The sequence below is a fragment of the Segatella copri genome (genome assembly GCF_009494395.1).
Lineage (GTDB): Bacteria > Bacteroidota > Bacteroidia > Bacteroidales > Bacteroidaceae > Prevotella.
The window spans coordinates 1-57,671 of sequence record NZ_VZCB01000075.1 but is presented as its reverse complement, the minus strand read 5'-3'; the positions used below and the strand labels follow the sequence as shown (position 1 = coordinate 57,671).

General features: G+C 49.0%; 38 protein-coding genes and 1 pseudogene (1 of these 39 running past the window's edge). 8 read left to right on the top strand and 31 right to left on the bottom strand.

What is annotated here, in order from left to right:
* On the top strand, positions 1–1,029 hold the 3' portion of the coding sequence (locus F7D73_RS08925) for a glycosyltransferase family 9 protein (RefSeq protein ID WP_153124002.1). 18 nt of this gene lie to the left of the window's left edge; 1,029 of the gene's 1,047 nt are visible here — the last part of the coding sequence; its start codon lies beyond the left edge, outside the window; the stop codon is at positions 1,027–1,029.
* 63 nt (positions 1,030–1,092) lie between these two features.
* Here the strand turns inward: F7D73_RS08925 and F7D73_RS08920 are convergent, their stop codons facing one another.
* From F7D73_RS08920 to F7D73_RS08905, 5 genes and pseudogenes are all read right to left on the bottom strand, one after another.
* On the bottom strand, positions 1,093–1,887 hold the full coding sequence (locus F7D73_RS08920) for a glycosyltransferase family 2 protein (RefSeq protein ID WP_153124000.1): 795 nt from the start codon (positions 1,885–1,887) through the stop codon (positions 1,093–1,095).
* A 40-nt stretch (positions 1,888–1,927) separates the two neighbouring features.
* Positions 1,928–2,695 (bottom strand): lipopolysaccharide kinase InaA family protein, encoded by a 768-nt coding sequence (locus F7D73_RS08915; protein ID WP_153123999.1) that lies wholly within the window; start codon positions 2,693–2,695, stop codon positions 1,928–1,930.
* 49 nt (positions 2,696–2,744) lie between these two features.
* On the bottom strand, positions 2,745–3,899 hold the full coding sequence (locus F7D73_RS08910) for an AAA family ATPase (protein WP_153123997.1): 1,155 nt from the start codon (positions 3,897–3,899) through the stop codon (positions 2,745–2,747).
* 380 nt (positions 3,900–4,279) lie between these two features.
* The gene (locus F7D73_RS16210; protein ID WP_228117693.1) at positions 4,280–4,588 is read right to left on the bottom strand and encodes a hypothetical protein; all 309 of its coding nucleotides are present in this window, start codon (positions 4,586–4,588) and stop codon (positions 4,280–4,282) included.
* A gap of 20 nt (positions 4,589–4,608) precedes the next feature.
* Positions 4,609–5,541: pseudogene (locus tag F7D73_RS08905) on the bottom strand (LTA synthase family protein); the annotation flags it as partial.
* A gap of 279 nt (positions 5,542–5,820) precedes the next feature.
* Here F7D73_RS08905 and F7D73_RS08900 point away from each other — a divergent pair.
* Positions 5,821–7,527, top strand: coding sequence for an ArnT family glycosyltransferase (locus F7D73_RS08900; RefSeq protein WP_153123995.1), 1,707 nt, complete (start codon positions 5,821–5,823; stop codon positions 7,525–7,527).
* Between the two features lie 102 nt (positions 7,528–7,629).
* On the opposite strand, the gene F7D73_RS08895 is transcribed toward F7D73_RS08900, so the two are convergent.
* Positions 7,630–8,559: a glycosyltransferase family 2 protein gene (locus tag F7D73_RS08895; protein ID WP_153123993.1), complete on the bottom strand. Its 930-nt coding sequence runs from the start codon at positions 8,557–8,559 to the stop codon at positions 7,630–7,632.
* 238 nt (positions 8,560–8,797) lie between these two features.
* On the bottom strand, positions 8,798–8,974 hold the full coding sequence (locus tag F7D73_RS16425; RefSeq protein ID WP_256624667.1) for a hypothetical protein: 177 nt from the start codon (positions 8,972–8,974) through the stop codon (positions 8,798–8,800).
* Between the two features lie 457 nt (positions 8,975–9,431).
* On the opposite strand from F7D73_RS16425, the gene F7D73_RS08885 reads away from it, so the two are divergent.
* Entirely contained in the window at positions 9,432–9,629 is a 198-nt protein-coding gene (locus F7D73_RS08885; protein ID WP_228117691.1) for a hypothetical protein, read from the top strand.
* Positions 9,630–9,723: 94 nt separating this feature from the next.
* Here F7D73_RS08885 and F7D73_RS08880 read toward each other — a convergent pair whose 3' ends face one another.
* The 11 genes from F7D73_RS08880 to F7D73_RS08830 form a co-directional block, all read right to left on the bottom strand.
* The gene (locus F7D73_RS08880) at positions 9,724–12,228 is read right to left on the bottom strand and encodes a glycoside hydrolase family 3 N-terminal domain-containing protein (protein ID WP_153123991.1); all 2,505 of its coding nucleotides are present in this window, start codon (positions 12,226–12,228) and stop codon (positions 9,724–9,726) included.
* Positions 12,228–13,661, bottom strand: a complete 1,434-nt coding sequence (locus tag F7D73_RS08875) for a glycoside hydrolase family 5 protein (RefSeq protein WP_153123989.1) — start codon at positions 13,659–13,661, stop codon at positions 12,228–12,230. The genes F7D73_RS08880 and F7D73_RS08875 overlap by 1 nt, the downstream gene beginning before the upstream one ends.
* 21 nt (positions 13,662–13,682) lie before the next feature.
* Positions 13,683–16,007: a beta-glucosidase BglX gene (bglX, locus tag F7D73_RS08870; RefSeq protein WP_153123987.1), complete on the bottom strand. Its 2,325-nt coding sequence runs from the start codon at positions 16,005–16,007 to the stop codon at positions 13,683–13,685.
* Between the two features lie 18 nt (positions 16,008–16,025).
* Positions 16,026–18,422 (bottom strand): glycoside hydrolase family 3 N-terminal domain-containing protein, encoded by a 2,397-nt coding sequence (locus F7D73_RS08865; protein ID WP_153123985.1) that lies wholly within the window; start codon positions 18,420–18,422, stop codon positions 16,026–16,028.
* Positions 18,423–18,602: 180 nt separating this feature from the next.
* Positions 18,603–19,508, bottom strand: a complete 906-nt coding sequence (locus F7D73_RS08860; RefSeq protein ID WP_228117695.1) for a nucleoside hydrolase — start codon at positions 19,506–19,508, stop codon at positions 18,603–18,605.
* A gap of 214 nt (positions 19,509–19,722) precedes the next feature.
* Positions 19,723–20,295, bottom strand: a complete 573-nt coding sequence (locus tag F7D73_RS08855) for a hypothetical protein (protein ID WP_153123983.1) — start codon at positions 20,293–20,295, stop codon at positions 19,723–19,725.
* Positions 20,296–20,865: 570 nt separating this feature from the next.
* Positions 20,866–22,614: a RagB/SusD family nutrient uptake outer membrane protein gene (locus tag F7D73_RS08850; protein WP_153123981.1), complete on the bottom strand. Its 1,749-nt coding sequence runs from the start codon at positions 22,612–22,614 to the stop codon at positions 20,866–20,868.
* A 9-nt stretch (positions 22,615–22,623) separates the two neighbouring features.
* Positions 22,624–25,848 (bottom strand): SusC/RagA family TonB-linked outer membrane protein, encoded by a 3,225-nt coding sequence (locus F7D73_RS08845; protein ID WP_153123979.1) that lies wholly within the window; start codon positions 25,846–25,848, stop codon positions 22,624–22,626.
* A gap of 227 nt (positions 25,849–26,075) precedes the next feature.
* A complete protein-coding gene (locus F7D73_RS08840) occupies positions 26,076–26,276 on the bottom strand; it encodes a hypothetical protein (protein WP_153123978.1) in 201 nt (66 codons plus the stop codon).
* A gap of 303 nt (positions 26,277–26,579) precedes the next feature.
* Entirely contained in the window at positions 26,580–28,946 is a 2,367-nt protein-coding gene (locus F7D73_RS08835) for a glycoside hydrolase family 3 N-terminal domain-containing protein (RefSeq protein WP_153123976.1), read from the bottom strand.
* A gap of 50 nt (positions 28,947–28,996) precedes the next feature.
* On the bottom strand, positions 28,997–31,567 hold the full coding sequence (locus F7D73_RS08830; RefSeq protein WP_228117690.1) for a family 78 glycoside hydrolase catalytic domain: 2,571 nt from the start codon (positions 31,565–31,567) through the stop codon (positions 28,997–28,999).
* Between the two features lie 242 nt (positions 31,568–31,809).
* Here F7D73_RS08830 and F7D73_RS08825 point away from each other — a divergent pair, with 242 nt between their 5' ends.
* A complete protein-coding gene (locus F7D73_RS08825) occupies positions 31,810–33,555 on the top strand; it encodes a DUF6377 domain-containing protein (RefSeq protein ID WP_153123974.1) in 1,746 nt (581 codons plus the stop codon).
* Here F7D73_RS08825 and F7D73_RS08820 read toward each other — a convergent pair.
* Genes F7D73_RS08820 through F7D73_RS08810 form a run of 3 tightly spaced genes read right to left on the bottom strand, consistent with a single transcriptional unit; the run spans position 33,552 to position 39,112 of the window.
* Positions 33,552–34,847 (bottom strand): TolC family protein, encoded by a 1,296-nt coding sequence (locus tag F7D73_RS08820; RefSeq protein WP_153123972.1) that lies wholly within the window; start codon positions 34,845–34,847, stop codon positions 33,552–33,554. The two genes, F7D73_RS08825 and F7D73_RS08820, sit on opposite strands and share 4 nt — an antisense overlap.
* Positions 34,844–37,981 carry an efflux RND transporter permease subunit gene (locus tag F7D73_RS08815; protein ID WP_153123970.1) on the bottom strand — a complete coding sequence of 1,046 codons (3,138 nt, stop codon included), beginning with the start codon at positions 37,979–37,981 and terminating at the stop codon, positions 34,844–34,846. Before F7D73_RS08815 ends, F7D73_RS08820 begins: the two co-directional genes overlap by 4 nt.
* A gap of 30 nt (positions 37,982–38,011) precedes the next feature.
* Positions 38,012–39,112: an efflux RND transporter periplasmic adaptor subunit gene (locus tag F7D73_RS08810; protein ID WP_228117689.1), complete on the bottom strand. Its 1,101-nt coding sequence runs from the start codon at positions 39,110–39,112 to the stop codon at positions 38,012–38,014.
* 352 nt (positions 39,113–39,464) lie between these two features.
* Here F7D73_RS08810 and F7D73_RS08805 point away from each other — a divergent pair, with 352 nt between their 5' ends.
* Positions 39,465–39,869 carry a hypothetical protein gene (locus F7D73_RS08805; protein ID WP_153123969.1) on the top strand — a complete coding sequence of 135 codons (405 nt, stop codon included), beginning with the start codon at positions 39,465–39,467 and terminating at the stop codon, positions 39,867–39,869.
* Positions 39,870–39,913: 44 nt separating this feature from the next.
* Here F7D73_RS08805 and F7D73_RS08800 read toward each other — a convergent pair whose 3' ends face one another.
* Positions 39,914–41,959 (bottom strand): helix-hairpin-helix domain-containing protein, encoded by a 2,046-nt coding sequence (locus F7D73_RS08800; protein ID WP_228117688.1) that lies wholly within the window; start codon positions 41,957–41,959, stop codon positions 39,914–39,916.
* Positions 41,960–42,152: 193 nt separating this feature from the next.
* On the opposite strand from F7D73_RS08800, the gene F7D73_RS08795 reads away from it, so the two are divergent.
* The gene (locus F7D73_RS08795) at positions 42,153–42,791 is read left to right on the top strand and encodes a DUF4294 domain-containing protein (protein WP_153123965.1); all 639 of its coding nucleotides are present in this window, start codon (positions 42,153–42,155) and stop codon (positions 42,789–42,791) included.
* Positions 42,792–42,970: 179 nt separating this feature from the next.
* Here the strand turns inward: F7D73_RS08795 and F7D73_RS08790 are convergent, their stop codons facing one another.
* The 7 genes from F7D73_RS08790 to F7D73_RS08760 all read right to left on the bottom strand — a co-directional run bounded on the left by F7D73_RS08790 (position 42,971) and on the right by F7D73_RS08760 (position 51,687).
* Complete coding sequence (locus F7D73_RS08790; protein WP_153123963.1) at positions 42,971–44,002, bottom strand: M28 family peptidase; 1,032 nt, start codon at positions 44,000–44,002, stop codon at positions 42,971–42,973.
* Positions 44,003–44,120: 118 nt separating this feature from the next.
* A complete protein-coding gene (locus F7D73_RS08785; RefSeq protein WP_153123961.1) occupies positions 44,121–45,869 on the bottom strand; it encodes a membrane dipeptidase in 1,749 nt (582 codons plus the stop codon).
* A gap of 23 nt (positions 45,870–45,892) precedes the next feature.
* Positions 45,893–46,360, bottom strand: coding sequence for an Lrp/AsnC family transcriptional regulator (locus F7D73_RS08780; RefSeq protein WP_153123959.1), 468 nt, complete (start codon positions 46,358–46,360; stop codon positions 45,893–45,895).
* 189 nt (positions 46,361–46,549) lie between these two features.
* Positions 46,550–48,928, bottom strand: a complete 2,379-nt coding sequence (locus F7D73_RS08775) for a glycoside hydrolase family 3 C-terminal domain-containing protein (RefSeq protein WP_153123957.1) — start codon at positions 48,926–48,928, stop codon at positions 46,550–46,552.
* A gap of 217 nt (positions 48,929–49,145) precedes the next feature.
* The gene (locus F7D73_RS08770) at positions 49,146–50,117 is read right to left on the bottom strand and encodes an FKBP-type peptidyl-prolyl cis-trans isomerase (protein ID WP_153123955.1); all 972 of its coding nucleotides are present in this window, start codon (positions 50,115–50,117) and stop codon (positions 49,146–49,148) included.
* A 54-nt stretch (positions 50,118–50,171) separates the two neighbouring features.
* Positions 50,172–51,047, bottom strand: a complete 876-nt coding sequence (locus F7D73_RS08765; RefSeq protein WP_153123953.1) for an FKBP-type peptidyl-prolyl cis-trans isomerase — start codon at positions 51,045–51,047, stop codon at positions 50,172–50,174.
* A gap of 37 nt (positions 51,048–51,084) precedes the next feature.
* Entirely contained in the window at positions 51,085–51,687 is a 603-nt protein-coding gene (locus F7D73_RS08760) for an FKBP-type peptidyl-prolyl cis-trans isomerase (RefSeq protein ID WP_153123951.1), read from the bottom strand.
* A gap of 142 nt (positions 51,688–51,829) precedes the next feature.
* Here F7D73_RS08760 and F7D73_RS08755 point away from each other — a divergent pair, with 142 nt between their 5' ends.
* Positions 51,830–52,528 carry an SIR2 family NAD-dependent protein deacylase gene (locus F7D73_RS08755; RefSeq protein WP_153123949.1) on the top strand — a complete coding sequence of 233 codons (699 nt, stop codon included), beginning with the start codon at positions 51,830–51,832 and terminating at the stop codon, positions 52,526–52,528.
* 84 nt (positions 52,529–52,612) lie between these two features.
* Here the strand turns inward: F7D73_RS08755 and F7D73_RS08750 are convergent, their stop codons facing one another.
* Positions 52,613–54,322 (bottom strand): Na/Pi cotransporter family protein, encoded by a 1,710-nt coding sequence (locus F7D73_RS08750; RefSeq protein WP_153123947.1) that lies wholly within the window; start codon positions 54,320–54,322, stop codon positions 52,613–52,615.
* A gap of 342 nt (positions 54,323–54,664) precedes the next feature.
* On the opposite strand from F7D73_RS08750, the gene rnr reads away from it, so the two are divergent.
* Positions 54,665–56,965: a ribonuclease R gene (rnr, locus tag F7D73_RS08745; protein WP_153123945.1), complete on the top strand. Its 2,301-nt coding sequence runs from the start codon at positions 54,665–54,667 to the stop codon at positions 56,963–56,965.
* A gap of 67 nt (positions 56,966–57,032) precedes the next feature.
* On the opposite strand, the gene F7D73_RS08740 is transcribed toward rnr, so the two are convergent.
* On the bottom strand, positions 57,033–57,671 hold a 639-nt coding region (locus F7D73_RS08740), incomplete at its 5' end, for a hypothetical protein (RefSeq protein WP_228117687.1).

Sequence of the window (57,671 nt, the reverse complement as noted above, 5' to 3'; positions counted from 1 at the left end):
AGATTCAGGCAGATGGGCGATGCCATACTCACCACCGTGGTACTCAACTCCTTAAAAAAGAGTTTCCCGGATTGCAGTATAGACTTTGTACTGAATGACAAAATCTGTCCATTGTTTGAAGGTCATCCCTCTATCAACAGATTAATCCCATTTACAGACGAAGAGCGACATAGCTTTAAATACATCAGGAAAGTATGGCATGTGGTACATTCCACCCATTACGATGTCATCATCGACATGAGAAGTACCATGAACACGATGCTTTTCGCCCTTTTCTCTCCTTCCACTCCATACCGCATAGGATTGAACAAAGGCTATTGTAAGCTGGCATTCAACCATCTGATAGAACGCAGTTGTGCCGGCAGAAGTATGATAGAATTCAATCTGTCTATGCTCAAACCTTTGGAGAAAGAAGGTAAACTGATACGAGATGAGCATTTCTCTCTTTATATTACAGAAGAAGAACAAAAAGCTTACGACCAGTATCTTCAGTCACAAGGCATCGACCTTGCCAAACCCATTCTCCTGGCAGGTGTTACAGCCAAGTTAGATTACAAGACATGGAATGAAGACCGAATGGCGTGGACTATCCAGCAATTCATCAAAGCCTATCCTCAGGTACAGATCATCTTCAATTACGCCCCAGGCAAGGAAAAGGAAAACGCTTACCGCATTTATGAGAAAATGGGGAAGCCTCAGCAGGTACATATTGATATTGCAGCAAAGAGCCAGCGAGAGCTTGTGGCACTTTCCAACCGCATCACCTTGTACTTTGGAAATGAAGGCGGCGGAAGACACATTGTGCACGCCTGCGGAAAACCATCATTCGTCATCGTTGCTCCTACAACCAACAAGAAGACCTGGCTGCCACAAAACGATGTTCCAGCTGATGGTATCGCCTATACAGACATACCAAACCAGGACTCCAATACTGAAGCACTTGACAGATTGGCAAAATATGCTCTCATCACAAAAGAAGAGGTTTGGAATCGCTGGTCTGACTTCATCAAAAGATGCCACATATTATAAAAGGTATAGATAACTCTACCAAATTCTACAGAAACAGTTCGTAGCAGAATGAACTGCCACGAACTATTTCCGTTTTTTCATACGATCCTCTATAATCTTGCTGACAGCAACAAACTGATAGATTCCTTCATAGCAGGCACAGATAAATCCTTCCTTACCATCCCGGAATCCACCCTTCTGTATATAAGCACGGAAGAAACGCACAAACGGACGATAGAACAAGGCTGCCATTCCATAATTGCGGTCTTTCTTCTTTTCTATTTCATTCGCTGTATACTGGTTGATCTTTCCCATCCTGCTGGCGATACTGTCATCTGCCAGATGAACAAGTGCCATATCAGCATGAGCCGCTGGTATCTTTTCTATCCTGCCCTTGATAACAGGATCGGCATGAATGATGGCTGGCCATACGGTATCCTTCCTGATAAAGAAACGCAACTGGTAATCAGGATAGAAACAATGCATGAATCTTCCCATAAAGCGACTCTTGCGTGGAACATACAAACCCTGTGGAGCATCCTCCTTCCCTATCAGGGAATAAAGATATTGCTTCAGTTCAGGGGTTACCAGTTCGTCGGCATCAACCACCAATACCCACTTGCAGGAAGCAGCATCTATGGCTGTCTGCCTTGCCGGTTCACAAATCTGATAATTGCCTCTTGGGAAGATAACGATCTTGCAACCATATTTACGGGCAATATCCAATGTATTATCCGTACTCTCCATATCGCAGATCACTACCTCATCGAAGTCTTTTACGGTTTCCAAAACTTCAGCCAAATGCTGCGATGCATTATAAGTATTGATAACAACAGAGATTCTGTGCTCTGCCTGATGAATATATTCCTGATTACTCATATTCCTTATAAATATTTATCGATAAATAGTTGTTAATAACTTACCCTTCATGTTTTCTAAACTTATGGGTAAAACTCTTTCGACGTATCCATCGTCTGTCATGTTCTGCCTTACCATTCATAAAGTACTGAACCTGAGACTCTTCCATTCCTCTTGCCTTGACATATTCACGGGCTACAAGCTCAAAGACATCCATTCTGCCGGTGAATCTCGTCAAGTTTTCCACACATTCCTTCATCGGTGGATAACCAGTGTAAAACTTCATGCGGTTGATGTCGATAAGAGAGAAGGTATAATGGCCATCAGCCTGAGGCTGATACAGTACATTACCACTGTTCAGGTCGATATCGATGATACCTTTCTGATGCAGGCGATTCACAAAGCGGGCAAAATCACCAGCCATAACCTTGTTGAATTCCTTCGGATCGTTCAACTGCCCCGTAATAGGCAAACTGTTATCTACATCAGAGATAAAATAGCAATAGTCGATAAGTCCATTCACTCTTGTCTCAACATATCCAAAGCCTTCAGGGGTAGCAAATCCATCCTCCTGCAGTTTGACAGCATTCTCATAAGCCCGGCAAGCCTTGGTAGAGCGGAAGAAACTATATCCTATCTTCTGAACGAAGTTAGGGCGCTTGTATCTTTTCACCACCACTTCCTTGTCTTTTCCATCAAACTTCACAATAAAAGCCTTGATTACATTCCGTCCCTGAAAGATGCAACGTCCCTCCTGCTCGAACACATCCGGGATGCGCTCGATGAAACTTCTCATCTCTTCATATTTTGGATTTATCTTTATCTTCATTTGTTTTCTATACTTTTATATTATCATTGTCCAAGATACTTGGGTACATTTATGATTCCTTCCACACTCTTCTCTTGAGCCACAACGCCAAGATGGGGTCACTCATTTCCAGATGCTTAGGAACAGGAATCGTAATCAGATCTTTTACCATCAAGGATTTCTTAAGGCGGGTTACATTGGCGGCAGTACCCAGGCGATAAGTTTCCAATATTGCCGTCTGGGTGAAACCAGTATGTACTCCATTGATAATGGCATGCAGGAAATTCATCTGATAGGCAGAAAGGTCTTCGGTCTGCTGAATAAACAAAGGCTCACAGGCATCCAGCAACCTGTCTATTCCATATTTCAAGTCCTCTTCTGTAGCTGCAGAATCATCCTGTACACGCAACCATACAAACCATGCCAACTGCTGTACATAAGAAGAATACCTATCTGTTACCTGACAGATTTCTCGAGCCAGTTCTTCCGAGATATGCTTGCCGGTAGATTCGAAACGCTGACAGATATACTCCACCCAGTCTTTCTCGCTTATCTTGTTCAGATAGAAGAAATCTCCAAAGCGATAGAATGGGTAACTGGCATTCTGGAACATCTGTTCCATCATGTGCTTCTTGCTTCCATAAAGGCAGTAAGATACATGGCTCTGTAATTGCCATACGCTACGGAGCTTCTTCTGGAAGGTCAATGAATCAGGGAAATCGCCTATCTGCTGAAATTCATCGATGCAGACTACGATATGACAACCTTTAGACCGAGCTATCATTTCCGGAAGCCTCAAAACCTCTTCTGTTGTATTGTTACCTGCATTATACTCCAAAGTCAAAGAGAAATCAGTCAAAGGATCTTGTCCTATACTGATTTTCGGAACGAAACAGCTCAAGAACACCTTGGCATTCTCCATCCATTCTTCCCATTTTGAAGAAGTAGCCCGAACCACAGCTGTGGCAAAAGCATTGATAAAATCATTCTCAGAGCGACAGCCAAAGGCATCTATACGAGCTATCCTGATGTCTTCGCACTCTACAAGCGAACACACCTTATCCACCAATGAAGTCTTACCCATACGACGAGGCGAAATCAATATCGTATTCACTCCATACGTAAAGTTCGCCTTCAGGCGTTCTGTTTCCTCTCTACGGTCGGTAAAGGAATCTCCCTCCACACGAACACCGAACACAAACGGAGCTTCTTTACTTTTTCTCATAATTACTACCTTATTTTATACTATACAGCTTTTCTTCTGCAAAGAAATTGCAAACGAGCGCAATGAAAGCTTGCTTTCAAATTGCCGAGTGCAGCTTTTCTTCTGCAAAGATAGCCAAAAAAAACAAATTAAACAAGGTTGTTTTAAACAAAGTTGTTTAAAACCATCTTTTTTTTGCAGAAACAGCGATTCTTCGTCTGATAAAAATATAGTTTCATAAATTATACCCTAGGGTATAATACCTTTGGGTATAATTTTGTAACTTTGCAGAGAATAAAACTTCAAGTCCCTGAAGAATAGAAAAACTATATAAACAGTCAATCCCCCATCACGCAACCAAAGCGTGGTGGAGGATTACTGTTTCTGATAATCTCGTTTTTTTATTTCTGATGTCGCTCAATATACTCTGCTGCCTGGATATTCGAGAAGACATAGTTCTTCAAATCCTGGAACTTTGATTCCTGCTTCGTTTCCTTCAGATTGCCATTCGGCAACACATCATAGCAGAAACTGCGGTTCATCGACGGATTATAGACGAAGCAACGCTGATGATCTCTTGCCACAATCTGGTTATCTGCCGAATAGAATACCATCGGGCGCTGCTGCTTCAGCAGATCCACGCCGAAGCCCTCGTACTCATAATTCAGATTCATCAAGCCGAAAAGCGTAGGCATCACATCCACCTGCATGCCCAAGCCCGCATACTGCTGCTGCGGAACATGAGGGCAGGGAAACTGTAGAGCGTAGCCGTCATGCCATGGTTGGTATGGATGCCGGCACTATAGAAATGGGTGAACGCCAGGGAATGATGATAGAGCGAATCGAGCGTTGGGGTGAGCGGCTGCTGATTGCCGAAAGTACCCAGCAGGTTTGCCGACATAGACTCCATCAATATCACCACCACGTTAGGATGATTCTTCTTCATCAACAGAGAATCATTCACCACCTCACGCTTCAGAATATTCGTGCTATCCACCTTTCCCGTAATACCGAGCCACTGGCGGGTATTCGTGATAGCCCCAGCGTACGGCATGAGATGCAGTTCCTTGTTCTCCTTGCGCATATCGTCGAGCGCCGAAGTAAGGAGATTGAAGGCAGGATTGATGCCAAGCTGGTTGAGGAAGGAATCCTCGCAATAATAAGCCTGGCTCACCTTGATAGGGTTATAGCCCATTCTGCCACGGATGCCGAAGAGGCAGGCGCCTATCATCACCGCAGAAATAAGGAAACGACTTGCCACCAGCACTAGGTGCATATTGTCCTTTGGCAACAGGAAAAGCCCCTCGAAGTAGCGGCGCAGACGGACAAGCGCATAGATAAACGCCCCCGTGAACACAAAATAGAGGGCGATATAGAGCCAATAGGAAGATTCCTGCAAGAGCATGCCCGATGTGGTAGCAACATAGCCGAACCATCCGAAGATGCTGGAATTGATGTTCTTGAAGAAATACTGGAAATAAGGGGTATTGGCTGCAGAAGGCATGAAGGCGATGGCAAACCATGCCGCATACCAGATGTTGATGCCACGCAGCAAACGGCGATGACACCATCCCAGACTCGCTGCTATCAAGAGCACAGCCACAGGCAATACCGAAATATAACAAGCGATGACATTGTCAAACCATACACCCTTGACAAACGCCATCACCCTACTCGCCCCTGCATCCACTATCATGCCATGCAGGGCGATGAATTCCACCAATCTGAACAGAGTCATCACCAGCAATGCCAATACATGCACCGAAAGGAGATAACCCAAAGCCTTAAAATATCGTTTCATCTTTATTCTACTTTAGAAATCGGGTGCAAAGTTAATAATTATATCCCAATAAAAGCAAAATTTCCCACCTTATTCTGTCTATAAACAAATAATTATATGTAACTTTGCAGACAAAATAACATTATAAGACTTCGATAAGACATGAACATCAAGTACAACAAAGCCCTGTGGCTTATCACTATTCTAGCCATCGTGATGCTGATTCCATTCCTCGGACTCTCTGATTTCAATACCAAGGGAGAACCTCGCGAGGCAGTAGTTGCCTACACCATGCTGGAACATGGCAACTGGATATTGCCTATCAACAATGGAGGCGACATCCCTTACAAGCCACCTTTCTTCCACTGGTGCATCGCTTTCTTCAGCCTTTTCATCGGCCACGTAAACGAGTTCACCTCCCGTCTGCCATCCGCAGTATCGCTGGTATTGATGACCATCGGCGGCTTCGTGTTCTATACCAAGCGCAAGAATACCCAGATCAGCCTCATCGCAGCCATCCTCACACTTACCGCTTTTGAAGTGCACCGTGCAGGAATCAACTGTCGTGTGGATATGGTGAACACCGCCTTCATGGTGGGAGCCATGTATCTGCTCTATCGCTGGTGGGAGAAAGGAAAGCACCAGCTACCTTGGCTTGCCATCCTCTGCATGAGCGGTGCCACGCTGACCAAGGGTCCTGTGGGCATCATCCTGCCATGCTTCGTGATGGGTGTATTCATGCTTACCCAACGGGAGAACTTCTGGGGCATCGTATGGCGCATGGCGCTAACCGCCCTCCTCTCGCTCATTATCCCATTCTGCTGGTACTATGCAGCCTATCTGCAAGGCGGCGACGAGTTCCTGCGTCTGGTGAAGGAAGAGAACATCGACCGTTTCATGGGCAAGATGGCATACGAATCGCATGAGAACCCGGCATGGTATAACCTGCTCACTCTCATTACGGGCTGGTTGCCTTATACCTTATTATTACTGTTCTCACTCTTCATCCTGCCATGGAAGAAGTTCTCAAAGACCCGGTTCCTGGAGAATGCGAAGAAGGCTACTCCGCTGCAGGTGTTCACCTGGCTCGCCTTCCTCCTGGTGCTTTTCTTCTACTGCATCCCAAAGAGCAAGCGCAGCGTCTATCTGCTGCCATGCTATCCGTTCATGGCTTATCTCATCGCCGAATACATCGTTTGGATGATGAAGGAGAAGATGGGAGCCATCAAGGTATATGCCGGCGTGATTGCCTCGCTGGCAGTTATCCTTGTGATTGCTACGCTTGTTATACGAGCAGGTGGCATACCAGATACCATTTTCCATGGCAAGCATGCTGCCGACAACATCGCCATGCTCCATGCAATAGGGGAATCTACTCATGGTATCCTATTCTACGTATGCTATATGTTTCTTATAATAGGGGCTTATCATATATTCAAGGCACTCAAGAAAAAAGAGACAAGCCAAATGATGAAATATACATTGGTGATGATTATCGCAATTTTCATCACACTCGACTCCACCCTGCAGCCTGCCGTGCTCAACACGAAGGCAGACAAGCATCTGGCGCCGGTTATCGAAAAGAAGTTTGATACCAGCAAGCTCTACTCTTATATGTCAGTAGATATGCTGCATTTCTTCAGCCTCAACTTCTATCTGGGCGATAAGATCCAGCAGTTTGACAAGGTGCTGCCACAGGATGGCGTGCTGATGATTCCGGAGGAAGACATGCCAGACTTCAAAGAGAAATTCGGCAAGGACTATACCTTCCAGAAGGTTTGGGAAGTAAGGAGGCTCGTAGAATGGCACCATCCGGTAGGCTTCTATCAGTTTGTAAAGACAAGTGCCAACATCGCACAGAAGAAATAATCAATAATCAGATACAAAAAAATAGCATCGGGATTCATCAACCCGATGCTATTTTTGTATCTATCAAATTTATAGTCTTCTTATTTTCTTTCTTCTATAAGATTATACTCTTTCTTCGATAAAGTATCGAGGGCGGCGCTTCACCTCGGTATAAATCTTGCCGATATAGACACCTGTGATGCCTACACCCGTGGTGATGATGCCACCGATAAACCACATGGAAACGAGCATGGAAGTCCAGCCCTGGATGGTCTTGCCCTGGAAATGCTCCACCAAGGCAAAGATAATCATGATGATTGCCACCAGAGTCATCGCCAGACCCAGGAAAGTGATAAACTTCAATGGTGCCACGGAGAACGAAGTGATGCCATCGATACTGAAACTCAGCATCTTGGTAAGCGGATACTTGCTCTCGCCTGCCTCGCGTGCCTTGCGGTTGTAATAGACGAATCCCTCACGGAAACCCAACTGTCGGACGATGGCCCTGAGGAAGAGGTTGCGCTCAGGATATTGCATCAATGCCTTGAGGGTACGGTTGGTCATCATTCGGAAGTCAGCATGATTCTGCACCGTATCCTTGTCCACACTCTGCATCAGTTTATAGAAGGCAAGAGCTGTGAATCGCTTGAAGAACGTATCGGTCTTACGTTCCTTTCTTACACCATAGATAATATCCTTTCCTTCCTGTACCTGACGCACCATATCCACTATCACATTCTCGTCGTCCTGCAGGTCGGCATCAATACTAACCATTGCATCACAATGATCTATCGCAGCCTCCATACCAGCCCAAAGGGCATTCTGGTGTCCACGATTATGGGATAACTTGATGCCGTGTACATAATGTTGTTGCTTGGCAGCATCCGAAATCATCTGCCAGGTACGGTCACGGCTACCGTCGTCGACAAGGAGCAACTCCGTGTCGGCGTCTGTCTTTACTTTTATTGTCTGTATAAGATTGCCGAGCACCTCTAAGGTCTTAGGCAACACGGCTTCCTCGTTATAACAAGGAATAACTATTAATATCTTCATCACTTCTCTTGTTTTCTTCGTTAGCACAGAGATACTTTACTCTTTTGCAAAAATACCCCGATTTTCTTACATACACAAATAAAACGCCAGTTTTTTCATTATCTTGCATCATATTCCTGCAAAGAAGGACTGGGAAAGCAGGATAAACCCCAGATTTTAAGTCTTCTTCTGTTACTACAGAATTATCTTGTACACGCAACCATACAAACCATGCCAACTGCTGTACATAAGAGGAATATCAGTCTGTTACCTGACAGATTTTACAAGCCAGGGCTTCCGAAATATGCTTGCCTGTAGATTCGAAACGCTGACAGATATATTCCACCCAGTCTTTCTCGCTTATCTTGTTCAGATAGAAGAAATCTCCAAAACGATAGAATGAGTAACTGTCATTCTGGAACATCTGTTCCATCATGTGTTTCTTGCTTCCATAAAGACAGTAAGAAACATGGCTCTGTAATTGCCATACGCTACGAAGCTTCTTTACTTTTTCTCATAATTACTACCTTATTTAATACTATGCAGCAAATCTTATGCAAAGATAGCAAAAAAAACAAATTAAACAAGGTTGTTTAAAACAAAGTTGTTTAAAATCAGCAACTTTTTTTACAGAAACCATTATTAATCAACGGATTACACACAATATTATAAAAGGGAAAACGGGACAATTTTTAAAACACGAACAAATTGAATTTATCCGTGGTATTTTTTTAAGAGATAGGAAAAAAGCCCTTATTTAATACTTTACTGAGTCCACTTGAAAAAGAGATAATGATGGAGAGAAAAACATAAAGTTTCATTAATTATACCCTAAGGTATAATACCTTTGGGTATAATTTTGTAACTTTACAGAGAATCAAGACTTTAAGCTTATGAACAAGATACCATTCGAATATAGTTCTATTGCAGAAAACGAATATTTCATTGATAGAATCGAAGATAGAAGAGACCTCAAGACTTTTCTTGAAGGGGGCATCAACGTGATGCAGATTTCTCCAAGACGATGGGGTAAGTCTATCAGCGATGATACGATAGAGCGAATCTGCAATCCCGACAGAAGAGAAAGCTAAGTAGTTGAAATTCGACGACCTAGCTTTCTCTTCTTTTGTTATTTTGTCGTCTTTTTGTCGTGATGATTAAATATATATTCCAAAAAGACAGACTTTAATCAATAGGAATATTCTTTTCTTCCCACACGTGGGTATCAGTGCAGTTCAGCATAAGGGTCTGGTCGCCACAGGTGATGCGGAAGTCTCCTTCTTCAAGCATCCAGCGGCCATCCTGACCAACAAATGAGAGTTCTCTGGCTGGGAGACGGAATGTGACGGTCTTGCTTTCCCCTGGCTGGAGCGAGATTTTCTCAAACCCACGCAGGCGACGATTGTCGGGCATCATCGAGGCGTAGAGGTCGGAGCTGTAGAGCATCACTACCTCCTTGCCTGCCATCCGGCCTGTGTTCTTTACATCGACGGTGATAGTCAGTTCATCGGTCCAGTCGAAGTCGGTCTTGTCTGCGTGAAGATTGCTGTATTCGTAGGTAGTGTAGCTCATGCCAGCGCCAAACCACCACTGCTCGTAGGTCTTGGCGTTGTAGTCATAGACGCCAGGAATAGTCTCCCGTACCTCACTGGCCTTGTAGTCGTAGTTCACCATAGCATTTGTCTGGGCCGGATAAGTGTAAGGCAGTCGCCCTGAGAAATTCTCATCGCCAGCCAACAGCAGGGCCAGCGCATCGCCACCATAGTTGCCTGGCAACATGGTGTGGACAACGGCCTGGGCCATTGGCTCGATGTCGCTGATGACGCGACCGCGCGACTCGTTGAGCACCATCACCAACGGTTTTCCCGTCTTGGAGAGTTCACGGACAAGTTGTTTCTGGTTAGGGCTGAGGTTCAGGTCTGCTATATTGCCTCGCGTCTCAGCATAACTGTTCTCACCGATACAAACCACGATATAGTCAGCTGTTCTCGCAGCCTTGACAGCATCATCGATGTGGCTGGCATCATCCTTTGCCCACAACACCTTATCGTAGGTGACCCCTTCAACGAGTTGTACGTTCTCTCGTCCGAAGCGATGCTGCAAGGCCTTGTAGATGGTGTTGTAGCGGCCGGTGAATTCCTCACGGTCTGCACCATCGCCCTGCCAAGTATAGCTCCATCCGCCATTCAAGGTGCGCATGCTATTGGCATTGGGACCTGTAACGAGTATCTTCTTGCCTCTCTGGATGGGGAGCATCTGTTCATTCTTCAACAAGACGATAGACTCAAGTGCAGCCTGCCGACTATACTCGGCAAACTCCTCACTGCCAAACTTTGGATAGTCTTTGGAGAAGGTGTTAGGCTGATCGAAGAGTCCCAGACGATATTTCAGTCGGAGAATACGCCGTACGGCGTCATCGATGCGATTCTGCGAGACGCGTCCTTCCTGCACCAGTTCTTTCAGCAACTGACCATAGCTGAACTGTGAGGGAACCATCATCATATCTACACCAGCGTTGATGGCCATACGGATGGCCTCCTTCACGTTTGGTGCTACATGGTCACAATTCACGGCACCGTCAATATCGCCCCAGTCGGTCACTACCATTCCATCCCACTGTAGGCCCTCTTTCAACCACTCGGTGAGGTACTCTCGATTCAACAGTCCCTTCACTCCGTTCACGTTGGCCGAATTGGTCATGATGCTTAGTGCGCCCTCACGAAAACCACGGAGGAAAGGGGCAAACTGTTTCTCGCGCAGCTCCTCATAGCTTAACCTGATAGGTGAGCGATCAAGACCATTATAAGGCGCACCATATCCGAAATAGTGCTTCAGACAACCAGCCACATGATAACGGTCGATATGGTTAGGGTCATCACCCTGCATACCACGCAGGGCTGCAGCCCCCATTTCAGAAGTCAGATAGACATCCTCGCCGAAACCCTCATACTGTCGACTCCAAGCCTGCATACGTCCGAGGTCGATGTCGGGGCCGTATATCCAAGGCACGTTGCATGCACGCGTCTCATAGGCCACAATCTCGCCCATCTTCCTCACCAAGTCTCGATTGAACGTGGCAGCCATATTGATGTTGCCAGGGAAGAGCGTACCACCAGCCGTATAGGTGGTGCCATGCATCTGGTCGAGACCATAGATGTTGGGAATGCCGATACCTTGTATGGAACCGTCCTGAATGGTATTCACCACATAGTTCCACATCTCTGGTGTTTGAGCTGTCACTTGCGGAGCATTGAGGATAGAGCCCACCTTGTATTTGTTAATTACTGAGTCGAGTGCCGTCTCATCAACCCGGAACGGAAGTTTTGATGCGATGTCATTCGAGAGCCAGTAGAGCTGCATCAGTTTTTCCTTGTCCTTCCGCTCTTCAGATGTTTTCAGGACGAGTTCCGATGCATGGTAAAGTTTATCCAACCCGAATCTTTCGATTGTTTCTGCCAACTGGACTTCATCCATTTCCGCAAGAGCTTCAGCTGAATATCGGGGGTCGCGAAAGGTTATCATCCCAATCTCCAACTCTACCATCTGACCGATTTTCTCGTCGAGTGACATGCGGCTGAGCTGCCGCTCAATCTTCTTCTCGATAGAAACATCGCTTGGCAGCACAGGCTTTTGTGCCCATGTTGCTAAAACGGTTGATGCGAGGATGATTGCTATTGCTGTTCGTTTCATTACTTCAGTGCATTGAGAGTTTCTTGATTCCACTTGCGATTCTTTAGATCATAGACACCGAAGAGACCGCGATAGGCCCAGATGTGGTTGCTGAAACCACGCTCGCGGAACTGCTGCTGCATGAACTGCAGGTAGCGGTTGATGCTCTCCTGCGGGGCATTCAGACAGACACCGTATTCGCCGATGTTCACTGGGCGTCCCGTCTGTTCGTTCCATCGCTTGCAGAAGTCGAGATCGCGGATAATGGAAGCCTTCTCCTCGTCAGTGCCAAGCCATTCTACCTGTTTGCCGCTCATAGCACTCGGCACGTAGCTCAGGTTCTGGTGCGTAAAGGTATGGGGCAGATAGTAGTGACCTTGCACGATGATGTTCCATTCGCCCTCTGGGAAGGTGAGCTCGCCCAGTGTCCAAGTCTGTCCGAGATTGGGTGTTCCTACGATGAGAGTACGGTCAGGATTGGTCTTGCGGATGATGCTGATGAGTTCAGCGTGGAGTTTGTTAAGGCCGTCGGCACCCAGCTTGGTGTTCGGCTCGTTCAGCAGGTCAAAGAAGAGCATGTCATTCGAGTAGTCCTTGTAGTGCTCTGAAATCTGCTGCCAGAACGACTTGCAGCGCACCAAGTTCTCATCCCACGAGAGCACCTCGTCATCGTAAGGCATGTTGATAGCGGGATAGTAGTGAAGGTCGATGGATACGGCCAGGTCGTTCTTGAAGCACTGCTCGATGGTCCAGTCAATCTTCTTGAAGAAGTCGGCATCAATGGTGTAGGGAGCCTCCTTGGCGCAATGTTTCACCCAGGTGATAGGAATGCGGACGCTCTCGAAACCGGCCTCTCGAATCTCACGGAAGTCCTGCTCCGTCATCGGGGCATCGTTGCCGTCGTCAGGGTTGGCATCCACGTAGCCGTTCATATTCACGCCCTTGCCCAACCGCTTATTGCGCTCGAAGGCAAGTTTGGCCTCGGCGGGGGCATCGACTTTCTTATCAAGTACAGATGTGACCTTGGTGGAGTCGCGATAGAGGTCGAGCACGAGGCTTCCCTGGCTCTGGATGGCATCCTCAGGCTTCACCGGACGACTTACATACTCCTTAGGACCGAAGGCCACACCTATCTGCAGATGGTCGGCTCCGTCGAAGATGGCCACACCTTGATTGGCCATATACATCTTTAGGTCGAAGTCGTAGCGAGTGTTCGAGGTCACACCAGTCGTGGAATCCGTCTGAGCGGCAACCACGAAGGGCACCGTCATGTTGGCACTCGAATTGGCCTCACTCTTGATGGTGAGCGTGCTGTCTGCATTAAAGGTCACCACCGTACGACAGCCATACTGCTGGGCATACCACTTGCCACTGAACGACGGCTCAGCGTTCAGTTGCTGGACACAGCTGCACACCAGCACTACTGAAAGGATTGCAAAAAATATCTTCTTCATAAAACTTCAATTTTCAATTCTTCAATTTTTAATAGTAAGTGTTGCTTTCTTCACGTTCTGACTATCATGACCAATCATAATCTCGAAATCGCCTGGCTCTACGACCTGCTTCAGAGCATGGTCGTAATACTCCAGCTGCTTGCGACCGATTTCAAACTCTACGGTCTTCTGTTCGCCCGCCTTGAGCGAAATCTTCTGGAAGCCCTTCAGCTCCATCACAGGGCGCGAGCAGGTGGCATACACATCTTTAATATATAACTGCACCACTTCCTTTCCGTCGCGCTGCCCCGTGTTCTTCACCGTCACCGAGGCTTTCACAGTGCCGTCAGCCATGCTCTCATTGCTGGAGAGCGTCACGTCACTATACTCGAACGTGGTGTAACTCAATCCGTGACCAAAGGGGAAGAGCGGGCCGTGCAAACAGTCCTGATAGTTGCTCTTGAAGCGCTGATAAGGTTTACCGTCCTCGTGGGGGCGACCCGTGTTCTTGTGATTATAGTAGATGGGACACTGACCCACGTTGCGAGGCCACGAGGTGGTGAGACGAGCCGATGGATTCACGTCGCCAAAGAGCACGTCGGCAGCGGCACGACCAGCCTGATCGCCCAGGTTCCACGTGCAGAGAATGGCGTCGCAGAGGGGTTCTGCATCGGTGAGTGCCAATGGACGACCTGTACTCAATAGCAGCACCACGGGTTTGCCCGTAGCCTTGAGCGCCTTCAGTAGTTCTATCTGCGTGCGTCCGAGGGTGATGTCAGAGCGAGAGGTTCCCTCACCGTTCATATTGTTCAGTTCGCCGAGTGCAGCCACTACGACATCGCTACGGCGAGCCAACGCTACGGCCTCCGCCATGAGTTGTGCCTGCTGTCGGGTGTGTACGGGCTTTATCTTCTGACCGGGCTTATAGGCACCCAGATACTGATTCACAAGATCTTGTTCGCGCTGCCCGTCTTCGAGCAACCAGCAACCCTCGGCGTAGCTCACCGAGCCGCCCTCGCCAGCCACAGCCTCTTGCATGCCCTGCAGGAACGTCACGCAACTGTCGGCATAGCTCGAGAACGCCCAGCAACCCTGCATCTCCTTGCCCGACGTGGCGATATAGCCAACGAGCGCAATCTTCGCACTCTTCTTGAGTGGCAGCACGTCGCCCTCGTTCTTCAGCAGCACCTGGCACTCCTGCGCTATTTCACGACTCATCTGCTGAGCCTCCTTCGTGCGGATGTCTGCCTTATAGCGATCCATATTCAGATAGCGGTAGGGATCCTGGAAGAGGCCGAGCTTATACTTCGCTTCGAGGATGCGGCGACAAGCCACGTCGATGTCCTTCTCCTTCACCTTGCCGTCCTTAACCAGCTTCTCCAGATTGTCCATATAGGCCTGACCGTTCAAGTCCATATCCACACCTGCCTGCAGGGCACGAGCCGACACATCCTCGATGGTGCCCATTCCGTGCTTCACGCACTCGTTGATGCCCTCATAGTCGGAGGTCACAAATCCGTTGAATCCCCAGGTATCGCGCAGCAGTTCGGTCATGAAATAGTGGTTCACGTGACATGGGATGCCCTCGAAATCATTGAATGAGGCCATAAACGACCCTGCACCTTCGAAGGCACACTCACGATAAGGCGGCAGGAACCCGTTGAGTGCCTCCTGACGACTCATGTTCACGATGTTATAGTCGCGACCGCCCTCGGCAGCGCCATAGAGCGCATAGTGCTTCACGCAGGCCATCACGGTGGTGGAGTCGCTCAGGTCATCGCCCTGGTATCCTCGCACCATCGCCCGTCCCATCTCTCCACTCAGATAGGGATCCTCGCCGAAGCACTCGGCAATGCGTCCCCAACGGGCATCGCGACAGATATCCACCATCGGTGAATACACCCAATTGATGCCTGAGGCCGATGCCTCAATGGCAGCAATGCGCGTACCTCGCTCCACGAGTTCTGGGTTCCACGAAGTGGAGAGTCCCAGGGGGATGGGTTGCACGGTTTGAAGACCATGAATCACATCATAGCCGAACATCAGGGGAATGCCCAGACGACTCTTCTCTACGGCCAGCTTCTGAGCAGCCAACAGATCCTCGGCCACGAACGAGCCGTACATAGCACCCAGCTTTCCGTCGATGATGAGCTGTTCGCGACTATCGTTATCGTCAGAGCTGTCGCCCGACACGAACGAGGGTACCGCAAGCAGATTCAGCTGACCAACTTTCTCCGTCAGCGTCATCCGCGACATCAGATCGCCGATGAACGCGTCCATCTTTCCGTCGCCCGAAGCCGACTTGTTTCCACAACTTGCCAAGAGGCATGCACCAAGGGCGAGCATCAATAGTTTCTTTGTTTTCATATCTTGCTTGTTTTTTTGTTATTCTGCGAAATAAACGGTGCGGAGTTTCATCTCCTGCTTATCGCCTGTCAACTCGATGTCGGCAGTGAGGCGGATATCCTGCGAAGAGGCAGCCACCTTCAGTTGATAACGGCCAGGAGCAATGTTCCAATGTCCGTTCTCGTAATAGCCGAACTGCTGGGGCGAGATGAGGAAGCTGACTGTCTGCTGTTCGCCCGCCCTCAGGTTCACCCGCTTAAAACCCTGCAGCTGGATGGGCTTCAAAGCGGGGGATTGCCTGTGCTCTTTAGATTGCAAATCCCCCGCAACTTCTACTGGCGAGAGATAGAGCTGCACCACTTCTGCCCCCTCACACTCGCCCACGTTCTTCAGGTCGAAGCTCAGGTGGATGGCACGGGCATCGGTAGCCACCTTCGTGTCAGCCTTCAGATTGCCGTATTCAAAAGATGTATAGCTGAGACCATAACCGAAGGGCCACTGGATGCGCCCGTCCTGCTCTGTCTGATAGTTATAGCAGATATTCTCATTGATCTCCTCGCGAGGATAGCTCACGGAGAGTTTGCCCGACGGCGAGATGTTGCCATAGAGAATATCGGCCAGCGCATTGCCGCCTTCCTCGCCTGGATACCACGCCTGAATAATGGCGGCCAGGCGGTCGGCAATCTTCGAGATGACCTGTGCTCTGCCGCCGAACATCACCAGCACCACGGGCCGTCCAGTAGCGATGAGTTCTTCTACATACTGCTCCTGACTGCCTGGCAGACGCAGATGCTTGCGGTCGCGATTCTCTCCACAGAGCATTGGGTTCTCGCCCATCGCAGCGATGATGATGTCGCTCTCCTTGGCCATCTCCAGTGCCTTCTGGCGATTGATTTCTTCTTTTCCGTCAATCTTGCGGCCCAATTGCCACTGCTGATACTGTCGGGCACGCTCGTCGCCACCTTCGGCGATGACCGTTTCCACCTCTTCTGTCCAGTCGCAGCCGCGCTCATAGTTCAACTCGAATCCTTCGGGCAGGCGGTTCTTCAGCCCGTCATAGAGGTTCACTATGCGGGGATGCTGGTCGTCAGCCTCCTGATGGCGCCAGAAGTACGACATCGCCTGATAGGTGTAGTCGCCCAGCATGGCATACATCGATTGGGCATTAGGACCAGTGAGAAATATTTTCTGGCCCTTCTTCAGTGGAAGTGCACCATTGTTCTCGAGCATTACGACCGATTGCGTCGCCATCTCGTATGCTGTTTGCCGTTCTTCAGGCGAATCGAATTCTATGTGTCCCTCGGCATAGAGCTTCGGATGCTCATCCAGCAGACCTGTACGGGCCTTCAGCGAGAGCACGCGCTTTACAGCTGTCTCGAAGTTCTCTTGACTGACGAGTCCGCTGTCGATAGCCTGTTGCAAGTAGGCATAGTTGTAGCCGGCCTGAAACTCCACGTCGTTGCCGGCATTCAGAGCCGCAGCAGCCCTGCCGACGGGCGTATCGATGTCGGGCAGTTGGTTCACCGAACCGTAATCGCTTACCATAATGCCGTCGAAACCTATGTATGTACGCAGGATGTCCTGCATCAGTTCCTGGTTGGCTACAGCGTTAGTGCCGTGAAACTGATGATAGCCCGTCATCACCACCTTACTGCCAGCCACGCGGATCATTGCCTCGTGGGGTAATAGGATTTCCTCCATCAGCTCCTTCTCGCCGCTCTCCGAACCGCCTCCATATCCCAGGAAATGCTTGCTGCAAGCGGCTACACCATCATGCAAACCTTCTGACTGGAGTCCACGAACGAAGCCTACCCCCATCGCAGCCGACAGGTAACCGTCCTCGCCATACGACTCCTCCAGACGGTTGAAGTGTGGATTGCGACAAACATCGACCATCGGCGAGAGGGCCAGTTGTCCGCCAATCTTCCTCAGCTGTGCTGCCGTCTGACGTGTCTTCACCTCGGCCAGTTCCGGGTTGAACGAACCGGCCAGTCCTATCTGCTGCGGATAGATGGTGGCACCCTTCGTGGCAATGCCTGTCAGCACCTCCTCATGGCAGAGGGCAGGAATCTTGTTGGGCGTATTCCCGATGAGCCATTCCTGCGCTTGTGCTATCATATCGCGCACCTCGTCGGCCGACTTGTTCTCCTGACTGGCATATTGACAGAAGTGACCCACACCATTGGGAATCAACTGGCGACATTTCAAGGTGTCCAGCCTTCCGTCCGTAAACAGGTCGGCTACGTTCATGCCGTGCAACTGAGCTATGCGCTCCGGCTGACTCATCTTCTCGTAGAGCGCATCCACCCGCCGGGCGACATCCTCTGTCACCAGCGGCTGCTCATTTGCCTGGAATTTAAACTCTCCTTTCTGCCCACCGATGCCACATCCAGCCAGCATGGTGCTCATCACTGCTATCATGATTTTCTGCTTCATATCTTCTGTTTTTAATTTCCGACTGCAAAGTTACTACATTTTATATGCGTCATGCGCACGGGTAATATAGATAGGTAAAAGTCATATAAACGCTAATCGTTGAATATCAGAGTTTTGAGAACATCTTGCCATGCGCAAAAGTAGATAATTAAGCCATAGCGAGTAATGGGACATTCGCCTCTATTTGAACCTTTTCAACTTTCCCTTCAGGTCGGCGAACATCAGGCGGGTGTCGAGGTGGGTATAGACACGGATGAGACGGCCTTGGGGATTGTCCTGATAGCGACCATCTGGGAGAATGGTGGGAGCAGGACGGAGAACGTATTGCGAGGAAGAGGGGTCTGGATGGAAACCGGTTTGGAGGGCGGTAAGCAGAACCAATGGACTGTCGCCCATGATATATACCTCGCCCATAGCTGACCAGAGGCTGGCCGAGAGCTGGTCGGCAAGATACTGGCCGATACGACCGCAGGGACGGATATCGGTCTCCACCTCGTCGAGCGACATAATACACTGGCGATAGGCATCGCGAGGCACCTGCCAAAGGGGAATCTGGGAGCGGTTGAACACCAACTCAACCGACTTCATCGACAACTGATGGTTAAACTCCAACAAGTCGGTATCGGGCGCAGGCAACTTCATCCCGTCGTATTCGCGTCCGCCAATCCACACAACCGTTATGCGCTTCTCAATCTCCGGCTCCATCAGCCAGGCAGAGGCCACATCGGTAAGCGAGGCTCCACAGACGACGTAGAGCGGCACATCGGTATCGGTGCGCATGGCCTCGCGGATGATGAGACGTGCTCCCTCAGAGGGTTGTGGCTCATTGAACGCGGTCAGCTGATTCTCGGCTCCTGCCACAACGGGAACATCGATGCCCATCAGCTTGACAACTTCACGAGCTTTGGCCACGGCTCTGGGCGTGCTGTTCATGACGGCAGGATCGTCCTCGTTGCTGCCTGGCCAGGCAGTCAGGTGGGAGCCTATGATGCCGCGAATATCGACTGAAGGGCACATCAGGTGGTGAGCCAGTTGGAAGAGGCCATCCACATCGCCACTGAAGTCGTTGTCGATGATGATGCGCATACGCTTGGCCGGCTCGTAGCTACCGTACGGCTGCGCCTGCAGCTGAAGACAGATGCAGAGCAATAGGAGGGACATTATCTTGAACTTTTTCATTTCATTCGTACTTTGATGAAAAAAGGGAAGCCCGCAGAGCTGGAATGGGACGATTCTCCACGGGCTTCCAAAACTAACTACTAACTATATAACTAACTATTGTTTTACAGGTATCCTGAAACTATTCAGCGGGAACGAAGGCCCAGAACATGCACTGTGCCCAGTCGGTGAGCGGTGTGCCCTCGATGCAGGGTGCGCCGATGACGAGTCGCTCTGCCGTACACTCCACGACGAAGTAATCCGTAGGCATATAGGTGGGCTGCTGCGTGTTGGAATCATAGCAGATACCGGCAACTGTGGGGATGGTGGAGTGAATCCAACCGAGTTCCCAGCCGTGATCATCGGGGAAGTCGTAGGTGAACGTGCCCTCACGACCCGTAGGAGCGATGCTGATGTTGCCCTGCACATCGAGGGTCATCGAGCCAGCTTCTTCGCCCGTCAATCCGAAGGCAGGAGTGAAGTAACCTAGATAGCCGGTGAAGTCGTACTGACCAGCCTCTTGATAGAATCCGAGCCAGTAGGCGTTTTCCTTAGCCAGATGCCAGGTCTTCGTGCCGTGCTCGCCAATGAGGTTGAGCACCACCTGCGGCAAGTCGAAGTCCTTAATGACTACGGTGCCGAGAGCTACCGTCTGCTGACTGCCGTCGGCCAGCGTGACGGTGATACTGAGGGGATAAGAACCAGCGCTGGGCAACTTGATCTCGCCGATGTTCGTGGCCAACGTGCGGTTGCCGCATGTCCAGTCAGAGAGCACGGGGTTGGGATTGCAGACGCTCACCACGTTGCCCTCTACCGTCCAGGTGATGAGCGAAGGATCGAACGTGGTGCTGAACGCTGTAGGAGCACCCTCCTGACCGATGCACAGACGCTGGGCAATGGCCTGAGGAATGGTGGAGATGATGTCCACATCGACCGAGAAAGTCTTCTCTACCGTCTTGCCAGCTTCGGCCACAAGACCGCTAAAAGTGACGGCGTGGGTGCCGATGGTGTTGACGAGCAGGGTGTCGCAGGCACGTGTGGAGACACGGTCTCCAACGGTCCATTTAGAGAGAATGGGCGAATGGTTCTCAACGACGATGACATTGCCCTTCTGTCCGTTCACCTCTACGGGTTTGACGGTGAGATTGAGCTCTGAGGCATCCATCACGCTCGAATCCATTGAGAAATCGTCGGTAAGGGGGGCGCAAGCCGTCAACAGGCTTACGGCTGCTATTGCGATATACTTTAAAGTTTTCATAATGTTCAATATTCAATGTTCAATGAATCAATCGTAATTCCAAACTGTCCAAAGGCTTTCGGCAGTGCCCCAACCATCGTTCTGATGGAGTACACCGTCGGAGAGCTGAATCTGAGCCACAGGGATGGGCCAGAAACCTTGTGTCTGCTGATAACGGCTGACGTACTTGCCGTCGCGGATGGTGTGCTCGGTGCCGAGATTCAGCACGGTGGCTCCATTCTGCTTGGCCAGCTCCTGCTCGGCGATGTGCCAGCGACGGATGTCGGCCCAACGCGTGCCCTCGAAGGCCAGCTCGTGGCGACGCTCACGCTGCAAATTCTCCAGCGAATAGGTGACAGGCGAGAGGCCCACACGGGCACGCACCTGGTTCATGTACTGGGCATCGCCCGTCAGCTCGCTCTGCATCAGCAGCACGTCGGCAAAGCGGATGACCATATAGTCCTCGAAGAGGGCGCCCCACTGCGGAGTGACCCAACCCGATCCGTCGTACTCCGGCTCGGCTGCCCAAAAGAGGGCATCGGCCCATGAGCCACGCAGGGCGTAAGCATCGTTGCTGAGGATGGGCATACACTTCTTGTTCCAGAGGCCTGTCTCGTCGTACATGCCCGTCACCTGACCATCCTCGTAGATAGACATATCAAACTCATCCACATCGCGGGCGATAGAGGCCGTGCGGCGCAGGTCATTAGGTTCGCTCTGTTCCCACTCTTCCCAGAGGCACTTGGTGACGGTGCCGAAGGCATTACCCATACCGAAGGGGAACGAGGCGTTGGTGCCGCCCTTGTTTTTGAAGCCGAAGAAGGTTCGGTAGAGATTGGCATAGCCTTTCTGATTGGCGTAGGTGTAACCGGAGAAGTTGCAGAACTTCACGGCGAACACCTCCTCCTGGTTGCCGTTGCCTGCCCAGAGCAGGGGTTGTCCGTCAACGCCCATCACGCCGGCCGTGTACTTATAGTCATTGACGGTATGGCGGTTGGTGTAGCTCCAGAGGTTGCGGAAATCGCCTACGAGCGCGTGACCAGAGTTCTGGATGCAGTCGCTGAGCAATGAAACCACCTGATCCTTAGTGATGACCTGTCCGTCGGCATTAGGCATTGAGTCCTTCTGATAGAAGCCCGTGTAAAAGAGCCACACACGAGCCAGCAGGGCCTCAGCGGCCCACTTCGTGGCATGACCCGACTCCACATACTCGTTGTATTTCTTCGGTGACATCAGCTCGATAGCCTTCAGTAGGTCGGCACCCATCTGGCCGTAGAGTTCCTCCTCTGTGGCTTGGGGCGAATTGCTGTCCTGCGAGGTGGAGAGAATCAGGGGCACGCGACCGAACATCTCTGTCAGTTCGTGATACTGGAAAGCGCGCATGAAATAGGCCTCGCCCAGCAGCTGGTTGACTTTCTCCTGATCGCTCACCTGGTCGACCATCTTCGTCAGACCCTCGATGGCGAGGTTGGCGGCGGCCACGCCCTTATAGTGGATTTCCCAGCAGAAGTCGTACTCCGTGTCGGAGCTGACCTGCAGGTGGTCATACGACTGGCCGAGCGCTCCGTAGCAGTCGTCGCTGGCAATAATAGAGCTCAGAAGATACGACGACTCGGGCTTGGAGGCAGCGTGGTTCAGATTGGCGTACATCGAGGTGACGAGCATCTCAGCGTCGTCAAACGAGGCGGGGAAGTTCTGCGTGTTCGACGAGGTGTAGCTCTCGGTGTCGAGGGCATCCTCGCAACTTGTGAATGCAAAGGTTGCAAGAGCAACTGCAAGATATATAAATTTTTTCATACGGCTTTCTTAGAATTTGAGATTTATACCTACGAGGAACGTACGGGCGGCGGGATAGGAGCCGGTGTCGATGCCGGTCACCCACGAGTTGGTGTTGCCCTTCACGTCATTGCCACCGAATCCGATTTCAGGATCCATACCCTTGTAGCCGGTAATCGTGAAGAGGTTCTGGGCAGTCACGTAGAGACGGGCCTGCTGGATGGGCATCTGGGGGAAGAGCTTCTTGAAGTCGTAACCCAGTGTGATGTTCTGCATGCGCAGGTAGTCGCCATCCTCTATATCGATGTCGCTGATGTCGGAAGCGAGAGAGGAACCGTCGCGCAGGGCGGGTTGGCGGTTCGAGGTGCCCTCACCGTGCCAGCGGTCGAAGGCGGCAGTGGTGTTGTTGTTCTTGTTGAACGAATAGACAATCTGCTGACCCGTAGCGGCCGTTGCCGTCAGCGAGAGGTCGAAGCCCTTATAGCTGGCGTTGGCGCTGAAGCCGAAGCGGCAGTCAGGGTGCGGGTTGCCAATCATCGTTTTGTCCTGGATGTTGATGGCGCCATCGTGGTCGCGATCCACGTAGATGAGGTCGCCCGGCTGAGGATTGGCCTGCGCTACACCATTGCCGGCAGCTATCCAGTCGTTGATCTGCTGCTGGTTCTGGAACACGCCTGCCGTCTCATAGCCCCAGAAGTAACCGATTGGGAAGCCCTCCTCGGCGCGATAGAACTCTGAGGTGCCCAGGGTGAACACGCCCGTATCACCGTGGATAATCTTCTCAGTGTTGGCGATGCGCGTCACCTTGTTCTTGTTGTACGAGAAGTTCAGGTTCACACCGTAGCTGAACTCCTTGCCGATGCGGTCGTTCCACGAGAGGCCCACCTCGAAGCCCGAGTTGCGCACGTCGCCACCGTTGATGTAGGGAGCGCCTGCACCTGCCGTAGCCAGGATTGGAGCCTGAACGAGCCAGTCCTTGGTGTACTTCACGTACCAGTCTGCATTCAGACGCAGACGGTTCGAGAGCATCACGGCATCGATACCCAGGTCAAACTGCTCTGACTTCTCCCAAGAGACATCCTCGTTGGCCAGCGTCTGCACGTAGGCACCCACCGATTTCGTGCCCGACGAGGGCAGCAGCGTAGGTCCAAAGGCGTAAGCGTGGCTCAGGTCGAAGGCCACAGGCGACACGTACTGGAAGTTCTGTATCGACTGGTTTCCGTTCTTACCCCACGAGAAGCGAACCTTCAGGAAGTCGAGCCACGAGCGAGTCTTCTCCATGAATTTCTCCTCGGTGATGGTCCATCCGGCAGAGGCCGATGGGAAGTAACCCCAGCGATGGCCGCGGGCGAAGTTCGACGAGCCGTCGGCGCGGATGATAAACGTGGCCATATACTTCTCTTGCCAGCTGTAGTTCACACGTCCGAAGAACGAGGCGATGGCCCACTCGTCGAAAGGAGCGCCGCTGATGTCCGTGCCGTTCAGCGCGTTGGCGGTGTTGCTGATGTAGGCATGATTCATGTCGGGCTTCATCGTGGGCAGCTGCTGGCCGTTGGTGGCGCTGTTGTACACTGCGAGTGTTTCGCCAGGACCGGTCGTCTCGTACGACTGACCTACGAGGACATCGAAGTGGTGGTTCTTATAGTCGGGGAACACGTAGCTGATGGTGTTCTCGATAGCGATATCGTGACCGTTCGACGACTCCTGGTACACCTGAAAGGCGTTGCTCTGATAGGTCGAAGAGGCAGCGTAGGGGCTGGTCAGCGAGCGGTAGGTGTAGTTCGTCTGGCGATAGCTGTACTGGCTGCGATACTTCAGACCCTCGATGGGCTGGAACTCCAGATAGGCCGTTGCCGAGAGACCGTAGGTACGCGTCTTGTTCTGTCCGTGGGCGTTCTTCATAATCATCACGGGATTGCCCTGGTCGTCCTTGTAGGCCCAACCTGTCTGCTGCTTGTCAGCGAGGCCGAAGAGTTCGCCATCGGCATTGTGCAACGGCAGTAGCGGGGTGGTCAGGATGGCCGAACGGATGTCGTTGTAGTCGTTCATCATCTGGGCAATCGTGTTGCGCGTACTATAATAGAAGGTCAGGTTCTCTCCCACCTTCAGAATGTCGAACTTCTTGCCCTTCCATAGCACGTGGTCGCTGTTCAGACGGGCCGTGTAGCGGGTGTAGTTGGGTGTCACGGGCTTGCCGATGATACCGTCCTGCGAGGTGTAGCTGAAACCTGCAGAGAACTTGCTGATGTCCGAACCGCCGGCCAGATTGATGGCGTGGTTGGTCGATACGGCATTCTTGTTGCGCATCTCGTCCACCCAGTTGGTGCCCGTCCAACCCTGCTGCAGCTTCTGCCAGGTGTAGGTGCCCAGCTGTGCCTGCCAGTTGTAGGCAGGGGCATTATTATTGAAGAGGCGCTCATTCTCCAGGGCGATGGCCTGCTGGGCGGTCAGTGTATTAGGCATCTTATAGACGTTCGACCAACCCACGTAGCCGTCGTAAGAGACCTGCATCTTGCCGATCTTTCCCTGTTTGGTGGTCACGAGGATCACACCGTTGGCAGCACGCGAACCGTAGATGGCGGCAGAGGCAGCATCCTTCAGTACGTCTATCGACTCGATGTCGGCAGGGTTCAGCGAATTGATGTCACCTCCGGCCACACCATCGATCACGTACAGAGGCTCTGAGTTACCCACCGTGCCCAAGCCGCGGATGTTCACCTTGAAGCCCTCGCCCGGCTGACCGTTCGAGGCGGTAATGTTCACGCCCGGCGTCTGACTCTGCAAGGCTCCCAGTGCACTCGTGGTGTTCATCTTGGCCACGTCGTCGCCCTTCACCTGCACGGTAGCACCCGTGACGAGTTTCTTCTTCTGCACACCGTAACCGACAACGACCACTTCCTCGAGCACCTCGTTGTCTTCCTTTAGGGTCACACTAAACTGCGTCTTGTTGCCAACCTCTACTACTTCGGTCTTATAACCTATGTAAGAGATTTCGAGCTGGGCACCAGGCTTCACCGTCAGCGCAAAGTTACCGTCAAAGTCGGTCACCACGCCGTTTCCCGTTCCCTTCTCAATAACACTGGCACCGATAATCGGGCCCATAGCATCCTCGACGGTTCCCTTCACCTTGATGCCCTGCTGCTGTTGCAGTGCAGCCAACGTCTCAGCTCCGGCTTCAGCGGCCTGCGCCGTCTGAATGCCGCCGCCGATGATGGTCAGCAGTCCTGCTAGTAGAAATAATCTGGGTTTCTTCATATTAAAATCTTTTTTTGAATTGGTTTGAAAATTCTGCTGCAAAGCTACGACATAATTATATATGATGTGCGCACGGGTAACAGAAGGAGGTAAATACAAAAAATCGCAAGACTGCTGAATATCAGCGCCTTGCGATTTACCATTGTAACCTTTCGGTAGATTTCTGAGAAATATGGAGTAGCCTTGTTTGATGGGTTATTTCTCCTTTAGGCAGATGTGTCCAGAGCCTAAATCTTCTCGTTTCGATCATACTCTGGGTCGGTGAAGGCGATGAGGTCGTCGTGCATCATCCATCCGAGGATGAGCATCAGTTCGTTGGCCTTGATGCCGCTGGTCATCACGAGAAGACCGAAAGTGACGGGATGGGCGGCGAGTATGGTCTTTACTTTCTCCACGCCCTTCTGAATTCTTTCTCTGTAGATTTCCATTATGCTGTTGGGGTTATTGGGTTATGCTATTTTCTATGCTGTATTTCATGCCGTCGGTGCCGAAAAAGTTTTTACGGCTTGGGGAACACCATTGCCGGAGAGGTCGCCGCCAGTGAAATCCGGGATGTTCTCGTGGGTGAAACGACCCGTGACAGTGCAATCCCTGATGGCGGTTTGGGTGCCACCCAACGGGCATATATCGTGTCTGGAACTGAAGGAATGTTCAAATTAAATCGCACATTGCTATTCTCTGCATGCAGAGATACTGCTGAGAGCAATCCGGCTATGACTAACGTAACTATCTTACTCATTGATATAATGTTTGATGGAAAGTTCGTTGATAGGTTCTGCCGGATTGAGCACATCGTGACACAGGGTGACGTTCTCCTTCGCAAGACAATAGGTGGCACGGGCACGAGTGTCCTGCACGTTGGCAGCAAAGCGGAGCTGATAGGTGCCGGCATCGGCTACCCAGGCGTGACGACTGGTGACATAGGAGGCCAGGTCGTAGTTGCTGACGCGCATCGTGAGCGTCTCACTTTCACCGGGTTTAAGTTCGCGGGTCTTAGCAAAGGCTTTCAGTTCAGTGATGGGTTTCTCCACTGCACCACTAGGAGCACTGACGTAGAGCTGCACAGCCTCCTTGCCACTCACGCTGCCTGTGTTCCTTACCGTGATGCTGGCCTCGAAACCTCCTTTCACCGAGCGTACGCGCGGCTTGGAATACTCAAACGTGGTGTAGCTCAGGCCGAAGCCGAAGGGATAGCTGACCGGGCGTTTAGCCGTCTCATAATAGCGATATCCCACGTAGATGCCCTCTTCGTAGCGGGTGTAATCAACGTCCTTTTTCTCGGTCTTAGGTGCACCCCAAGGCTGTGGAATGTTGGTATAAAGCGGGAAGTTGCGAGAGGCAGGATTGTCGCTGTAGGTACAAGGGAAGGTGGTAGCCAGTTTACCTGAAGGACAGATGCGACCGCAAAGTATGTCGGCCACCGAGTTTCCGCCCTCCTGTCCTGGTTGCCAGGCCATCAGGATTGCATCAGGCAGACAACGCCACGACTCCGTTTCGATTACATTGCCTACGTTTAGAACGACGATGACGGGCTTGCCCTCATTGTGATAAGCCTCGCACACATCGTTGAGCATCTGACGCTCGACTTCGGTAAGCAGATAGTCACCTTCCAACTGTCGATCTTTGTCCTCACCAGCCACACGACCGATACAGACTATTGCCACATCATCCTGTTTCGACATGCGACGAGCCAGGCCTTTCTTCATTGGCATCTCAGGCATCTTTGGATCGCCCCAAGTGGTGAAAAATCCCAATTCACTTTTCTCGCTCTTATAAATATATCGAGAGTAATCCTGATAGAGTTGTTTAACCTCATCATTGAGCACATAACCAGCATTGGTAAGCCCTTCGACGAGATCTACCACATACGCCTTATTCACATCGCCAGAGCCTGTGCCACCAGCCAAAAAGTCATAACCATTGATACCGTAGAGCGTCACCTTGAGACCTGATTTCAAAGGAAGGGCTGGATCAGATGTGTTGCCGGATGGACGAGATACGGGCTCGTTCTTCAAAAGCACCATACCCTCTGCGGCACTCTGACGAGTGACAGCAGCATGTCCCTTCAAATCGGGGCGGTCGGAATACTTGTAGCCACGATAATGTGGTGTCTTGACGATGTATTCAAGAATGCGACGCACCGAACGATTGAGAACTTCCTCGGGCAACTGGCCACTTTTCACCTTATTAATTACTTCCTCCGTCTGGGCGGGATAGCCAGGCTCCATCAGGTCGTTGCCTGCGAGCAGCTGATCGGCTGTGTTGCGAGGATCAGTCCAATCTGTCATCACCATTCCCTTGAATCCCCATTCGTCACGCAGCACCGTGGTGAGCAGTTCTGGATGAGCTTGGGTAAAGGGGCCGTTCAGACGATTGTAACTCGACATCACCGTCCAGGGATGGGCCTCTTTGACGGCAATCTCGAATCCCTTCAGATAAATCTCGCGAAGAGTCCGCTGCGATGCTCGCACATCGTTGCCCATACGGTTGGTCTCCTGATTGTTGGCGGCATAATGCTTGATGCTTGTACCTACGCCCTGGCTCTGCACGCCACGCACATAGGCAGCCGCGATGCGACCCGTTACCACTGGGTCTTCAGAGAAATACTCGAAATTGCGACCGCAGAGTGCATGACGATGGATGTTCATACCAGGAGCCAGTAGCACATCGCAACCGTACTCACGCACCTCATTGCCGATGCTCTGTGCCACCTGTTCCACGAGCTCGGTATTCCAAGTAGAGGCCAAGCAGATGCCAACGGGGAATCCTGTAGCGAAATAGGTCTGATCAGTACCATCACGATGTGCCTCAATACGTACGCCAGCAGGGCCATCGGTAAGTGCCGTCGCGGGAATGCCCAGTCGTTTGATGGGTTGTGTCTGTCCGGCTACACCCCTCACGAGAGCATCCTTCCAGCCTATCCAGTTCCCCTGGTCATCGTACAACTTGAAATGATGTCCAACCACAAGCGTGGCCTTCTCCTCAAGTGTCATTACCTTCAATATCTCATCGATATTATTCTCGCTAAGTTTCAACTGTGCCGATGCACTTGTTACCGCCATAACGGTCACGATAATAGTCATTAGTAATTGTCTCATATCCTTTATTCTTTATTGTTAATAATTTACAGAAATTTTATTGGATCCTTTTATTCCTTCACAGTGTATGATCCGGCTTCGTAGTCCTTCGTCTCGTTGGAGCCTGGGATGGTGACGGTGGCGGTGGCACCTTCTGGGATGGTGAAGTTCCAGATCCAGGTGTCACCGTCGTAGTGCCACTCGCTCTTGATCTCGCCTGCTGCCGACTGATAGGTGGCATCGATGCTGCCCAAGCGCTTATCGGGCACGGGACGGAGGATGATGTGCTTGAAACCGGGATTCTGGGTGTCGGCATTGATGCCTGCTGCCGTCTCCCAGAGCCACTGACAGACGCAACCGTAGGCGTAGTGGTTGAACGAGTTCATACCTCGCGGACCCATACCGTATTCTATCATATAGCTGTTCCAACGCTCCCAGATGGTGGTGGCGCCGTTATCGACAGAGTAGAGCCACGAGGGATTCTTACGCTGGAAGAGCAGTTCGTAGGCGATGTCGCTCATGCCGTTGTCGGTCAGCGTCTGCATCAGGATCGAGGTGCCGAGGAAGCCTGTCTGCAGGCAATTATCGTGCTGGGCAAAATTCTCACGGAGTCGGGCGATGGTGTTTTCCTTGGCTTCGCCCTCCAGCAGATTATTGCGCAGCACGAAAAGAGCTGGCGTCTGCATCGTGTTAAGTATCGGTGTCTTGAAGGTGCCATTGGCGTCGAGGAACTGCTGGCGCAGATAGTCCTTTGCCCGCTGGGTCATCTCCTTATAGGGCTTGCTGTCGCGACCTGTGGCACGCGCCATATCGGCCATCATCTGGGCATCGATGGCCCAATAGGAGGCTGAGAGAAAGTTCCACAGAACGACGGCCTCAGGCAACAACTTTCCGCCCCACGAGCCTCCCCAAGCGGCTGCACTGAAACTCTCCAAAGGTTCGTAACTCAACCAGTCAGCCCACTGGAAATGACCATTCTCTGCAGCAAGGGCATTGTGGTCGTATCGCGTCTCATCGACGTGCTGTATGAATCGCTCCATCGACTCCCACGACTCTTCGAGGATGCTCACGTCGCCAAACTGCTTCCACACTGTCCAAGGCACGATAATGCCTGCATCGGCCCATCCCACGCGCATCATTTCGTCGCTGTTGGCTCCATACTGGGCAACAGGAGCCACACCGGGATAGCCACCTAATGGACTCTGTGTGTCACGCAGATCGCACAACCATTTGTGGAAGAAGCGGTCGGTATTGGCAAAGAACGTGCCTGTCTCGCTGAACACCTGGGTATCGGCAGTCCAGCCCAGTCGCTCGTTGCGTTGCGGACAGTCGGTAGGCACGCTGAGATAGTTGGAGCGCTGTCCCCAGAGGGTGTTTGAGATAATCTTGTTCACGAGTTCATTACCTGTCACGAGGGTGCCCGTCTCCATCTCTTTGGTGATTGACGAGACGGGAACGGAACAGATGCTCTTGAGCGTGACATCGCCCGTAGCAGAGAGCGAGAGATAGCGATAGCCGAAAAAGGTCTTGCGAGGCATCCACTCTACGGGATTTTCAGAGGCTGCGAAGGTGTAGTGCAGCATCATGCCCTCATTGGGCGTGCGCAGGTTCAATCGGTGGACGCTGCCCTCTGGGCCATCCATACCGCGACGCTGCTGACCGAGGCTGTCGTTCAGCAGTTCGGCAGGAAGACAGGTGAATACTGTGCCCTCAGATGCTTGGAAGTTGAAGCGTGGCAGGGCGGCAGCATTCTGGCCGAAGTCGATGACGAGATGTTCACCCTCGTGAACCACCATCGATTCGCCATCTTGATACTCGCGACTGACGACCACTCGACCGTAGGCAGAATCCGTCCGCTGCTCCACGTCCTTCCAAACGTAGGCCTTCACAGGCTTCAAGGCAATATCCTCGCGCAGACAAATCTCCGCTCCGTCTGATGGCAGGATCTCACCATCAAACTCTTGATTTAATTCAGGAGTAGATAGTTTCTCAGGCGTATCGAAACCCATCGGAATGCGGGCATCGTAGTCCTCTCCATCGAAAATGGCAGCATGAGTGACCGGCCCTGCGATGCCAGCCTTCCATTGTGTCGTATCGGTACCGAGCGTCTGCGTGGTGCCATCGATATATGTCAACTCGAGCACACTGCGGAAGGCGCATTTCTGTCCGTTCATGCCGACCTGTCCTGCTGGCGTGATAATCTTATCTGCCCACCAACCGGGTGTCACCTCGACAGAGAACACATTCTCGTCCTCACGGAGCAACTCTGTAACATCGTAGGTGAACGAGCGGCGGGTCTTCTGCCAATGTGTAAAACCAGGCTTCAGCAAGTCGCTGCCAACGAGACGACCATTCACATAGAGATCATAAACACCGAGTGCCGTCGTCATCCAGCGTGCACTCTTCACCGCCTTCTCAGCCTTCAGCGAGAGCAGGAACCAACTGGCTCCGTCAGCGGCACGACTCCCATCCCTGACGGTGTCAGTCACAACGGGAGCATCCGTCACCGAAATCCATTCACTTTGTGCCCAAATGCTGTCGGCAAGTGCCTCAACGCGCTGGACGCTCTGTTTCTCTGCGGTACTTCCGCATGCCACTACTGCCAATATCGGCAGGACTGACATCATTTGCTTGATTCTCATATCTTTCTTCGTTTTAATCTGGCAGCAAAGTTATGATATTATTATAATACACGTACGCGTGGGTAATAGTGAGAGGTAAATTTATATTCTTAAAATTCCATTGAAAATCAGACGTTTCCAAATTCCATAGGTAGGTGATGGGTAAATGGTCGGTAATGTTAAAGTAACCCAAAAGATAGAGCAGGAAAGAATAACTTCAGCGGAATTTCCGTATCTTTGCGCAATAAAAAAAATATGGCTATATGAAAAAAACTGCTGTTATCGTGATTTTGGCTCTGCTGGCAATAGCTCAGCAAGCTCAGGCACGCCCTTATAGCAAAGAGACGGAACAGCTGCTCGAACGGGTGGATTCGCTCATCTCACAGTACACTAACATTTGCCAACAACGGCAACAGGAAATCAGCAGGATGGCAGCTCAACCTAAGCCTACCACACCTAAAGGGCAGTTTGAGCGCAACGAACGGCTCTTCCACGAGTACCAGTTTTTCAACCTCGACTCAGCCAAGGCGTATGTAGATGCCAACAGCAAGATAGCCAGCGCGATGGGGAATCCCGCGATGCAGGCTCTCTGCCACATCCGGAAGTCTTACCTGCTCTCGGCTGCTGGACAGATTCATGAGTCGCTGAAGGAGATGGAGCGCGTCGACCGTTCATCACTGAAAGACTCGCTCTGGATAGAGTACTACGGACAGATGTCGCTGCTCTACTCACGCTTTGCCGAATATATTGATGTGGGCGGCAAGGCGCAGATGGAACTCTATCAGAAGGAGTATGAATATGCCGACTCAGTGCTGGCACTGCTGCCTCAAGAAAGTCCATACTACTACATCTATCGTGCTATCAAACAGATATACTGGAAACAGCATGCGCAGGGTATAGCCGAACTACAGGGCTACCTGGCAACCAACCGAAAACTGACGATTGCCAATAGTCAGATGCTCTATCTGTTGGCCGCCATGTTTCGTGAGAGTAAGCAACCTGAGAAACAACTTGAGAGCCTCGCATACGCCGCAGCAATGGATCTCATACTATGCAACAACGACAACTCGTCGCTGAAAGACCTTTCTGATATGCTCTATAATCTGGGCGACAACGAGCGTGCCTACAACTACATCTCGATGTGTATGGCGATGGCCAGCAAGATGAACAACCGTGTGCGTCTGGTGAATGCATCGAGCGTATTTGGGAAGATTCAGAAGAAGAATTCTGAAGAGAAGGAACAGAGAAACCAAATACTCGTCGTGCTGCTATGGGTGATAGGTATCTTCACATGGGTACTCATCTTCGTGGCGCTCTATCTCTATCGCGTACTGAAACAGCGCAGCCGCCAACAGAAGGAGTTGCACCTGCTGAACGACGAATTGAACAGCTCGAATATGGAACTGGCCGATACCAACAAGCAATTGAAGGAGTCGCTGGCGGAAATCACTCATCTGAACGGTCAAGTGAACGAGGCCAATGGCCAACTTTCTGAAGCCAATGCCCAACTGTCGGCCCTGAACACACAGCTACAGGAACAGAATGCACTGACAGAAGAATACCTGACGTTCGTGCTTACCCTCTGCTCCGACTACATCAGCAAGCTCGACCAGTATCGCAAGAACATCAACCGCAAGGTGAAGACCCACATGTACGAAGACCTGCTCCAGCAGACGGAGTCACCACTGATGGTGCAGTCAGAACTGAAGGATTTTTATCGCACTTTTGACAACATTTACTTGCACGTCTATCCTACATTTGTCAGCGACTTCAATGCCTTGCTGCAACCCAACCAACAGATTACCCCCAAAGAGGAAGGCCGCCTGAACACTGAACTGCGCATCTTCGCCCTGCTCCACCTCGGCTTCACTGACTCCGGCAAGATAGCCGACTTCCTGCATTGCTCCACACAGACGGTATATAATAACCGCTTGCGCACAAAGCAGAAGGCCATCAACCGCGATGACTTCGATGAGCAGATTCGCAGCATCGGAACGAAGAAGGCTTAGAGCCGTCCTGTGGCTCTGAGATATTCAGTCTGATAAATCTTATACTGCGCTTGCGCCTCAATGAGGTTTGAGTGGGCTTGCTGCCACTGAGCCTGGGCATCGAGGAGGTCGGTGAGAGTGGCCATAGAACAGTCGTACTTCAGTTGCATCACGCGCAGGTTCTCATCAGCTTGTTGCTGACCCGTCTGGGCGGTTTGAACCATCTGGTAACCACTGGTGACGTTCTGAACGGCCTGACGCACCTCGATACTCAGCAAACGGCGGTTCTTCTGGAGATCGAGTTGGGCGGCGGTGACGTCGAGACGGGCCTTCTTCGCTTTCTTGAACTCCGAGCCCCAATGGAAGATGGGGATGCTGACGGAGAGCATCGCCATCGGTATGTCATCGCTGAACTTCTGTTCAAACTGATAGGGTGTGCCGTCAGGCTGCATCGTGGTGCCACGCATCTTCAGATTGCCGTAGTAGGAATAGCCAACCGAGAGGGCTATAGTGGGCAGGAAATTGCTGCGTTCCTTCTTGGCGAGGGTCTCCTTCACCTCAACATTCTTCTTTAGGAGGGAAAGTTCTGGGCGCAGTTCAAAGTTCTCGTCGAGCTGAGAAATGGCCTCGACAGAGAACACAGTATCGATAGGTACGACCTGCTCGGTGATGGGTAACCCAAGGGCATTGCCCAGTGCCAATCGACAGAGTTCCTCACCGTTGCGGGCTTTCTGGAGTTGATATTCCACTTCCGATCGTTTGGCCTCCACGCGGAGCATATCGTTGCCCGTAGCCAGTTCAGCAGAGACGCTGGCGCGGAGTTTTTCAATCAATCCGTTCATCTGACAGAGAAAGGCTTCGAGCATACGTACCTTCTGTGATACGGAGATGAGGGTGTAGTACGACTTATCAACCTCGGCAAGCACTTCGGCACGGGTCTTCCGCAGGTTCTCCTGTTGGCACTCCTTGCCCAGACGAGCCAAGCGGTTGGCAGCGGTAATCTGACCACCAACGTAGATAGGTTGCGTCAGGTTCAGTCCTGCCACATAGGTACCTCGCAGCAGGAGATTATTGCCCATAATATCCTGGTCTTTCATATAGAGGCCCATCACAGAGCCGTCGAGCTTGGGCAGATAGGCGTTGTAGGCGATTTGACGGTCAAGCTCGGCTTTCTGCAGCTCGATATCGGCCTTCTGGAGATCTTCGTTGTGGCGGAGGGCTGTTTCCCGGCAGTCGGCGAGGGTCATTTTCTGTTGCGGAAATACCGCAACACACTGTACAGCGATGAGCACTGTTATCACGATTCTTTTCATGCTTCTTGAGGTTTCTTTACGTGGAACAAAACGGAGTATATAACGGGCAGGAGGATGAGTGTGATGATGGTGCCCACAGTAAGGCCTGCCATAATGCAGACGGCCATTGAGCCGTACATCGGATCACCCAGCAGTGGAGCCATTCCGAGGATGGTCGTGAGCGAAGCCATCAGCACGGGGCGCACACGAGAAATCGTGGCAGTAATCACTGAGTCGTAAGCGGAATAATGCTCCTCTTTGTTGAGCCGGTTGATCTCATCTACGAGCACAATGCCATTCTTCACCATCATACCCATGAGTCCCATCAAGCCGATGATGGCCATAAACGTGAAGGGCTGACGGAAGAGCAGCAGGCTTGGGATAATGCCGCAGATGACGAAGGGGAAACAGATGAGCACGAGGAACACCTCCTTCCAGTTATTGAAGAGCAGGAGTAGCAGCGTGAGGATGAGGAAGAGCGTCAGCGGCACGTACTTCAGCACGTTGGCTGTTGATTCACGTTGCAGCTTTGTCTCGCCGCCCCAGTCCATCGAGTAGCCTGCGGGCAGGGGAATGGCAGCGATGGCCGACTTCAGTTCCTGTTCTACCTTGGCGGTTGTGCCCTGGAAGAGTTCGGTGTTGGGGTCGCACTGTGCCTCAATAGTGCGCTCACCGTTCACACGATAGACGAAGTCCTCCTCCCAGTCGAGGCGGATACTGTCGGTGACGCTGCTCATAGGGACGGTACGGAACATATCCTCCTTCAGCTGTTCGGCATCTGTGGCTCCAGTCATCAGTCCTGCAAGGTCGTTAGGATTCAGGTTCACGTTACCCCACACGGGGATATCATGCAGGTTCTGGATGCGAGAGCCGTCTTCCTGTCGCACGAGCATGTTTACGACAACCGTCTTGTCCTGGTCGTTGATGACACCCACGGGCAGGCCGTCCGTAGCAGCCATCAACGCATCGGCCACATTACTGCGCGAGATACCGGCACGCAGGGCATTCGTCTTCACATAGTCGGCCACGAGCGCCTTGCCCTTCGTTTTCCAGTTGTTGCTCACGCTATAGGCATCTACATACTTGCACTCGCGCATCTTCTTTTCTGCCTGAGCTGAGAGTTGTTTCAGCACAGCAGGATCAGGCCCTTTGAACACCACCTCTACGGTGTGACTCGTGGAGACAGAGAAGTTGTATTTGCGGAATCGGATATGGGCATCGGGATAGGCCTGACGCAATCGGCGACGCCACTCAGGAATCACCTCCTGAACGGTCTCGAAGTCGGGACAATCCACCATCAGCTCGCCATAACTCTCGCCACCATTCGTCATCGGACGGACAAGACAATAGTGAGCAGGAGCCGTTCCCATCACGGCAGCCACACGCTCAATGCGCTTATCCTGAAGCATACTGTCGGTGATTTCCAACAGGTCGTGCTGCACACGGTCTGGACTCGTCTGGTCGGGCAACTGATACTCCACCACGAACTGCTTATAGTCGAAATCGGGGAAGAAAAGATTCTTCACCTTCAGCGCCCCAAGACCACTGACGGCCAAGAGCGCAACGGCAGCTATAATAGTGACGGTCTTATGACCGATGAGCACATTGAGCGTCTTTCGAACCATCTGATGTGCCCGATTCTCATGCAGTTCGCTATCTGCATTTTCCGGCTCACTCATCCACGCATTGGCACAGGCAGGCACCTGAATCAGTGCCAACACCCACGAGGCCAACAGCGACACGCAGAGCACAAGGAACATGTCGCGGCAATACTCGCCAGCCGTATCGGGCGAGAGATAGACACTGACGAACGTGCCTGCGGCAATCACCGTGGCACCCAGCAAGGGCAGGGCCGTGTGGTTGCATATATTATAAAGGTATTGCGGACGTGGCAATCCTCGTTTCTTATCCACAAGGATGCCATCCATAATCACAATCGAGTTGTCCACCAGCATCCCCATCGCGATGATGAAGGCACCCAGAGAGATGCGTTGGAGCGTGCTGCCCATCGAAAGCAGGATGGGGAATGATACAGCGATAGTGAGCACGAGACCCATACCGATGATCATGCCACTACGCCATCCCATCGAGAAGATGAGCACGATGACCACGATGAGCACAGACTCCAGCAGGTTGATCATGAAGCCGTTGATGGCCTCGTTCACCTTGTCGGGCTGGAAGAAGATTTTGTCCGTCGAGAGTCCTGCTGGCAGGCGTTTCATCGTCTGTGCGAGTTGCTGATCGACTGCCTTACCCACATCGGGCACGATGGCATCCGTATTCATCGTCACGCAGATGGCCAGGGCAGGCTTTCCATCCACAAAGAATCCGTTGGTCTGCGGCTCAGCAAAGGTGCGCTCCACGGTGGCCAGATCGCCCAGCCGCATCACCTTCCCGTCCATCGTCTTGATGAGCATCTCGCGGATATCGTCGGCAGTATCCAGGCGGTTGTTCACACGCAGTTGGATGCGATTGCCGTCGGTCTCATATTTCCCGGCGTTCACCTCCTGACCCACCGTCTGCAGCTGCATCATCAGTTGGGTGGGGATGATGCCGTTGCGTGCCAGTTTTTCTTTTGAGAGCGTGATGTTGATCACTTCGCTGCGCGCGCAGGCTATGTTTACACGTTTCACGCCCTTTACCTTCAGCAGTTCCCTGCGTATTAGCTTTGCGTATTTCTCCATCTCCGGATAGGTGTAGCCATCGCCCGTCAGCGAATAGAAGATGCCATAGACATCCATCATGTCATCCACCACGACGGGGTCATAACAACCGCTGGGCAACTGTCCTTTCACGTCGCCCACCTTTCGGCGCAACAGATCGAAGTGCTCTTCGAGTTTTTCGTTGAGCACGGTCATCTCAAACTCTATCGTGATCATCGCCACACCGCTCTGGCACTCCGTACGAATCTCGTGTACGTCGGGCAGCGTACGAAGCTGGTCTTCCAACTTCTGGGCCACCTTCAGCTCCACCTGATGGGCCGAGGCACCAGGATACATCGCTACCACCATCGCCTGTTTGCCACAAACGGCGGGATCTTCCAGCTTCGGCATCTGCATGAACGAAAAGACGCCAGCCACCAATATGCCCACCACAAAACTCCAAAAGAGCGTAGGCCGCTCCACGAAGTATCTCGAAATCTGCTCTGCTTTCATAACTCTCAACTATGAACTATAAACTATGAACTACATTAAGTCTCCCACATTGGTCTTCGAGCGCTCATCCAGCACCACAACCTGTTCGCCATCCTGGAGCGCATGCACACCGGCACGAACGATGGTTTCCGTACCTTGCAAGCCGCTCGAAATGATAGCGCGACCTTGAGCATCTGCCGTAGATACCACGACCTCGCGCCTCGTCACCTTATCTTTCTCTACCACCCACACGCAACTTTTCCCATCGGCCTCGAACACAGCGTTCATAGGCAGAGCAAAGCCGCTGGCACTACCCTCGCCACTGAACGAGAGCACCACATCTGCATTCATGCCAGACGACAGCTGCAGGGCATTTTGTTGTCGGGGATTTGTAATCCCCGACCCTTTAGGAGCTAATTTGTAGTTCGCTTCAGCGATCGTGAACGTCGCCTTATAAAGTTGATTCCCATCAGCCTTAGGCGAGATGCCTCGTAGCTGTAGCCGATACTGTTGACCATTCAGCAGCGCCGTGGCCTCACGAATATCTCCACGATGCAGATAGGTCCACAATGGCAGACTTACCTCCACTTCCATCTGCCCCTGACTGATGAGAGAGAACACGGGCGTGCCGGCATTCACCATCTCTGCCCGTTCGAAGTTCACCTTATTAATATAGCCACTCGCAGGGGCATAGAGTCGCGTATAGTCGAGCTTATTGCGGTTCACCTGCAGGTTCACCTCCACCTGCTCCAATCCGGCCAACGCCTTCTCATAGTCGTTGCCCGAGATGCCCTGCGTCTCGTATAACTTCCGGAGCCGATCCACCTCGTCCTTCAGTTGCCGATACTGAGCCTCGGAAGCCTTCACACCCAGCGCATAGTCCTTCTGGTCGAGCACGGCCAAGAGCTGTCCACTGCGCACATACTGTCCTTCCTTTACGCAAATGCGCTCTATCTGCCCAACCGTCTTGAAGCCGAGACTAATCTCTGCCGCCTCCTTTACCGTTCCCGAGAACTGACTCCGTGCACCGCCACCGATAGCCTCCGGCTGCGTAACTACCACACTGTGTTTCTGACCTTCTCCACCCTTCTCCTGACAACCAGCCGCAAGGAAAAGTCCGGTCATAACCAAAATCAAATACAAGTATCTCATCTTTGCAATACAAATTTTAAAATTTGCCTGTAAAGTTACTACGTATTTACGGAAGATGTATATACAGGTAATGGCAATCGGTAAAAGTTAAAATTGGAATACCGTCTGTTTGTCAACAACTTACATGATTTTAGAATAGGAAGTCGGTAAATTTTAACATAAGGGAGATGAGGCACATAACAGATTGAAATAGCCTGAACAATCGAATAAAAATTCGAGCACTTCATACAGCTCTTTAAGAAAGTTATATCTGTTTTCTTCGTACCCGAAAAGCAGACAGATCAGGTCTACCCCTTATACAATTATATAGTAAGGCGGCACAATCGGGTATCTTCAAAATGCTGAGAATCTTTTGGCTGCTAAGGCTAGTACCCAACCACTCAACGATTTTCCTGTAGATCAGCTTCCACTTGGACTCCGAGACTCGCTCTCTGGCGTAGCCCTAGAGGCTCGCGTGCCAGCCCTCTTCTCTGCCCTCCCTATCGCCGCAGCCTACGCCGACGGCGTGAAGGCGAAGTATTGCGACGGAAGCGAGACCCCGATGGCACTTATGTCTATTATCATCGGCGAGCAGGCTTCTGGTAAGGGCGTATGCCGTAGAATCGAGAGCATCTGGGCGAAGAAGATGGATAAGGACGACGAGTACCCTCGTGAATTGGAGGCCTGGTATCAGCAGAACAAGAACAAGCGTGGTCTCTGCAAGAAGCTGAAGAGTGGCGACACCGAGATCTGGCAGAAGATTACCATTTCTGCATAAAGCACATCTACTCTTTCTCATAAAGAATCTTGAATCCCTAGATTTCACCATTTCCACTTCACCTGTACCTCCAGATCCATCTGACGAGAACCGGCTATTTCCTGCTTTCCGGAAGAGATATGATTGCGGTCGAAATAATTGGTGCAGCCCAGCTTTGCGATAACCAGCAGATGATGGCTGATCTCAGAACGAGCCACCAAGGCATAACGGATGCCCTCGCCATAATAACTTCCGAAACTCATCTGATAGAGCAATCCCGGCTCATAGACATAGATACGACTGCTGTAATCCTGCGTATGGAAATAACTGAATCTACCCGATAGTCTCAACCATCGCCAAGTGGTTCCAAGATTCTCATTCAGCATATAGCCTCTGCTAATGGTACCTTTCTCGTTCTCCATCAAACTAGCCTCTCTATTCACCGCGAAATCCATACTTGTCTTGGCAAACCATTTAGCAGTTTTAAGATTGGCATAAAGACGTAAGCGTTCGGTAGTTGTACCCGCCTTATCCTTATAACGGATTCTGCCACCTAACGCCAAACTTCTGGAAGCCTGAAAGATGATACTTACCAGATTATCCCAACTATGCGTACTCTCCCTGGTCTGATACTTAGGCCAGACAAAATAGGCAAAATCACTATAGGCGGTGATATTCCAACGACTGGCAGGAGTCCAGGTAACCCCCAGATAGGCTCCGTTTTCATCCTGTACAGCACTCCCCTCGGAAAAACTGTTGCTGAAGAGCGAATAGTATCGGGCAGAATAGAAGCGCTGCAATGCCATCAACAGAAAATGATCAGTAAATTGATAAGAGATGGTATTCAATGTAGCAATGGCACCACAATCGCCCGTAGCCGTCTCACCGGCAATATTCCAACGGTGCGAGATATAGCCATAGTCTATACTGGCATTCCAGAATTGGTCGCCTACCGGCGAAAACCGCTTATAGAGCTGAGAAGTATTAGGAGTAAGTGGAAGAGAAAAGGAGGTATAGAATGCCGTGGCTCCTACATGCCAACCTGCGTGATGATAATTGATATTACCTCCCACCATGGTGTTGGAGGCAACATCCTGCTTTGCTATTTCGGAGGAAGTGCGATGCAGACCGGTCTTCAATATCGTCTTGATGCCACCATTGGAAGACAGAGTGGCATCTATCTTGCGATAAGATACAAACCCCGTTATATCAAGTCCTTTCATCAAGGAATAGGTTGCAGCTGCTCCCTGCAGATAATTGGCTGAAGAACGTGAAGAATGTACACGGATAGTACTCGGCATGGAACGTCCGAAGGAAGAAAGGATGGAGAGTTTGCCAAAACTGAAGTCGTTATTGAGTATCAGTCCCAATCCTTCATGCAGACGATATCTGCCAAGAGTGATATTCTTCCATCGCCCCAACTTCTTCAGCTGTATATAAAAGGAATAAAAATCATAACCCAGACTGTTCTTACCAGAACCAAAAGGCTCACCGGCATCCTGGGCTCCCACGACTCCCATCTTCACATAGTCGCCATACCTGAACTGATAGCGCACGCCATGCTTGTACTTATATCCCAAGTAACCATCGGCACCCATCACATCGCCCTTACGTTCATAAAACGGCACTTTCAGCATCCCCATCAGCTCATGCTTGCCATACCGGACTATAGTCTTGATGCCAGGAAAACCCTGCCGTGTGACATCGGCAACATAAAAGAAATAATCCATCAGCTGCCGCTGATACCAACTGATGCTCGGAATCAAAGCTAATTCGGCCATACTCTTCATTCCTCCATAGCGATAAACGTATGCCTGAATATCTTCAACCTGTGAAGCCGTGAGAAAAGGCAACTGTTCTAATTCTTCACGCGTAGCCACATTCAAGTTCATCGGATGCTGAGCCAATTCTTCCAGGTCTTCCTCATAATCTTCCCATAACGTAGTCTCGAAGTCCTCTGTCTCAGAAAGTTCCAGAAGAAGCTGTTGCCAGGGTTGAGACGCAGGAGAGGCAGAACTTACAGGAAGCGAGTCCTTAACTACTGAAGAAGACTGAGCACAACAAAAAGAAGCATAGAAAATCTGAGAGCTGCCTATAAGAAACAGTTTCAACAAAAAAAATATTATGAAATAACAACGCTCCATCTATAGGCTAACGATTATTAATTTTCTTCAAAGTTACTATGAAATTCTGAAAAAGAGTAAGAAAATAGAAATAATCTTTCTCTAAATGAAAAATAAACTGTAATTTTGCGGCTAAATTAGAAACAATAGAGGGTTACACCTCTTTATATATATAGAAACAATGAAACAGAAATTGTTATTCTTGCTGGCGATGCTCTTCTGCATCAACTTGCAAATAATGGCACAAAAGAATGATACCAAACCGGAAGACAGGGCGGTAGACATGGATGCTCCTACCTTCGAGCCGATGGTTAGAGTGGGTAAGGTACTATTGGATAAAGATAGCATTCAATACGTACAGGTGAACAACGTGTATGTCTATCCGCAGCCAGTATTCAAAAACGCCAAGGAGCGAATGGCTTACAACCGACTAGTATACAATATCAAAAAGGTATTGCCTATCGCCAAGGAGGTAAGAAAGATCATTATCGAAACAGGTAATTATCTGGAGACTCTCCCTAACAAGAAAGCCAAGGATGCCCACATGAAACTGGTAGAGAAGGGAATCAAGGAAGAATACACTCCAAGAATGAAGAAACTCACCTATGCCCAAGGTAAGCTATGCATCAAACTGGTATATCGAGAGTGTAATTCATCCTCATATCATCTCATCCAAGCCTTCCTCGGTCCTATCCGTGCCGGTTTCTATCAGGCTTTTGCCGCCCTCTTCGGTGCCAGCCTCAACAAGAAGTATGATCCGAACGGAGTAGATAGATTGACAGAAAGAGTAGTAAGACAAGTGGAGTCTGGGCAGATATAATCTCCGTTCATAGACGCTGAACGGCGGTTCAACGACGTTGAATGTCGGTTCAACGACGCTGAACGGAGATTCAACGTCTATGAACGGAGATTTCAACTGGCTGAAAAAACAAATGTTCCTAAAGAAAGCAACAACTTTCCTTAGGAACATTCTCTTTTATAACCAAATGCGATACTATCCTATTCCTCAGTATAAAGCACCTGAATCATAGTCTGACCCACTGCCTTCAATACGTTCTTATCCAGATGAGCCATATCATCGTTCACGGTGTGCCAGGTAGGACCGAAACTGCTCTGCTGGCAATCAGGATAATAGGCGATCACATCGATGGTTGGAATCTTCGCCTTCTCGTTGACCGGAATATGATCATCGGTAATCATACCGCCATCGCTCTTAGGGAAGTAAGAACCAAAACCAGCCTGGCGGGCTGCAGCCCAAACCTTCTTCACAATGCCACCAGCATACTGCATAGACATGCCCTCACGGTAGAACTTGGCGCCCTGGCCGCCTACCATATCAAGGAGGATGCCGTAACGAGGATTGTAGCTAGCAGGCTTATTCTCGCTCCAGTACTGTGCACCCAATGCCCAAGTATCACCATTATCCTGAACATCAGCCCACTGAGGTGTTCCCCAGTCTTCGGTATCGAAACATACGAAATCTACACCTATGTTAGGATTCAACTTCTTGTCTGCCTGCAACTGGCGTGCAATTTCCAACATGACAGCTACTCCGCTGGCACCATCGTTGGCTGCCATCACAGGCTTGCGCCAATTGGTACTGTCGGGATCGTTATCTGCCCAAGGGCGACTGTCCCAATGAGCACAGAGCAAAATGCGGGTTTCAGCCTTCGGGTTGTAATGGGCAATGATATTGGTATTCTTCAATATCGTGCCATCATAACCCTTCAAGTCTGCCTTCTGGGTCTCTACCTCACAGCCAAACTGTTTGAACTTGCTTACAATCCATTCGCCACACTTATCGTGCGCCTCGCTGTTCATCACGCGAGGCCCGAAATCGCATTGCGCTGCACAATAAGCCAATGCAGAATCGGCATTGAAAGCCGGACCTACGGGATTCAGCTTCTCCGCTTCCTCTACCTCCTGCACATCAGGCGAACTACTGGTATTGGCATTCTTATAGCTGATGGTACCAGCCACCAGACCGGCAGCAACCACCACACCTAATATAATTTTCATTTTCTTCGTCATCGTATTTACTTTGAACTTTCAGATTTGAACTTTGAACTTTATGATTACCTTATAACTGTCGAATTGGCTTTCCCTTTGGCCGCCGAACGTTGTTTCGTCGTTCTTCACTCTTCATTCTTCACTTTCCAAAGTTCTGCACCTGCGTCATCACTCTGAGCCAATTGCCTCCCCATATCTTTGCGATATCCTGCTCGCTATACTTGCGGCGCAGCAGCTGGAGGGTAAAGTTGATGAGTTCAGAAGAATCGGCAAGTCCGCGGATGCCTCCATCTCCATCAAAATCGGTACCGAGACCTACATGGTCGATGCCCATCACCTCGATGGCATGCTCCAAATGGGCAATGGCATCCATGATGTCTGCCTCGCCCTCCTTGCGCAGGAATCCATGATAGAGCGTAGTATGAGCCACACCACCACGGGCTGCCAAGGCACGCATCTGATCGTCGGTCAGGTTGCGAGGCACATCGCAGAGGGAACGGCTGCTGCTATGGCTACACACGATAGGAGTCTGACTGATTTCCAGTGCATCATAGAAACTCTTTTCGCCTGCATGACTCAAATCTACCATAATGCCAAGTCGGTTCATCTCCTGAATCACCTTAGCTCCAAAGCTGCTCACACCATTATGGGTATTACAGCCACGGGCACTATCACAGATATCGTTATCGCCATTGTGACAAAGGGTAATATACACAATACCACGCTGTGCAAAGTGCTTTACATTGCTCAGGTCATGCTCCAAAGCCAAACCGTTTTCTATACCCAGCATGATGCTCTTTCTGCCCTTGCGCTTATCGCTATACAGGTCGGCAGGTGTACGGGCTATACTGAGGTAAGCCCTGTTCTTGCTGACGATTTCCTCTATCTTATCGAAGATGAGATCGGCATACTGAGCTGGTCCCTGCACATCAAAAGCCACCTTGCTGCTGAAGCTTTCACCTATCTGAGGCTGAGGCAAATAAGCCACCATGGTAGTAGCATCCTGGCGTCCATCGGTCATCTTATGCAAATCTACGAGAATGCGGGAATCACGATGATCGAACTTGATGCCTTGCGGGAAGAACATCGGTGTATCACAATGCGTATCAAGGGTAAGGATGCGCTTATGCAACTCCTTGGCAGCATAGAAATTATTAGCCTGGTTCACAAGCCAATGGAAAATCTTTCCTCCTTCCTCTCCAAGCCATTCCGGATGCCATTGTACGCCAAGTATCTGCTTATACTCGTTGCTTTCTATCGCCTCAATGATTCCATCAGTAGACTTGGCTATGATGCGCATGTGCTTGCCAGGCTCACTTACAGCCTGATGATGGAAAGAATTAACAAGAATCTTTACTGCCCCATATATATTATATAAGGTGGAATCTTTCTTGATTTCTACACTATGGGTAGGTTCTGAACGATCAGCATCCTGACTGTGCTTCACCATCTGCTTGATGTCCTGATACACCTTGCCCCCCAAGGCTATTGCCAATGTCTGGATGCCACGGCAGATGCCCAACATCGGAATCTGGCGATTGAAAGCCAGACGAACCAGCATCAGCTCGGCCGCATCACGCTCCTGATTGATGTTATGAAGACGAGGCGAAGGTTCTTCGCCCATCCACAGAGGGTTATGATCTCCCCCACCCGTCAGAATCAAACCATCGAGATGCTCCAGGGTATTGACGATGACTGTACTATCGGCAACGGGAGGAATAATGACAGGCGTACCACCTGCCGCTATTACCTGCTTATAATAACGATCACGAAGCGTTGCATCAATATTTTCGTAATTGGCTGTGATGCCTATTACGGGTTGATGCTTCGCTTCGGGAAAAGAAGAGTACGCACCCTTGAGATGCGACTCCAAGTCAAATGTTTCCATTTGTTTATTCTTTTTCAAAAATATTATTCGTCCTCCAAGAGAACAGGAATCTCACGCTTGATACTCTGCTCAAGCGAGATGAGTGTTTCGGTAGAAACCACACCAGGAATTGCCTGCAACTTGTTGTTGAGCAAATCCATGAGCTGCTCATTGTCACGAGCATACAACTTGATGAGCATCGTATAAGAACCGGTAGTAAAGTGGCACTCTACAATCTCTGGGATATTCTGGAGTCGCTCTACTACCTTCTTGTACATATTACCACGCTCCAAGTTGAGTCCTACATAAGTGCATGTAGAATAACCTAAACTCTTAGGGTTTACATCGAAACCGCTACCTGTGATGAAACCATCCTCCATCAAGTGCTGAACACGCTGATGGATGGCTGCACGAGACACGCCGCACTCAGCAGCTACGTCTTTGAAAGGAATACGGGCATTCTTAGAGAGGATGCCGAGTATCTTTCTGTCAAGATTGTCAATCTTTTCCATTTTTGTCTATTTTATATGTTGCTATTTTTAGGTACTCTTCTATACCAGATAGCAAAATTAATAAAAACTATTGAAAGAAACAACAAAATGCACGGATATTTTGCAATATCCGTGCATTTTGTTGTTTTTTATACTGTTTTTAACCAAAAACCTTGGCATTTTGCTACTTTTAGTAGAAAAATCATACGCTCATCTGATAACCTCGGAGAAGTAATGATCACGCAAAGGTTTCACCACTTTATCACCCGTCAAAACTATCTGCTGCTTAAGACGGATGTCTTGAGAAGAGGCTCCAATCTTCAGTTCATACGTTCCAGGAGCTATGTTCCATTGACGATTGCCTTGATGAGAATAATAACCGAACTGATCAGTATAGAACTTGATGCATACTCTCTTGGTTTCGCCAGGATTGAGAGAGATGCGGGCAAAGCCCTGCAACTGGATAGGATGAATCTGCTGGTTGCTCTGAGTTGGCGACAGATATACCTGCGCTATCTCATCGGCACGAACCTTACCCGTATTGGTAACCTCAAAGTAGATATTGCTCGACTCTGAAGCCGTAGAGAGCTCCTTAACAGCCTGCAAGTTCTTATAGGCAAAGGTTGTATAGCTCAATCCATAGCCGAAAGGCCACTCTACACGGGCATCCTGCCGGGTGGAATAATTATAGCAGATAGGCTCATAAACCTCAGTATTAGGATAGCTGACACTCAGCTTGGCAGATGGTGAAATCTTGCCATAAAGAATGTCAGCCACAGCTGTACCACCCTCTTCACCTGGATACCAGGCCTGGATGACTGCTGCACAACGCTTAGCTATCTTGGAGATAACCTGCGCACGACCGCCGAAGACTACCAGGACTACAGGTTTGCCTGTAGCCAAGAGTTCCTCAACATATTCCTCTTGCTTACCAGGAAGCTTGAGACCATCTCGCTCACGATTCTCACCACAGAGCATCACATTCTCACCTACAGCAGCAACGATAACATCGCTTTCCTTTGCCATCGCCAAAGCTTCTGCCTTGTCTGCCTTCTCGCCAGAATCAACCTTACGATGCAGGAGCTGATACTCCCAAGCACGCTTATCGCCAGACTCTTCAAACTTGGTCTCTATCTCCTCAGTCCAGTCACAACCACGAGAATACTTAATATTAATCCCCTCAGGTTTACCAGCCTGCATTGCCTCTAGCAATTTAACGATATGTGGCAAGCGGCTATCATCCCACTTTTTCTTCCAACTCTGCCAGAAATAGAACATTGAAGGGAAAGAGTAGTCGCCACACATCGCCCAGATAGAATTGGCATTAGGACCTGTGAGCAAGATATTCTTAACCTGTCCGGCATTCTGAGCATAATCTTTCTTTATAAGAGGCAAAACACCATTATTCTCCAACAAGACGATAGACTGGCTGGCAATATCGTAAGCCGTCTGCCGTTCTTCCTTAGTATCAAGTTTTACATCCTCCGTACTATACAGATATGGATTCTTATCCATCAGTCCTGCACGAATCTTGTAACGCAGAACATCCTTTACAGCACGCTCAAAGACTTCTTTCTTAACAAGTCCTTTATCCAAGGCTTCCTGTAAATACTGATAGTTTTCCCCTCTAGGAAAATCAACATCATTGCCACCATTGATAGCAGCCACAGCTTTCTGAAGAGGAGTATCAAGTCCCGGCAACTGATCAATGGCAGTATAATCGCTCACCACCATTCCATCGAATCCGAGATAATCTCGCAAAATATCATTGAGAATCTCACTATTTGCCACACATTTGGTACCATGAACAGCGTGATAACCAGGCATCAGCGCCTTGCTACCAGCTAAACGAATCATCGTTTCATGAGGCAACAGAATATCTTCCATCATCTCCTTCTCATCAGCATCACCGCCACCACCATATCCCAGATAGTGTTTAGAGCAAGCTCCTACTCCCTTCTTGAGGTCGCCCTGCTGAAGCCCCTTGACAAAAGCAGTACCCATAACGGCTGAAAGATAGCCATCCTCACCGTATGATTCTTCCAGACGATTAAAACTTGGAGTACGGCAGACGTCTACCATAGGAGAAAGCGACAATACGCCACCCATCTTGCGAAGAGCGGTACCAGTCTGCAAAGTCTTGAGCTCAGCCAACTCTGGATTGAATGAGCAAGCCTGACCTATCTGCTGTGGATAGACTGTTGCATCTTGCGTATTGATACCCGAAAGAACTTCCTCGTGAAAAAGAGCCGGGATACCGTTAGGGGTATGATGCATCAACCAATCTTGTACAACAGCCACACGCTTTCGCAAGGAATTGGCATCAACCAATTCCTGACTGGCATACTGTGAAAAATGTCCAATACCATAAGGAATGAGCTGCTTGCATTTGACGGTATCCAAATTGCCTTCCGCATCAAAAAGCTCATCCATATACCCACTCCTCAACTGAGCGATACGCTCTGGCTGTGACATTCTGCAGTAGAGTTCATCTACTTGCTGGTTCACTTGCAGCTCCGTATTGCTTATATTACCGCAACTAGCCATCAGCATAGTTGCACATACGGTTGTTGTTATTTGCTTCATCATTATCTTTCAGGTTAAAAATATGATTATTGAAGTTGTTTATTACCAGATGCAAAGATAATACAAATAAGAGAACTAACAGATTCGCTTTTCCAGTTTTTTATGCAAAAGCAACAAACACAAACGTAAAAGAAACAAAAGAGCCAAAGATAGCATTCTATCCTTGGCTCTTACCTTATTATATTTTAGTAGTAATTACTTATTGAAATGAATTTCGTAATTACTTTCTCTTCTTTGAATGCGCAGTTTTCTTGGCTGCAGGTTTAACAACCTTCTTGTCTGCACTCTTTACTGCACCAGCAGCATCCTTCGATTCACCAGCTGGCTCTGGAGTTACCTCTGGCTTAACTATGCTAACGAGTTCAAGATCGAAAACCAATGTAGAGTAAGGTGGAATCTGACCTGCCTGACGCTCACCGTATGCCAACTCATAAGGGATATAAAGCTGCCACTTGCTACCTACAGGCATTGTAGTGAGAGCTTCTGTCCAACCCTTAATCAAGTTACCGGCACGGAACTTATCTGTTTTAGCACCACCATGCTTAGAAGTTGCATCAAAGACCGTTCCATCGATAAGACGGCCCTCGTAGATAACCTCAACCTCATCAGTAGCCTTAGGAACTTCTCCCTGACCAGCCTTGATTACTTTGTACTGCAATCCACTAGGCAAGACCTTCACTCCCGGTTTCTTGGCATTCTCTGCAAGGAATTTCTCGCCTGCACCTGCCAAAGCTTCTTTCTTGTACTCACCAGCTTTCTTCTCACTAAAGATAGTTGTATCATTGGCAATAGCTGCAACAAAACCACGGCTGAACATGGCTGCATCAATAGAATCCTTAGTGCTCTTCAATTCCTCACGAGTTCCTGGAAGGATGCGCTGAGAAACCATCTGAGCAATCTGCATACCGACGATGTATGCTGTGCCCTGAGGAGTATTTGCCTTATCTATTGCTTCCTCATAACCACGGATAAAATCTGCCATATAAGCAGTATCCACCTTATAACTCTGCTGAATGAATGGTATCAAACCACGTGTAGCATGAACACCGGCAGCATAACTCAAAGAGTCGCTTGCTGTAGATAAAACCACTGGGGTAACTTTCTTACGCCCCTTCTTCTTGTCTGCAGCATGAACTGTAAACAAAGAAGCACTCGCCACGAGGACGAGTGCTGTCAATAATATTTTCTTCATATTCTTAAAAGTCCTCTTCCTTAAAATAAAGCTTGAGTTCTCTTACAATATTAATTACTTACCACCTACTGAAATCAACTCAATCTTGAAGATCAAAACAGAGAATGGCTTGATCTGACCCTGCTCGCGCTCACCGTAAGCCAACTCCTGAGGGATATAAACTTCCCAAACAGAACCTGCTGGCATATGAACCAAAGCCTCAGTCCAACCCTTGATAACCTGGTTAGCACGCAAATCTACAGCCTCACCACGCTTGAAAGAAGAATCGAATACCTTACCATCGATAGTCTTTCCCTCGTAGTTTACCTTTACCATAGAAGTATCCTTTGGCATAGGACCATTACCCTCCTTGATAACCTTATACTGAACACCAGAAGGAAGTGTTACAACACCAGGCTTCTTCTTGTTAGCTGCGAGGAACTTCTCACCAGCCACCTTATTTGGACCATATTCCTTCTCCATGTTCTTAGCCTTGATAGCCATCATTTTGGTCTGTGCAAGCTTAGCAGCCTCGTCGATTGTCATCAAGCCCTTCTTACCAGTAGTACCAGAGATGAAACCAGCCATGAAGTTCTTCAAAGAGATAGTCTTGGTAGAATCCTCACCGAATACCTCATGATTGATACCCTTAACCATCTGGTTAGAAATCTGCTGACCAATCTGAATACCTGCATAGTAAGCAGCCTTCTTCTTGTCATCACCAGCATTAGCACCATCGTTAAGACCCTTGATGAAATCATCCATATAAGCGGTATCAACGCCCATACGCTCTACCATAAACTCTTTCAGACCCTGAGTCTGAGACATACCCATAGCATAGCTCATTGTATCTACATCTGTCTTGAGATCTGCCTTAGGAGTTGAATTGCCACAACCTACAAATGTAGCTGCAGCACAAGCCACGAGGGCTCCGAAAAATAACTTTTTCATTTTTTACTTTTATGTTTTTATTCTATGTTCTCTGATATTACTTTACTGCAACAAGCTCTACATCAAAAATCAATGCTGAGAATGGAGGGATAGATGCACCAGCACCACGCTCACCGTAACCCAACTGATAAGGAATGAAGAATCGATACTTAGCGCCCTCGGTCATCAACTGAAGACCCTCGGTCCAACCAGCAATAACCTGATTCAATGGGAATGTTGCAGTCTGACCACGGTCGTAAGAGCTATCAAACTTAGTACCATCAATGAGAGTACCCTCGTAGTGGCACTCTACCTGATCGGTAGCCTTAGGAGCCTTACCATTTCCCTCACGCAAAACCTGATACTGCAAACCACTCTTAGTAGTGATGATACCTTCCTTCTTGCCATTCTCAGCGAGGAACTTCTCACCAGCTTCCTTAGCAACCTTGCCCTTCTCTGCAGCAGCAGCCTGAGCCTTAGCTTCCTGCTCTGCGAAGAAATTCTGTACCAACTCCTGAGCCTCCTGCTCACCGAGCTGAAGTTTGCCTGCAATGGCATCCTTAACTGCCTGTGCAAAATCGTCGATATTCAAACTCTCTGCACCCATTGACGCCAACTGGCGACCGATGCCAATGCCTAAAGCATAACTTACTTTATCCATAATTTATCTATAACTTTGTATTAATATTCTTTATTTTGTACTTATTGTCCTTAAAACGAGTGCAAAGATAACATTTTTCTCGCTGAAAACGATGCTATTTGAAGAAAAATTACTAAATTTGTGCATTCTTAATAGTAAGATTATGAAGAAACTCGTATTTTTAACCGGTGCAGGCATGTCTGTGGAGAGTGGTTTCAAAACTTTTCGCGGCAATGATGGCCTATGGGAAAACTATCCTGTAGAACAGATAGCTACCCATGAGGGATGGGAAGCTGACCCTACCCTAGTGACTAACTTTTATAACATGTTGCGCCATAAGCTCTATGCCGCTCAACCAAACGAGGGTCATAAGCTTATCAAAGAACTGGAGAAGAACTTTGAGGTAACTGTTATTACACAAAACGTAGATAATCTACATGAGAAGGCTGGTTCTTCGAATGTCATCCATCTACATGGCGAACTTTCTAAGGTTTGCTCTTCTCGCGATCCATACGATTATCGCTACGTAAAAGAATTGCCTGAAGATGATTGCGAGGTAGTACCAGGAACCAAAGCAGGAGATGGCAGTTTACTCCGCCCGTTTATTGTTTTCTTTGGTGAAAGTGTTCCTATGATTGAGCCTGCTGCCGAAGCAGTACAGCAAGCCGACATCTTTGTCATCATCGGCACATCACTCAATGTTTATCCTGCCGCAGGATTGATTTCCTACACTAAGCCTCATATCCCTATTTTCCTGATAGACCCGGGAGCTGTAAATGCCAATGGATACTACAAGATAAACCACATCATGAAGGGAGCTTCAGAGGGTATGAAGGAACTGAAAGATATTTTAGAGAAATAAGAAGAATTTTGAATATAAAAAGAGAAAAGAGGAAGCTTCGATGAACGCTTCCTCTTTTGCTTTATTATTCTCTCATCTATTTCATTATACCGATATTCTAGTTTCCATGCGAGCCTCGGCAACATTGACTACATAGTCGCCAAGTTTTTCACACTCCTGGATAATGTCCATATACAATGTACCTACACCATAAGTATAAAGGTGGTTATCTACATCGTCCAAGTTCTGGTTTCTCAGCTGAGAACGGAAATTGTTGATTTCCGTTTCAATATTATACGTCTGATTCATATTAATAGACTGACGTTCATGAACAAACATGAAATTCATTTGAGTCAGTGCCTCATCAACCAACTTAAACATCTGATGGATATTTTCATTCTGCTTGGCAGTAAACTCCTCCTTGTTTTCTCCCTTTCGCTTAATGGTGCGAGCCAGATTGAAGCAACTGTCACCAATACTCTCTATTTCAGAAATCGCACGCAACATCGCACGAATCTTCGCCTTGGTATCATCACTCAGATGAGCATCACTTACCTGGTTGAGATACTTTGCTATCTCGATCTCCATATTATCAGAAATGCCCTCATACTTCTCGATACGCTCATAAAGTTTATCGAAAGTCTTTGCATCCTGGGTATCGAGCAACTCTCTTACCATACCAAACATACGATGAATACGCTCACCGAAACTTCCGATTTCCTGCTGGGCTTCAAAGACAGAAAGCTCTGGAGTCTTCATGATACCTGCCTGAATAAAGCGCAATCGGAAATCCTCATCTTCCTTGTCTGCCTTAGGCTTGATAAGCTTACAAACAACCTTTTCCAACTGTGGGATAAACCAAATCAGCACACCCGTATTGCAAACATTGAAACAAGTGTGGAACATCGCCAGAACAATAGGAAGCAGTTTCGCTTTTTGGACGGCAGACATACCACCATTAGGATCATACCCCACAATAGAGCAAACGAAATCCACAAAAGGATAGAATAGACAGAGAACCCAAATCACACCAAAGACATTGAATACCAGATGAGCCAAGGCTGCACGACGAGCTTGGGCATTGGCACCCAAAGCTGCAAGGTTGGCTGTAGCGGTGGTTCCAATATTCTCACCCATCACCAGGGCTATACCCAAATAAATAGGAAGCACACCCGTAGAACAGAGCAAGATGGTAATGGCCATCACAGCTGCAGAACTCTGTACGATACAAGTAATAAGCGTACCTATCAAAAGGAAAATAATAATCGTTAGATGACTCTTCGTATCAAAAGAACCAAAGAAGTCAATCACCGCAGGATTATGCTCCAAATCAAGCGCTTTTCCCGCACTACTCAATAAGACTAGCGAAAAGAAGAGGAATGCGATACCGAAAAGAAAATCTCCGATATAGCGACGCTTCTTGCTATATATCAATATAATACCAAGAAAAAAAGCAGGGAAAACAACGACCGTTAAATCGACATTATAACCCAGCGACATAATCCACGCAGTAAAAGTGGTACCGATATTGGCACCCATAATCACAGAAATGGCTTGAGCTAAGGTAAGCAGACCTGCATTCACAAAGGAAACCGTCATGACGGTTGTCGCGGAAGAACTCTGAACAGCACAGGTGATAAAAGTACCTGTAAGCATACCCGTAAATCGGTTGGTAGTCATAGCACCCAAAATATGGCGCAACTGAGATCCTGCCATCTTCTGCAAGGCTTCACTCATCACCTTCATACCGTAGATGAGCAACGCCAAAGAACCGAGAATCTGAAAAAAAATCACAAGATATTGACTTGTATCCATAATAATTTGTATTTGTGGAAATATTTGTTACGTTTCAGTTGCAAATATAATAAGAAATCTTCTTATTACGAAATATCTATATCGGATATTTCAAATTGTAACAACATTGTAACATCAGAGGCTTTCCCAAGCCTCTAAAACAGGAATGAAGCATTTCCGATGAGTAGAAAATGCATATTCCTTTCTTCTACTCTTAAAAAGGGAAAAAAGACGGAATCTGTGCCCATTTTTGTTACATATTTGATAAAAAACAAAAAAAGATGCCAAGAAACTTTGTATTCTCCATTTTTTTTTGTTTCTTTGCCTTATAAAACTATTAACAGTCATATAACAGTCGAAATTATGGGAAAAGGTAAAAAAGGTGGCAAGAGAATGAATAAGGCGCAACTCACTGAGATGCTCCAGGAATTCTTTGCCCAAAGGCCAGGCGAAACGCTCAGCTTTAAAGAAATATTCCGTTCCCTCCATCTTACCACGCATCCACTCAAGATGCTGGCTATTGACGTCATGGAGGAAATGGCATGGGATGACTACCTAGCTAAGGTAAGTGATAATTCTTATCGCTTGAATCAAAGTATTCAGGTGATGGAAGGTAAATTCATTCGAAAAGCAAACGGCAAGAACTCGGTTATTCCTGATAACAGTGAAAACCCTATATTCGTTTCTGAACGAAACTCTATGGGTGCACTAAACGGAGACCGTGTAGAGTTCACCTTCTTAGCTCGTCGAAAGAATCATATCAAAGAAGCCCAAGTTAATAAGATCCTAGAACGTGCCAAGGATACTTTCGTTGGTAGATTAAAGGTAGATAAAGACTTGGCTTATCTCGTAACACCTAGTGATGTTTTTGCTCACAATATCATTATACCTAGACGAAAGGTAAAGGGAGGAAAAACAGATGATAAGGCTGTAGTGCGTATCATCGAATGGCCTGATGGAGAAAACAAAAGCCCTATCGGTGAAGTTGTTGACATCCTCGGACAAATGGGTGACAATGATGTTGAAATGAACTCTATCCTCGCACAATACGGATTGCCTTATAAATATCCGAAGAACGTAGAGGATGCTGCCAACAAGATTTCGGGCGAAATCACAGAAAAGGATTACAAGGAACGCGAGGACTTCCGAAAGGTATTCACATGTACTATCGACCCTAAGGATGCTAAAGATTTCGATGATGCCTTGAGTATACAGAAATTAGAAAATGGCAACTGGCAAGTAGGCGTGCACATTGCAGATGTTTCTCACTACGTCACTGAAGGCAGTATCATAGATAAGGAAGCAGTAAAACGTGCAACATCGGTTTATCTCGTAGACCGCACAATACCAATGCTTCCAGAACGTTTATGCAACTTCATCTGTTCACTCCGTCCAAATGAAGAAAAACTAGCTTACAGCGTTATCTTTGAAATGGATGAGAATGCCAACGTGAAGAACTATCGCATCGTTCATACTGTCATTGAAAGCAATCGTAGATATAAATACGAAGAAGTACAAGAGCTTCTGGAAGCAAACGGCGTAATAGATGGTACAGGTGAGCCTGCTCCTGCAGAGACTAAAGAACACCCATATCAGGGTGAAAACGCTCTTCAACTCATTACACTAGACAAATTAGCAAAGAAATTGCGCGCTGCTCGATTCAAGAATGGTGCTGTAAAATTCGATCGTGAAGAATTGCATTTTGATATAGATGAGAAGGGAAAGCCTATACGATGCTATTACAAACGCTCTAAAGACGCCAATAAACTTGTCGAGGAGTTCATGCTACTCGCTAACAGAACTGTCGCAGAAAGCATCGGAAAGGTCAAGAAAGGCAAAAAGCCAAAAACGCTTCCTTATCGTATTCACGACAATCCTGACCCACAGAAATTGGAAACCCTTCGAGAGTTCGTTGTTAAGTTTGGGTATAAAATGAAGACAGAAGGCACCAAGGGTGCTACTGCCAAGAGTCTCAATAAACTGATGGCAGATTGTGATGGAAAACCTGAAAGCAACCTCATCCAAATGGTAGCACTACGTGCCATGATGAAGGCCAAATACTCTGTACATAACATTGGTCACTTCGGTCTTGCATTTGAATACTATACTCATTTCACTTCACCAATACGCCGCTATCCTGACACGATGGTACATCGCTTGCTAACCAAATATGCTGCTGGTGGTAGAAGTGCCAACGAAAAACATTATGAAGAGCTTTGTGAACATAGCTCTGAGATGGAACAAATAGCACAGAATGCTGAGCGTGACTCTATCAAATATAAAATGGTAGAATTCATGGGTGACAAACTCGGTGAAGAATTCGATGCCCACATCAGTGGTATCACATCCTACGGCATCTATGCGACGATAGACGAGAACCATTGCGAAGGCATGGTTCCTATGCGAGACATTGCTGATGACTATTACGATTTTGACGAAAAGAATTTTTGCTTGATAGGCCGTCGTCATCACAATAAATATTCTTTAGGTGATGCCATCCGTATCAAGGTTGCGCAAGCAAACTTAGAGAAGAAGCTGCTTGATTTCACTCTCGCTGGTGATTTTGCACCTATACGAAAAGAAAAGATAGCGACTGGTGATGCAAATAAAAAGGATAGAAAGAATTCAAAGCAAAAAACTCGTAATCATCGCAAACGTAAATAAGTAGATATATAAAGATTTTTAAGAAAGAAAGGGTTGTCCATCCATGCGATGAGGCAACCCTTTTATTTTAAAAATTAACTTGATAATGTTGCTTGTATTTTGATTTATCAAAAAAGACGATTCCGGCATAATACAGATTGTAGGTAATTCCAGTATATTCGGAATATTGCAATCGATGCCAATACTGCTTGTTTTTCCCATGATTTAAGCCCAAAACTACTAATAATGTACTATCATTGCAAAAAGGCAATATAGAAGAATACAACTCATCCTTATCTATATGATCTAAATCGATAACAACCAAATTCTTTGTGGAAGAATCATATAAGTCATACAAAGTACAAAGTACAGTTTTATAGCATCCTGCGTTAATGTAAGGAAAATAAAGAGATTCAATACTATAACACTTTTCGGGCTGCCAGTAATTAGCTAAGCGAAAAAGAAGTCTGCCTAGCTTATGTTGCAATCTGCCAGGCATCTCATAACGTTCTTCCAATTCAGAATATGCATAATAAGGATAATGCTCATTTATAACATATCGAATAAAGCTATAGGCAGAAGGCGACTGAACACCAAAACCGCGGCAATATTTACAGCGACACAACCATCTCCACCAAGTGCTTAAATAATAAACCATAATTATTTTTTTTGCAAATTTATATAAAATTTTCGAATTATAAGCAAGTAATATAAAAAACTTGAATGA

Excerpts from the sequence above, each read along its gene's own strand:
- F7D73_RS08850 (WP_153123981.1), bottom strand. The coding sequence starts at position 22,614 with ATGAAAAAATTTATATATCTTGCAGTTGCTCTTGCAACCTTTGCATTC.
- F7D73_RS08825 (WP_153123974.1), top strand. The coding sequence starts at position 31,810 with ATGAAAAAAACTGCTGTTATCGTGATTTTGGCTCTGCTGGCAATAGCT.
- F7D73_RS08775 (WP_153123957.1), bottom strand. The coding sequence starts at position 48,928 with ATGATGAAGCAAATAACAACAACCGTATGTGCAACTATGCTGATGGCT.
- F7D73_RS08860 (WP_228117695.1), bottom strand. The coding sequence starts at position 19,508 with ATGCGCATCATCATCGACAACGACTTCAGTGGCGATGTGGATGGCCTC.
- F7D73_RS08875 (WP_153123989.1), bottom strand. The coding sequence starts at position 13,661 with ATGAAGAAGATATTTTTTGCAATCCTTTCAGTAGTGCTGGTGTGCAGC.
- F7D73_RS08815 (WP_153123970.1), bottom strand. The coding sequence starts at position 37,981 with ATGAAAGCAGAGCAGATTTCGAGATACTTCGTGGAGCGGCCTACGCTC.
- bglX (WP_153123987.1), bottom strand. The coding sequence starts at position 16,007 with ATGAAAACAAAGAAACTATTGATGCTCGCCCTTGGTGCATGCCTCTTG.
- F7D73_RS08760 (WP_153123951.1), bottom strand. The coding sequence starts at position 51,687 with ATGGATAAAGTAAGTTATGCTTTAGGCATTGGCATCGGTCGCCAGTTG.
- F7D73_RS08830 (WP_228117690.1), bottom strand. The coding sequence starts at position 31,567 with ATGAGAATCAAGCAAATGATGTCAGTCCTGCCGATATTGGCAGTAGTG.
- F7D73_RS08895 (WP_153123993.1), bottom strand. The coding sequence starts at position 8,559 with ATGAAGATATTAATAGTTATTCCTTGTTATAACGAGGAAGCCGTGTTG.
- F7D73_RS08865 (WP_153123985.1), bottom strand. The coding sequence starts at position 18,422 with ATGAAGCAGAAAATCATGATAGCAGTGATGAGCACCATGCTGGCTGGA.
- F7D73_RS16210 (WP_228117693.1), bottom strand. The coding sequence starts at position 4,588 with ATGCAGGTGGATGTGATGCCTACGCTTTTCGGCTTGATGAATCTGAAT.
- F7D73_RS08795 (WP_153123965.1), top strand. The coding sequence starts at position 42,153 with ATGAAACAGAAATTGTTATTCTTGCTGGCGATGCTCTTCTGCATCAAC.
- F7D73_RS08900 (WP_153123995.1), top strand. The coding sequence starts at position 5,821 with ATGAACATCAAGTACAACAAAGCCCTGTGGCTTATCACTATTCTAGCC.
- F7D73_RS08820 (WP_153123972.1), bottom strand. The coding sequence starts at position 34,847 with ATGAAAAGAATCGTGATAACAGTGCTCATCGCTGTACAGTGTGTTGCG.
- F7D73_RS08770 (WP_153123955.1), bottom strand. The coding sequence starts at position 50,117 with ATGAAGAAAATATTATTGACAGCACTCGTCCTCGTGGCGAGTGCTTCT.
- F7D73_RS08750 (WP_153123947.1), bottom strand. The coding sequence starts at position 54,322 with ATGGATACAAGTCAATATCTTGTGATTTTTTTTCAGATTCTCGGTTCT.
- F7D73_RS08920 (WP_153124000.1), bottom strand. The coding sequence starts at position 1,887 with ATGAGTAATCAGGAATATATTCATCAGGCAGAGCACAGAATCTCTGTT.
- F7D73_RS08785 (WP_153123961.1), bottom strand. The coding sequence starts at position 45,869 with ATGGAAACATTTGACTTGGAGTCGCATCTCAAGGGTGCGTACTCTTCT.
- rnr (WP_153123945.1), top strand. The coding sequence starts at position 54,665 with ATGGGAAAAGGTAAAAAAGGTGGCAAGAGAATGAATAAGGCGCAACTC.
- F7D73_RS08780 (WP_153123959.1), bottom strand. The coding sequence starts at position 46,360 with ATGGAAAAGATTGACAATCTTGACAGAAAGATACTCGGCATCCTCTCT.
- F7D73_RS08790 (WP_153123963.1), bottom strand. The coding sequence starts at position 44,002 with ATGACGAAGAAAATGAAAATTATATTAGGTGTGGTGGTTGCTGCCGGT.
- F7D73_RS16425 (WP_256624667.1), bottom strand. The coding sequence starts at position 8,974 with ATGATGGAACAGATGTTCCAGAATGACAGTTACTCATTCTATCGTTTT.
- F7D73_RS08835 (WP_153123976.1), bottom strand. The coding sequence starts at position 28,946 with ATGAGACAATTACTAATGACTATTATCGTGACCGTTATGGCGGTAACA.
- F7D73_RS08840 (WP_153123978.1), bottom strand. The coding sequence starts at position 26,276 with ATGGAAATCTACAGAGAAAGAATTCAGAAGGGCGTGGAGAAAGTAAAG.
- F7D73_RS08845 (WP_153123979.1), bottom strand. The coding sequence starts at position 25,848 with ATGAAGAAACCCAGATTATTTCTACTAGCAGGACTGCTGACCATCATC.
- F7D73_RS08910 (WP_153123997.1), bottom strand. The coding sequence starts at position 3,899 with ATGAGAAAAAGTAAAGAAGCTCCGTTTGTGTTCGGTGTTCGTGTGGAG.
- F7D73_RS08810 (WP_228117689.1), bottom strand. The coding sequence starts at position 39,112 with ATGAGATACTTGTATTTGATTTTGGTTATGACCGGACTTTTCCTTGCG.
- F7D73_RS08755 (WP_153123949.1), top strand. The coding sequence starts at position 51,830 with ATGAAGAAACTCGTATTTTTAACCGGTGCAGGCATGTCTGTGGAGAGT.
- F7D73_RS08885 (WP_228117691.1), top strand. The coding sequence starts at position 9,432 with ATGAACAAGATACCATTCGAATATAGTTCTATTGCAGAAAACGAATAT.
- F7D73_RS08880 (WP_153123991.1), bottom strand. The coding sequence starts at position 12,228 with ATGAAACGAACAGCAATAGCAATCATCCTCGCATCAACCGTTTTAGCA.
- F7D73_RS08765 (WP_153123953.1), bottom strand. The coding sequence starts at position 51,047 with ATGAAAAAGTTATTTTTCGGAGCCCTCGTGGCTTGTGCTGCAGCTACA.
- F7D73_RS08915 (WP_153123999.1), bottom strand. The coding sequence starts at position 2,695 with ATGAAGATAAAGATAAATCCAAAATATGAAGAGATGAGAAGTTTCATC.